Genomic DNA, 57,408 nt, shown 5'->3' on the forward strand with positions numbered 1-57,408 from the left:
CGACTTTGCTGTCGGGACGCATCATGGCGGACTGGCTCCAGAAAGAAATCGGGAGCGCAGCATCGGGCTTCAGGTAGTCGCTTGGAATGTGGGCTTCATGGAGCGGACACACATTATCGAGCACATGTTTGGCTGGCTGAAAGAGAACCGCCGCATCGTGACACGCTTCGACAAGCTTGCGAAAAGCTATGCAGCAATGGTCTCACTGGCTTGTTCCATGCGGCGTTTGCGACATCTCTTTTCGTACAGAGCCTAGATATATCCAGCGAGCCCTGATTGATAACGTGCTCTTCGACAGTTTTAACTAGTTCTCTATTAACCGATTTCGAGCGCTCTTTCTCAGCATCTTGAGCTTGCTCTTCACTCAGGCTTACTTGATATAAAGCGACTAAGAGAGATACGGCTACGCCCTCTAATGTGGTAAGGGTTGATGCAATCCAGCTTTTCCTTTTCTTGGTACTATCGAGTCCTTCTAGCTCTATGCTGCCCTCTAATTCAATAGGGCCTAACGTTTAAGCCAACGGGCAGGCAAAAGCGTAGCTTTTGGCTATCCAGCGAACGGAGCGAGCGATAGTTGAGCGAATTGTTAGCCTTTACTGAGAATATATTGGCATTGGTCGATAATTACATCAAGCTTTATGACCCAAGGGCGTAGTTCTGCTCTCTTCCATTCGCGGGGGTCTGCCCAGCCTAAAGCCTTTAGTCGGGCTGAAGTATAAAGCTGATAGTCATAATCGCTGATAGCCATTGATGCATGGCTCCATTTTCGCGCTAGCTCTCTTTCTTGGTCGCGAGATGGCTCGGTTCCTTGCTCTAAATCGTACAAGTAGGCCTTTGTTGCGATTACGGCATCCATTACCAGTTGTAGAGCCTCTCGCTTGTTTCTGAGCTCTTCAGATGTCTCATTACTCTTCTCTTTCCAGAATCTAGCGGCGTCAATAATGGCAGACAATGCTTCGATAACCATGTTCGGATCTCTAAGAGGCTAAATACAGGATTAAGCCGCGCCACAAAGTGGCGTCGGATTGAATAAATTTTTAGGCCTCCGCCTCGCGACCCTCGATGTGCTGCTTTTCGCTCTCGTAGGAGATGAAGCGGTGCACGGTCTCGACGCGCGTAGTTCGGCCTGAAAGAACGACAAAATCAATCTCCCCACCGATGCCTAGCTGATGCTGGACTGGTTGGGACCGATCGTGTTGCTGTTGGCGCACGACAATATCGATCATGAAATCCGGAAATTGGATATTGTCTGTGGCCGGGACCGGAACCTGCGGCTTTAATCCAAGCGCGTAAGGAAGACGCTCCGGTTGGAAGTTGGCGATTGATCTGTAGGCATATCCAACGTACTGCCCCTCTGCTCGTGAGTAGCCAAAGTGATAGATCGTTGTGGTAATGGATCCGAGCCCGCCAGCTGCATCTGCTGATGCCTTGAGCACACTTGGCGCGATGGATCCGACGTTATCAACATCTCCTAAACACATCAGGGTTTGCAGGTAACCAAACCAGCCAGTTACGAAACCGGCGTGGCCGGTTCCTGCGACCAACAGATCAGAGTCTGGAACGGACAGGAACTTACGTTGAAAGGCCAGCGGCATGCGGTCATCAGCTCCAACCACCAAAGTGTCCATTGCGACGCAAACTTGATCGGGTTGAAGTGCGAATACGAGTGCGGTCATGTATAGGAGGCCTAGCGTTTGGTTAAGGGGCGGGCTTTAGCCCATCCCAGTGAGCGAAGCGAACGATTGAACCAATTTTTATACGAAATCAAGGATCTGAATAAGTGCTTGTAGCAATATTGAAATGGTAGCAAATATAGCACCGATCGCATTCCATCGAGATTGTGCAGAAAAAGTCGCAGACATATCCCACCCATCCAAGCTTACGGACGCATAACATTCCTTGTTCCTTTGTCTATCCGTGTCTAGGCTGAGGCTTTCAGCGTGCAGATGAGCGTATAAGGGAGTTATACACCATGGATGAGCAACCAGTTTTGCTCGACCAAACGCGGGAGCAAATTCGCCTGCGACTCTACCGATTCTCACAGATCGTGTCTATTGCAGGAGAGTTACACCGTGCGGCAGGAATAGGTTCGCTGAGGTCCAGGCAGCTCATGCGAATTTCGCAGTGTGTTACTGCGTCTTTACCAGCACTCAGCACTAGGCAGCATTTTCTCTGATCCTGACCGTCAGCTTCTGGTGGTACAGCATCTTTGACTCAAAGCCTCAGAGTGAACTCTCACCGTCACAGCCTTAGATGAGCCCGCACCTCGTGAAATCTGGCTTTCGGTCTTCCAATTGGTATTCCAGAACTACTTTTTGAACAGAATTTTTTCAGCGAAAATATAGGCTTAGCCAATCAATTCAGACCACCCCGGCTCACCTATCAGCTGATACTTGGTAAACCCAATCAAGCCGCCTCGGCTTAACGCTTACCCCCAGCCCTCCCCTCACGGCCCACCATCGCAGTCAGTGAATCCTCCAGCGCCGCTACCCCAAACCGCTCCCTCCCCCTTTTGGATTTGCACCTCGCAGCATTAAATCCTACTGTGCACGGCGTTTTTGGATATGGACGATAAGGATATGGCCCAACTCTTCCCGGCACTCAGTGCCTGTCGCTTCGACGCTCCCGGCGAAAAACGCCTGGCGGAGCGACTCGAGAAAAAGCTCTCAAACGACTGGCTATGCTGGTTCAACGTGCCAGTAGGCCCAAAAGGTCTGCAACCTGACTTTGTCCTGTTGCACCCTAAAATCGGGCTATTGGTGCTCGAAGTCAAAGACTGGAAAATGACTTCGCTGATCTCGATAACGGCCAGCGATGTGAAAAAATATGATGATGGTCAGGAAAAAACCGTTATCAATCCCCTGGCGCAGGCCCGCAAGAATGCCTTTGAAACCGTTCAGGCACTGGAGAAAGACAGCGCGCTGACCCAAGGTGCTGAGGCTTACCGGCCCGGCAAGCTGATCATGCCGTACAGCTGGGGGGTGGTGCTCACCGAGATCACTCGCAAAGAGTTCGAGGCAAGACAGCTTGGTGCCGCGATGGAGGGCACGCGGGTCATCTGCAAGGACGAGATGTACGAAACCGCCGACAGCAGCGTATTCGAACAGCAAGTTTGCAAGATGCTGGTCCATCAGTTTCCCGTGCATCTGGTACCAGAACAGATCGACCGAGTGCGTTATCACTTGTTTCCAGAGATCCGCTTGAGCCCTGCCCCCGCCCAGTTCGGGTTGTTCAGTGAACAAGACGCGCCCCTTCCCTGCCTGCTGAAAGTGATGGACCTTCAGCAAGAGCAGTTGGCGCGCTCAATGGGCGATGGCCATCGGGTGATCCACGGTGTGGCAGGTAGCGGTAAAACCATGATCCTGGTCTATCGCTGCTTGTACCTGGCTCGCGCAGCCACTAAACCGGTGCTGGTCTTGTGCTTCAACAAAACACTTGCCGCGCGTTTGAACCAGGTGCTGCAACAGCACCGCCAGGAGCACAAGGTAACCGTCGTAGGCTTTCACGCCTGGTGCCACAGTTTGCTGACCCAAGCAAAACTCGCCATCCCCGAAATGAAAGGGGCGAAGTTTATTCAAGCACTGGAAGAAGAGGTGCTTCGGCAAATGGAAAGCGGCGCCCTCGCGCCCGAACAGTACGGTGCCATCCTGATTGATGAAGGGCATGACTTCAAACCCGAGTGGTTCCGTTTGGTCGTACATCAGGTTGATCGTGAGCGCGAGGACCTATTGGTACTGTATGACGACGCCCAAGCGATCTATCGCGGCAAAGCGCCGAGCACAAAATTGGCGTTCAGTTTTGCCAGCGTAGGCATCAAGGCTTCTGGCCGTACCACGGTGCTGCGTATCAATTATCGCAACACGCTGGAAGTGCTGTCGGTTGCCCATGCATTCTCCAAGGAGTTGCTAAGCGCACGCGACGCCGAAGACGACCATGTACCTGTGCTTGCCCCCCAAAGTGCAGGTCGCCGGGGTGAGATGCCACAGCTTCTAAGCCTTGCTGGGCCTGCACAAGAGGCGCAATGCCTGGTTACTAGGCTGAGGGCAGAACATGAAAACGGCAGAGCCTGGGACGACATGGCGGTCATTTACCGGCATACCGAGCAGGCCTTCTGGGTTGAAGAGGCGCTAAAGGCGGCAGGTATCCCCTACACCACCGCACGCGTGAGCTCTCAGCGCACAAAGCTTTACGCCCACCATTCGGTAAAAATCGTCAGCATGCACTCCAGCAAAGGGCTGGAGTTTGGTTTTGTGATGATCCCGCGCCTGCATGAAATGCCAGCCAAGGGCGAAGATGAAGCTGACGAGATGCGTTTGCTATACGTGGCGATGACGCGCGCAGTCGATCGCCTGGTAATGAGCCATCAAGGTGAGTCGGGCTTCACCGAACGTCTCGGGGAAGCAATCGCTCAAGTAAAAGCCAGCCTTTAGGTCAACGGCTGTTCGTACAGCGGTTTGGAATAGCCGCTGTCACCCATATTTTTGTAAGGTAAGAAATGGACTTCACACCCATCATCGCCCAGCACTGGATCCCCCTGAGCTGGTTCATCCCCCTCGTCATCTTGCTTTTCGCACTCAAGTCTCCAGGTGTAAAGGGCTACCTCGGCGAGCTGCTTGTACGCTACTTCGCCTACCTGTACCTGAACGAGCAAACCTATCGCCGCCTGCACAACATCACCCTGGACACCCCGGACGGCACCACCCAGATCGACCACGTTTTCGTCTCGGTGTACGGTATTTTCGTGCTGGAAACGAAGAATATGAACGGCTGGATCTTCGGCAGCGAAAAGCAGCCCCAGTGGACGCAGAAGCTCTACAAGCGCACGTTCAAATTCCAGAACCCGCTGCGGCAGAACTACAAGCACCTCAAAGCACTGGAAACGACCTTGGGCGTGAATGCCGAGCACCTGCACTCGGTGATCACCTTCGTCGGTGACAGCACGTTCAAAACGCAGATGCCTGCAAACGTTACCCAAGGCAGCAAGTTCATTCGCTACATCAAATCGTTTAATCAGCCGGTGTTCACCGAGGCCGATGTGAACGCCATGCTGCAAACCCTGCAAACCGGCCGCCGTGCCCCTACCCGCGCTACCCACCGCGAGCATGTGCAAAACCTGAAACGCCGCAGCGACCCGACAGCCGAGCGGCAATGCCCTAAATGTGGCAATGCGCTGCTGGTTCGGACCGCCAAATCAGGGGCGAAGGCAGGGCAGCAGTTTTGGGGTTGTTCGGCATTCCCCAAATGCCGAACGATGCAGAGTCTTTAAGCGTGAGAGGGGCTTGCGGGCGTGTCGATTCAGCCGATACGACCAGGGCCCTTCAGTTCAGCTTTCAACCGGCGGGCTTCGTGTCGGGCTGCTTTGTCACCGGCAGCATCAAGTGCTCGCACGTTCAGCCCGAGGTCACCGTCAAAGCACATGGGGCCACCGCAATCGTCGTCATACTCCTGGCCGTCATAGAGCCCGCCGTCATGGTAAGCGCGGACGTTTGAGGCGGTCACATCTTCGCCGAGCATTTTGCTGAGATAGATCCAGGTCCAGGTATCCACCGTTGGTGTGCCTTCAGCTTGCTCGACCAACCAACGCATGGACTTGATGTGCCCCAACGGAGCGGCCTTTGCCGCCCAGTAGGCGCAGTCATCTTTCAGTTTTGACCTGACCACGACCGAGGCAGTCTCACAAACAACATACGGCGAGTCCGAGTCTTTCAATAACTGGAGATGGGCACGGGCCGCATTCAAATCACGTTTGCCTAATGCGTCGGCGGCCGCGTCGATCAGTGCGTATGGGTTATGGCCGGCGACCGCACAATCGTAGTGGTACTGATAGCGGTCACGAACATGCTTGTAACCCGCCGCTTCGTTCGCAAAGATTTCCTCTACCTCGGAAAGCACCCGTCCGGCACGCCGCTGTTTCAACCAGTAATCCGACTTATCTGCTTCTTCATCCACCATCGCCTGGTAGATCTGCGAGATCGGGTAGTGCAGTGCAGGCTTGCGAGCACACTCCTGCTCAAGCATGCCGAGGGCTATTGCCATCGTTGGTGCGTCGTCTGGCTGTATGCACTCCATAAACGTAATGAGCACGTCAGCCTGGCAGTCGTCGAGGCCACCTTCGAAAAGGCTGATGAGGGCAGCATGGGGAATGGCAACCAGCTCCAAGCTTTCAGCAATTTCCTTGAGCTTTGCAGCTGTGGCGTGAGCGTCACCCTGAGCCCTGATTGCCCGGTGCCTCTGAGCGGCTCGCTCGAGGGAGTATTGGCAGCCGAAGGCAACCTGTGCATCGCCTACATCAATGGCTCCGTTGCCGCAGCTGATGATGAATGCCTGGCTGCTCAAGCTGGCGAACGAGCCATAGCCCATCAGGGCTGCGAGCATTTCGTAGGTATGGCCAACGGAGAGTTTGGAACCGAGGCGGGAGTTGATTCCCTGGCGAACGGCGAAAACAAGATCTTTGAGCGTCATGAGTCAATCCTCAAGGCCCGTCGATGCAGTGGGGTACGCGTTTAAGCCGTATCGACGAGCGAGAGGCTTGATCAAAGTATGTGGAGTACAGATGCCATTTTTTACTCGCGTACAAGTAGGCCTGGCGGCGCGGGCCACTATAGGGGATTGGCTAGCCACAGGGAAGCCCCCCCAAACCCTCCCAGCGAAAATGCAACCACTTGTTTGATAGCCGATTTTTTCATAGCGCCACTCCCGCAGGCGGGTCAGATATGGCCATTTGCCTTACGATCAAACACATTACCACCATGTCAAAAAGTTGATACGCCAGTCTTTTTGATAGAGAATTAGAAACAGGATGCATTTTAGCGTATTTCAGTATGCTTTAAGCGAGTGCAGGGAATGGACGAAGACAGAACCTCAGATGCGGCCGTGCCGCCCATCGACCAGCTTGATCTCACGGCACACGGCGTTTTGGGCCACTTCGCCGCGTCGTCGCGCAATGTCCAGCTGCTGAATTTTCTGATGGCCATGGACCGCGTGGACCGCTGGGCCGTGGACTTTGACGAAGACGCTCCCGGGCAACAGTTCGAAATCCAGCTGCTGATGCAAGAAATCCAAACCTTCGTGGAGGCCTATGCGCGCGTGCTGCATCGGCTTCCGCAGCCATTCGCCGAGCTGCTGGCACACCTCACTTCGTCGCGCTGCATGTACCTGGTGCGGTATATCGCGCAACGCAATGAAGCTTTCACCGGGGCGCTGGCCGCGCTGTTAGGCAGCGACTCAGCGCAGTCGATGGACCTGGCGGCGTTTCGGCGTCGGCTGGATGCCTTCAGCAAGACGCACCTGCTCAGCGAGATTTTCTGCGGGGAGCGGCTGCGCGAGATATCACAGATCATGGGGAGTTACGCAGATGTATAAGGGACGCTTGAACCCTGTCGCACAGGCGATAGGCAAATCTGTGGGCAAGCGCGCGGTGCTGGGCAGGGTGCTGGGCGCCTGGCTGGTGCTGACCGGGCCGGCTTTCGGGGCAACCAGCAGCCTGGGCGCGACGTCGAGCAGCCTGATCTCGCAGCAGGATTCGGTCGTCGCCGATGCCATCAAGGCCGATGCCGAGGACTGCGCCGAGGGCACCAAGGAAGGCACCATTGGCGCCTCCATCGGCGATGCGCTGAAGATCCATACCGAGCTGGCGTCGGCCACACCCAATGTCGAGTCGCTGTTCAGCGCCACGGCGGATTGCTTCGGTGGCCTTAGCAGCCTGTTCGACCTCTCGGGCTCCATCCCGAGCCTGGGCAGCATCCTCGCCTCCGCCCAGGCGGCAGTTCTGCAATATGCGCAGAAAAAGGTGTGTTCGGCGGTACAGCAGGTCGCCTCGATGGTTACCACGCCAATCAACCAGGCGATTGGCAAGGTCAGCAGCGGCACCTCGCTGGGCGACCTCAACGGCCTCACCAACGGCCTGGTCAGCCAGGGCATGAGCACGCTCGACCCAGAGCTGGGCAGCGGCTACCACAACGCCGCGGCAGGCTACGAAGCCACCTACACCGTGGATGTGAACCCGTTCAACTACGTGCAGACCGACTTCGGCGGTGGTGCCGGTGCCGGCACGGGTACCACGGCCCCAGCAAGCACCAACAGCGTAGCGGCGCCTGCCAGCGCAGCACCGGCCCCCGTCAGCACGCCAAGTGCCTCGCCAAACTCGAACAGCGGGTCGTCCAGCTCCGCTGCGGGCCTGTTCAACTAAAAGGGGCTGTCGATGAAAAAGATCGCAGCAGTTCTGGCGGTGGGTCTTGCGGTCGGGGCCACGGCGCTGCCGGCCCAGGCGCTGACCTGGGCATCGGTGCTGACGTTCTTCAACACGATGCAGAGCGAAATGAGTGCCTGGTCGGTGACGGTCAAGCAGACCGCGCTGTCGGCCAACGTCGTCTCGCAGGTGGACAGCGACTCGAAAAAGCAGCTGGCCAACGCGGTAGGCACCATCGACATGTCCGACCGGGTGATGAAGGCCGTGACATCGTTCGATTCTGCCGTTGGGCAGCCGGTAACCATCAAATGCACGGCCCAGGAGCAGGGCAAGCTGTTCGTGGAGGCCGTGTCCCAGCGTGACAAGGACACGGCAAGGCTGATGGCCACTTACGCCTCCCAGCGTGTGGGCTCCAGGGTTACGGCCGATCAGTCGGCCCTGGCCATGCACCGCGATACCTACTGCACCGTGTCCGAGGCCAGGCAGGGCATGTGCACGCTCAACGCCAACGGCATGCAGGGCTGGGATGTGGATTACGCCGGGCCGTTCAGCGAGAACACCCTCGCCCCCGAAGGCGAGGCGGCAGCGTATGCCTACACCGCGATGATCACCGATCAGCGCGCCGAGGCGCACATCGACTGCACCTCAGCCGCCTGCAACGCCGCCCAGTCGCAGCAGCTCGCCACCTCGGCGATGAGCGCGATGGCTGCCAACTCTCTCGTAGGGCAAGTGACGGACCGTCGCGTGCCAATGCTCACAGGGCAGTGATATGAATTTTCGGCTCAAGTTAGCGGGCATTGTCGCGGGGTCGACAATGCTCTCCAGTGTTTCCTACGGTGCGCTGTACGGTTTCGGCCCCGCAGAGGCATGGACCGCAGCGCAGATATCGACGCACACGGCGACAGTGGGCGCCAATATTGCCGCCTTTGGCACCAGCTTCGGTGCGCAGATGACGACCAAGTTCGAGCAGATCATTTCGGCGGTGGCCATTGCCACCAAGCAGGAAGCGCTGTCTGCAAACGTGGTGGCGGACAACAACCGGCAAACGTCTGAACAGCTGGTGAACGCCATTCGTGCGCAGCAGCAGAACACTGCGGTCGCCAAAGCCTACCTTGACTTCAACGCGGCGACCGGCCAAGGCTTCGACCCTTGCGGTACGGTGGCCAAGAACAAGTCGATGGACCTGGCCTTCACCACCCTGGCCGCCAAGGCCAAGGCGGCAGTCGGTGTACTCGACGCCTCCCCGGGTCGCCTGGTGACGTCAACCTCCCAGGCGATGCAAGCGCGCCTGAAAGAGCACCGCGACAAGTTCTGTACCGCCGCAGAGGCGGATGCCGGGCTGTGCACGCTCAGCGCCTTGCCCGGCGGCGATACCAATGCCGCCCTGCTGTTCGAGCCTGCGGAAGAGAACTCGCTGACGACCGAAGCGCGTACTGCCTACATTCAGCATGTGATTGGCCCGCCGGACGAGAAGCTTGCCAAAGAGGCCGGTGCGACGCCTGCCGGTGAAACCTACATGGTCCAGAAAAACCGCAAGGACTCGATGTTGTCGGTGCCGGCCTACAGCTTGTCGACCATCAACGCAGCCAACACCCGCAGCACCCAGTTCGGCGGCAAGTCGCCCAACGAAGTGCTCAAGCTGCGTGTGAACCAGTATTTCGGCGGCAAGGAAGCCGAGCAGTGGTCGGGCAACCTGGCGCGCCAGACCCAGCGCGGGCTATTGGTGGAGGCCGCCAAGATGGGCGGCCTCGAAGTATGGATCCATCAGCAGCAGTACGAGCAGAACCAACGGCTGATCGCCAACCTGGCGACACTGGTGGTCGCCTCGTCCGACCGCCTCGACGCGCCGCTGGAGTCGCGTTATCAGAAGGTGCTGTCTGAAACCGCCAAGCAGGCGGTGCAATGAGATGCGTATGAAAAAGGACTTCGACGAAGCGCGCGAGTCGCGTAAATGGAAGGTGTCGTTCGGCATATCGCTGGCCCTCACCTCTACGCTGGCCTGGGCCTACTGCCCACCGCAGTATCAGGAAACCGTCGTGGCGCCGGCGTTCACGGCGGCTACCCAGACGCTCAACGGGGCGGTGTCCACAGTCGACGCCTCCCTTTCGGCGTTGCTCGAGACCCAAAGCCAGCGCCTGACCTCCGCCATCGCGGTAATGACCAAGCAGAAAGCCCTGTCGGCCAACACCGTTGCCGAGGCAGGGCGCAATGCGGCGCAACAAACGGCGACCGCGCTGAACGTGCTGGCGCAGACCCAGCGGGTCAAGCAGGCCCGCTTCGACTATGGCGGTGAGTTCGGCCAAGGCTTCTCGCCGTGCAAGGTCTACTCGACCCGAACGCTGATGAGCAACCGCGATGCCGACATGACCACCGAGGTTCGCCAACGGGTCAAAGCCGAGATCGTCGCCGCACCGGGCACCTATGCCGAGCCGATCAGCGCCCAGTCAGCACTGGTGAAGGCACGGCAGAAGTTCTGCACGCAAGACCAGGCCGATTCGGGCATGTGCCAATCGACCGGGTCGATGCCCGGCGCCGACCTGACCGTGGCTACCTTGTTCGAACCCGCCATGGAAGGCGAAACGCTGTACGAGGCCAAGGTCGGGTTCGTCAACAACATCGCTGGCCTGCCTGACGGCCCGGTACCAGCATCGGCCGGCAAATCGTCTGCCGCCGAAGACTATTCCCTGTCCAAGGCCCGTAAAGACGCGCTGGTCTCGCCTGCACTCTCCAGCCTCAAGGCCATCCAGCTCGACTACTCGGGTGTAGAGGGCAAGGAGACAGGCTCCGACCTGCCGCTGGCGGTGCACTTCCGTAACGAGGTCAAACGCTATTCGGGCAACACCGCCGAATACGACAGCTGGGCCCGGGTGATGGCGGCGCAGAACGAGCGCGGCGCGCTGGTCGAGTTGCTGAAGATCAAGGCGCTGGACCTGGCCATCCAAGAGAAGCAGTACCGCCAATACGAAAGCATGGAAGCCCAACTGGCTTCGCTGGTGTCGCTGGAAGTTACTGCAGGTGGCGCACAAGCCCGCACCAGCCAAGCCGCCTCGGATGCCGCCAAGCAAAACGTGAAGCAGAGTGTTAAGTGACGGAGCGCAAGGTATGAACAGAACGATCTTGCGAGGCGTGGCTGCCTTGGGGCTGGCGGTTTACGCCCACAGCGCCATAGCCGACACTTGCATGGTATCGCCGACCGACAAGGAAGTTGTTTCCGGGCGTTTCGGCAAATTCCGCGGCGGCGGCTCGGGCAACTTCGGCTCGGCCAACAAGAAAGCGCACATGCACGATGGCCTCGACTTCTCTACCAGTGGCGCGTCGCAACCGGTGTACGCGACCACTGAAGGTGTCATCGCATTTGTCGGAAGCCGAGGGTCGGCGGGCAACACAGTGCTGATCAAACGGGACAACGGCGATATCGTCGCGTATTACCACCTTAGCGGTTTTGCTAATGGCGTGAAGCGCTACGCTACGGTAAAACCCGGGCAGCAACTTGGCCTGTCGGGCAATACGCCCAGCAGCAGCATGACCAAGCATTTGCACTTCACCTATGGCACCGCGCAAAAGGATGCGGCCAGGGCCAAGGCGTTTGCCGAAAATGCTCACCGTGGGCCCTTTAACCCGGCCCAGTTACCGCCCGTGTTCAATCGCCAGGACGACATTGGCTACAAGACTGACCCGGCACCCTATTTCTGCCAAACTTATTCCATTCAGGATGGCCACCCGGAGCACTACCCGATCCTGGGCAAGGATACCAAGGCGCAACACCAGATCCTGTTCGGCAATGTGCCCTCAGGCGGCGTCGCCCCCGACTCCACGGCCGAACCCGTGCAGGTGGCCGCTGCCAACGCCGATGCCGCACTCGCCGAAGCAGATGGCAAAACACCTGAGATGTACTTGTCTGACGCCGATGGCTATGGTGCCTTGCCGACAGCCCCCATTGGTGGCTACGACACCATGTCGGTTTCGGAAATGATGATGACTGAAGCGACACGGCGGTTCAGCGACGCTGAGTGGAACAACAGCATCACGCACGTTTCCAGCCGCGCCCTGTGGGTCGACTACAACCGGGCGACAGGTGTCAGCAATTACCTGTCGGAAGCGATTTATCGCAAGAAAGAAAAAGTTGAAGCATTGCTTGCCGTTTACGCGTCGCAGAAATTGGCAGGTCAACGGGCACAGACCGATTGGGCGCATCAGCGCGCCCAGAAAGGAGCTGTGTCCAGATCCATTGAATAACGCGGCGCCCACGAAAAGGTAATCAAAGATGGAACCCAAAGAACTCGAGAAGCCTGAACCGGCCGTCGCTCACTCTGCTGCCGGGCCGCACGCCGAGCCAGGGCGCAGTTACGCAGGCATCTTGGTCCATCATGGCGCGGCGCCCGCTCACAACGACCCTGCACAACCGAAAAGCTACTACGTCACCTTGAAATCCCCCGCTGGCGAGCAAACCCTGTGGGGCGCCGAGCTTGAGCAAGCCATACGCGGCGCTGCAGTGCAGCGCGGCCAGGCTGTGCAGCTGGATTACCAAGGCAACGCCGAGCATTCGGCGCAAGCCACCTGGAGCGCCCGCTCGATCGATGCGGCAGCGTTGCAGGCCGCTGACGCCAACGCAACGCCGCAGGGGACGGCTGCCGGCCGGGATACCCCCGCCAGCCAGGCGCCAACTGCCCGCACCGAGATCGACCCCGTGGCACTCGATGCGCTGATGCAGGTGGCGGGCGATGTGAAGAAGAAAATGGACTCGCTCGACCCCGAGGAAGTGCGGCGGATCAACGCCTCCTTGCATGAGAATGACGCTGCCTCTGGCAAACGCTCGGAGCGCGAGGCCAATGGTGCCGAAACCTTGTTGCGTGGCACTGCCGAGCTGGTGGGTGGCGTCGCGTCGTTGACGGGTGCTGCCATGCAGGGCCTGGGCAAGGGTGCGGACGCGCTGGCCAATGCCTGGCGCGGCGGCTCAAAGGCGCAGGAAGCCGCAGAGCCTGCGTTCTCGGAAGAAACGGCTGGCCGGGTGCCGGTTTTGCCTCGCCTTTCCGAATACCGGGTCGATCAGGTCGAGAAAGCCGCCAGCAACTACGAGAAGGCACATGTTGCCTTCTGGAATGCGGACAACATGCCCCAGGTTCGCCAGCAGATCGAAGCGCGCGCCGAGCAAACCGGCCTGACCGTGCCCGAAGTGATCGAGAAGATGAAGCCCGATGGCGAATTCACCGACCTGCACGAAACATTCGTCGAGGCTGTAGGCCAGTCGCCCGAGGCCCAGAGCAACAAAAAAGCCATGGACAAGGCCCTCACCGGCTGGGCGCGGCAATACGGGCGCGCCCAGGAAGAGCTGCTGAACCCGGAAACCGACGGCAGCCCGCATTACGACAAGCTCAAGAACCGGCTCGAAACGTCCAGCCAGAGCATGCATGCCAACGCCGGCAATACACCGGCCTTCGACGGCGAAGCGCAATCGCACCTGGAGCGCCTCAAAGACGTCATGCAGCGCATCGCCGAGCGGCTCAAGGAAATGCTCCAAGGGATCGTCGACATGGTCCGTGGCAAGCCTTCGGGCCCATCGTCAGGCAACGATTACACCCCGTGATGGGGGCCGCCACCCCGGCGGCAGGCTCAGCACCAGGCCAATGCCGAATGGAGCCATGAAGGCGCAGGCATAAACATCCAAGCAAGGAGAACGGAATGAAAGAATACAGCAACTGGAAAGAACTCACCGCCACGCCAGAGGCCCATCTGGATTTCCTGCGGGTGGTCGATGCCAGCCTGGACGAGGGCCTGGGTGGCAAGAACCTCTATCAGAAACTGGCCCAGGAAATCACCGTGGATGGCAAGGCGTTCAGCCAGGCCTTCCACTTGAACAACCTGGAGAACAACTCGGGTAACTGGGATACCGACGAAACACCTGACCCGGTGAAACTGGAAATCGTCTCGCTGTCGTCGAAGATCAAACAGGCTGACCCTGGCTACGACATGGCCCATTTCACAGTCGGTTACGAATACATGATCAGTGAGATGAAAGAACGTGGCTTAGACGTGGATGCCGGTCTGGATCACAGCGACCCGGCACCCGCACGCACCAGCGGTTCGGACTACGAACCTGGCATGTAATGCCTGGAGGCGCCTGTGAAAAACACCCTATCGATCGCCCTGGCGTTGAGCGCATTGGCCCTGGTGAGTGCTGCCCAGGCTCAGAACGCCCCTGAGCCGGCTGAAGAGCAGTGGCAGGAGTTGCCGCGCAACACCACCATCTACGTGCCAGTACCGACGCGGATCACCCCCGTATCCGCCTACCGGTCGTGTTCCGGTCGCTATGAAGGTGAACGTTGTGACTTCGCCACGCCTCAGCAGGGGGTCGTCGAAGGCACCTGCCAGGCCCCCGAAATGCGCCAACCGCCGGCGTATGGGTATCAGGTGCAGCAGTACCCTGCACAGGTGCGAACGGGGTTGGTGTGCGTGCCGCCGGACGCCCCACCTTCCGGCGGCCAAGGCGCTGAGCCTGGCAACCCTGGCCATGAGACCCCTTACGCGCCCCCACCTGCCCCACTGCCGCCCGCTGAAGCCCCGGCGCAATAGCCAGCCGAGGCTGCCCGGCTCAGCGCCTAGGGCGCTGGGTCCGAGTCGTCCGGTTGCGAGCGCGGTGCAACCGCCGCCTGCATGCTCAGGATGAACTGGTGTGTTTCAGGCAGCTGTTTCTGGAACGTTTCATCCTGCTCCGGCGGGCGCTGGATGTGCCCCTCACGCAGGCCCAGCGCCACCTGCTGCTGATAACGCTCGACGAACCGCTCACGGATACGCCGGGCCTCAGGCGTATCTTCGCCGGCAAGCTCCTCCAGCAGCCCTTGTGCCGCCTGCGTGAAGACCAGGGTGCGCTGGTACTGTTCGGTCTTCAGCTCAGATTGCGCAAACGTGGACTCGAATTGCTTCTCCATCGCCTTGATGGTGAGTTCCTGCAACTCATTGGCGCTGTTGAGGGCGGCGACCACACTGGTCAGGCGGGCCTCCTCGGCCACTGCGCTGCGGTTGGCTTCGTTGGCCTTGGCGACTTGCGACAACTGCTCGTACATCAGGTCGATTACCGCCTTCTGACGCTTCACATGGTCCCTGAGCTGTACCGCTTCTGCGAAGTACTGGCGCACGTGCCCACGCAGCGGCTCCAGCTTCTGGTTGGCGTGGGCCGCGCCGGCATCCCAGCCTTGTGAATAACCGTGGGAGCGCCCCTGCTCGAAGCCCTCCCGGCGCCCTTGGTCGCGGCCAACGTGGAGGTTGGCCTCGGCCTGTTGCGCAGAGCCGTTGTAGCCGCCGTCCAGGCTCATGTTGCCCTTGCGTGCTGCCCAGTTTTGGTCCATTTCGTTACCTCCTTCCATTGGCGCATCGTCGCGTCACACGCCTCACACTCTAGATGATGGGTGCCGCGATCAGGGCTGACAGCGCCTAACGTGTGGTCTTGATCTCGGCGCCGGCTGCCTGCTCCGCCGCTGCCTGGGGCAAGGCGAACTCCGTCAGCCGGTGCACGGCGACCGCTACCCAGTCGCCCCCGAAACGTTCGTCTTCCAGCACCGACTTCAGCGCCAGGATCGGCACACAATGCCGTGCATCCCCTTGGACATAGAAAGCGGCCAGCCATTCGGGCAGCAGGTGATTTATCGCATCGTGGGTTTCGACAGTGAACATCAGTGCCAGCGTTCCGGGCATGGCCTTGACCTCTCGGCTGGGCAGCGCATCGGCCAGCCAGAATGCCACGTCGCCCAACTGGTTGGCCTGGATCGGCAACAAGGCAATCACTTTGCCGCCGTCGTGACTCACCACGATACCCGGCTCGAGGTTGATGGTGGGTGCACCGAAGCCCAGCGCCTCATGGCGAATGGGCAACGTCTTCAAAAAATGCTCCAGCAGCGTGTACATCTCGAATGCCGCCGGGATGTCTTTTTGAATGGCCGGGGTGCTCTTGGCCATCACGCTGACAAAGCCGCCGCCTGACTGCGCAAACACATTGCCACTGATGGCCTGCGCCACGAATGCTTCAAGTTCACCAAGTGAATACATGTTCAACTTCCCTGCACCGGGTCGACTAGACTGAACTTGAAGCGGCTTCAAGGTCAAAGTTACTGTCAACAGTGTGTGTATGTTTGCAGCCCAAACTTCAAGGAAGTATCAATGAGCCATCAGTTTCATTGCGCATTTCAAGCTGCCCCCGGTAACCCGGGTGGAGTACTGAATATCGGCCCGGCCTCGGTCAGTATCGACCTTGAGAACCTGCGCCTGTTTGCAGACGTGGTCGGGCAAATCGAAAAACGTCGTACGGCCGGCGAAACCCGGTCGGAAATCCTCGGCGAGTGGGCTGCTCGCGAAGGGATCGACTGGGCCCATATCGGCTTTCACCCCTGCCGTGAAAGCTACAGCCTGCGTTACAACGGGGTGGCCTGGGAATCGCCCGCCGACGCTACGATCGCGGCAGCTGCCGAGGCACGGTTATTCCTGGATAACATGCGCCTGCAGGCCTGATACAGGTGCGCGGCCCTCACTGACTTCATAGGAGGGCCTGGCGTCATTGGCCGTGGTCGAGAACTCGAATTCGACCCGGCGATTGGCGGCGCGGCCATTGGCTGTGTCGTTGGACGCAATATAGTCCCCCACCCGGCCTTGGGCACTGATCTTCGAGGCCTCCACGCCACGCCGAACCAGGTACATCTTCGCCGCTTCCGCTCTAAGCTGGGCAACGCGGCGATTCGCTTCCAGGGTGCCCACACTGTCGGTGTAGCCAAAGATCTTCACCTGCCGCGCGGCACGAGCAGAGCGCACCAACACGTCTTCATCGGCGGCGTTGGGGCGGAACCTTGAGTGGCCAAAGGCGAAGTTGAGCGTCATGTGGTTGATCGAGGCCTGGACCTGCTCCTGCCCCGCCCTGATGGCCAGCAATTCCTGGCGGCTGCCGTTGGCATCGGCCTCTGCAGCTGCCAGACGAACCCGCAGGCTCTGGATTTCCACACGCAGCGCGTTGATCGTCTGCTGCATCTGCGCAGTGTCGTCTACGGGGGGCGCCGTAGTTACATAAGACACCGGCGCGGCTGGGCTTTCAATCAATTCAAACCCCGCAAAAGCGTGTGGGGCAAGCGCCGCAGACACGACCGCCAATACCAACGGTAGCAATTTGCGCGGGGTGACAATCAGGGTGCTCATACATCTCTCCAGAACCGCAGGATCACGAAAACGATAAGCGACCAGGCATAGCCCAATAGCAGCGTCAGTGCGCCTGCCAGCAAGTACATGCGCAGCGGGTCGATAGTGTCCTGGCCAAGTGGCTTCAGGCCTGGCACCAAGGTGACGGGGAACCACGCAAACAGCAGCGCCACCAGCGGAACAAGCCACAGGCCCAGGCGCAGCCGACGGTGGTCAGCGCCGTGCGTCCACCAGGCGTACCAGCCCACGCTGAGCAGGTAGGCCGGCAGCAGAATCACGCTAAACAAAAGCACCGAGAACGACAGTGCCGCGGCGTAGAAGCGTGGCGAGCCTTCAGCCATTTCACCCATCATGGTCGCAGCGACCGCAATGACGAAGGCCAGCAGTGCCCCCAGCAACGGCACCAGCAAAAGCCACAAGGCCGCGCGGCGATCGCCCACCACCCTCAGGCCCGGCTCCACAGCAAGTGGCGGTAATGGGTAGGACATGCCTGAAAACTCCTTGTAAGGGCCAGCTGAACGGTGATGTTCAAGACAAGCGTCGCAGCATGCGGAGGCGATGCCGATCAGCCAGCGTTCAACGTCCTGTCAATTATCAAAATGGCCTGTTAGAAAAATGTTGCTCGTGATGGCGAGTATGAATTTGAGGCCATTTGCCGTCAAGGTGAAATCCTGAGGATGCACAGGCGTTCGCTTGACCGGCCGCAAGGCGTAGCGCACACTGCGGCCATGCAAAAAACGTTTTTCTAACAGGCTAAATTGATAGCACTTTGTCATCCAGAAGGATCTGCCGCATGAAAGCACTGCAACTCGCCGTACCGCTGCTGGTTTCGCTCGCCTGCTCTGGGGCGTACGCCGAGCAAGTCGACCAGCCCGAGGCCAACGCACGCCTGGCTCAGGTCTTGACCTGCCAACGCAACGTCTCGCCAGAAGAGTTCGAAGCACTGGTTAAAACAGCCAAGGGCAAAGCCATCGTGCAGGCCTCGGACTTGTCCGATGGCGAATACACGGTGCCGAACCCGCTGGACGTTTTCGGTCGCCCCGTCACCCGGCTTGCACTGCACCCAGGCTCCAATGGCGAAGGTGATTTCAACTCCTACTCCGGCGCATTCAGCGGCGAAAGCATCCAGACGGTGGCCAAGCTGGCCGGCGTCCCCAAGGACCCAATCGGCGACTACAAGAAAGAGGTCGGCAACCATGACCAGTGGCTGTATGTAGATTCAGGCAGCACCTACATCAGTTGCGCGTACGATGTGCGCACAGTGGCGAAAACCATCAAACGCACAGCGCGCGACGCCGCGGACGCCGTCAAACGGGCTACCCAGTAACGCCACGCCAACCGACATGCGCTGAATGGAGTCATGCCATGAGCTTCAGAACACTGGCTGCAAAGTTTCTGGAAACGGTCAAGGACGACCTGGGCATCCCTGCCCGGCTGCGCCGGGTCATTGCCGAGCAACCCGCCCTGCGCAGGCGGGTCGATGACACTGCAAGTGTCATCGCGTTATCGAGCGTGGTTCGCTGGCATGAATGGTCGCACCGCATCGGCTTCGGCCACGGTAGCGAAAGCAGCGGCGAAGTCAGAGGTTGGCGCTCGGCCAACGGCCGCTATCAGGGTGAGCACCGGCACATCCCCGCACTGGCCCGGCTCAGCAGGCGCGAGACGACAGCAGACTTCGCCTGCGACATCACCGACGTGTCCGGCCTGTCGGCGTCGAAGTCCGAACTGTATCGCTTCAACTCCATGCAGCAGATGGCAGAGCAGGCCTGCCAGGCATTCACCCAAGACCTGAGCCAGGAGGGCCTTGCGCAAAACCTGCGCTGGCCCGAGGTGCGCATTGTTCATGGCGGCTCCGACTTCATGGTCAGGCACGACTGGGATGATGGCTTGTACCTGGTCAACAGCGGCGGTTCGCACCACTTTGTCGCGGCCCAGCATATCGCCAGGCACCTGCAGCAACCCGTTGCCTTGCAAGGCCGCCTTGAGCGCTACGGCCTGGATGCCGATGCGGTGGCTCAGCTGAACGACGAATACGCCATCTACGCCGTTGCCAAGGACGCCTACTTCTCTGACGCGCTCGATGCCCTGCGCGACTTCAAGGCCACGCACTTCTGGGGCGATCTGCCACACCCTTATGACAATGGCCTGGCCATCTTCCTGCCCAAAGAGGAACCGCGCTCACGCAAGGTTGCCGAGGTCTTTGCCAGCGAAGGCTTTACCAACGTCGGCGAGATACTGGTGGAGCTGGCCTCGGAGAACGCAGCCGTGCAACGTCGCGACCGCCAGGACGAGATGCGCAAGCGCATTGAGGCCTTGCCTGGCCTGGAAGCAAAGGCTGGCGTGGCGCACGTGTTCGGCAAGCATGCAGCGGCGAGCCTGCGCCACGAACTGGCGACACAGGTGGACTGGCCAGCCGTGGAGCGAGCGACGCTGGAGGAAGCCTTTGGCGTGCATCGGCTCGACGCCCAGAGCGTGTTCGAGGGCCTTTGCCAGCACAGCCCAGGCGCTGTCTCCCCCCACTCCCAGAACACCCTGCGCGCTACCGTGGACGGCTATGCAGCCCTTCATGAGCGGCAACTGGACAGCCAGGCAACCCCAGATGCACCGAGCCCCGACTGAAGGCGGGGCTCGGACGTTTCGGCTCGAACAAGCAGTTGGGTGCAGTCGCTACGCTGAACAATACTGCTTGGCCATCTGGTGGATGCGTGCTGCTGCTTGCGCCTGGCCTTGAGCCTGTTCGCACGCCCAAAGCAGTGTCGCGGCGTCAGGCACGGCCTGCGCCCCGCTCGCCCGCTTCGACACGAACCACAACGCGCGCATGACAAACAGCGGGTCGCTGTCGAGGCGCTGATCACCCACTGCACGCAAATGGCCGACCAGCGCCTGAGTCGCCTTGACCAACCCGTTGCCCTGGCCAAACTGGGTCAAAGTGCCCAGCGCCTGCGGCGCCATGGAAGGGTGAATCGTCAGCGGTGTGCAGAGGTCGGAATCGAGTAAATCCCAGAACGTCACGCCATCCTTGCAGACCATCCCCACACGGCGGCCACCGGCCATGTCATCGACCTCGATAAAGGTGCCTGGCTGGTATTTGTGGATTTTCATCATGTAGCCCTTACGGATTGACTGACCGACCCACGTCGGTAACAGGTGCATTCTAAGCAAGCAGCCTGCAAAAAGCGTAACCGCATGCGCTTACCGACACCTGTTGTTGATGCAACGCAACGTCGAGCGCTTTCACGGCTCGGGGGCATCCCAGGTGACGGTACGCTCCAGTTCGCGCTCCGCAGAATAGGCAATCATCGCACGCGCCAATGGCTTGCCATCCGCGCCGGGTATCTCGCAGGCGTCCTTCAAGGTGCCTTCCGGTCGCTCGGCGATCCAGGTTGCAGCTTGCTTGAAGCCATCGTAGAGCATCCCTGCCTGCGCCGCCGGGTCTATATGCTGCAGGTCGATCGCGACCAGCACGCCGCGCGCACTGGCAAACGATGGCGCTTCATGCACAGCCTCCAGGGTGCCCACCACATTGCCGTTGGTGTCATGCAGCATGAACGGATCATCGATACCCAAGGGCGCTTTGGCAAGGGCGCCGATAGCCGCATCGGCAACAATGCGGCTGGCCTCGTATTCAAAACCCAGATCGGCAAATGCCGAGGAGCCTTCGGGGTCAATGCGTACCACGGCATAGTTGGCTGAAAAGGCCGGCTTGGGTACCGGAACCTCTTCAAGCGCCAACCTTTTGAGGTGTTCGACTTCGGGCTTGGAGCTTGCTAGCAACGACGAGAGTTCCGCCACTTGCTGCTGGGACTGAGCTGCCAATCGTGACGCGTGCTCAGCCTTGCGGGTCGCCAGCCTGTCCTTGATGTTGCTGCCGGCAGGGTTTTCAGGGGTGGCCGCGCTATTTTCAGCCTTCTCGTCCCACGCGAAGAATTTCTCACCTACCTTTCTGCCGATGCGCTGGACAAGCGGCTCGCCCAGCGAGTCATCGTTTTCAAAGATGACCTTGCGACCATTGACTTGCTGGCCGAACGGCTGGTCCTGCCGCCTGAACGGCAAGAGCGTACCGCGCTCGGTCGGGAAGGCTTGATTATTGACAAGCGTGAACGACCCATCGGCATTGCGCTTGAACGCCTCGTTGCCTTTGATCAGGCGAGAGTCGATCAACGCTTCCTGCAGCCGTTCGGGGTCTTTGATCAATGCATTGTACTGCTCGATACGTTTCAACTCTTCCGGCGGCATTGGCCCCATCTCGATGCCCGCCGACTTCAAGCGATCGTACATGAACGCCAGCGGGCCAGCGGCCAACAGATCATTACGGTAGCCGCCACCGACCTGGGAATGCGCGCCCGCGAACTTCACCTCTTCAATGCGCGAGTTGTCGTCATTACGCAGCGCACTGGTCAAAGGGAACGTTGAGCGATATTCATGCATCGCCACCAGATGCGTGGTCGACTTGACGTTTTTGCTTATCTCCAGATTTTTGTTCGGGTGGCTATCGGTAATGGGGATGCCATAGGAAGCAACGGTGTCGAATATGCCGAGCTTGTTAATCTCGGCCTGGCCCGGCGGGACAAGATACTCACGGGTGGGTTTCCAGTTGCTGTCGAGCCTTGGCACACCCCGGTCGATGATCTCGTTCGCCAACGCGCGGGCCTGCGCCGCACCACGGCTGAAGCCGATCACGTTGACATCGATATCGAGGTCCTGGTTTTTATTGCAAAAGGCGACGAAGGCGTCGTAGGCCTGCTCGATACGGTTCTGGCCACCCAAACCGGTTCCCCGTTCGAGCAACGCATTGGGCGTGCTCGACCTCTGGCTGCCCACGCCATCGAGGTAGATCTTCTCCGACTGCCCGGCGTATTGCGCCGGGTCGTACTTCAAGGGCACATGGTCGGAGTTGACAGCCAGATTGGTACCTTGCGCGGTATCCAGCTCGAAGAGCCGGGCTACATTGGTGTGGCTACCCGTGGGTTTATCATTATCTTTGCTATTAGCCGTACCATCCAGGTACACACTAAAGTACACAGATTTACTCATTTCATGTCCCTATGAACAACGACGGCTCAGGCTTCATTCAACTTGAGAATGTGGGCCTTTATTGCGTTACCCGCGCGCTCCATAAAATCTCCGTAGAACGCCTCACCCAGGTGGAGCAAGGGTGAGCCGTCCAAAGAATCTGCCGCCGCATCCAGCGCAATGACGCCGAATTGCTCCGCAATTATTTCGATACTGCGTGTGCGCATTTCTGGGTGGTCGTAGGGCTTCTGGTACCACGTGGCAATTTGGTACTGAATGTCATTTCGCTCGAATGCTGCATACAAATGCTCGGCTAACGCAATGACGGTTTCGCGGATCAGGCCGGGGTCGATAGCGCGCTCTTCGAGCAATGCTTCGACGGGGGCGTTGGCAACCGCGAGCAGGTCAGCAGTGGTGTAGCCTGGCATCGGCGGAAATACCCCAGGGGGTAGTTCTTCGTGGGGACCAGACGCTTGACGCGTGTTTTCGTCGTCGTGCATGGGATGCTCCTAGCGCGGCACTGTAGCCTGAATACTAACTACAGATATGGTGAAAATCAATTTTCTAACAGGCTATTTTGACAAAAAAAGACGCAGCGATCAGCTCGCCACCCTCACCTTGTCAAAGGCAAGCCCAGGGCCATCCTGCAAAGCTTGTACAGCAGCGCGGTACAACAGCGTCAGATCTTGCCTGGCTGCGAGCACCTCACCGTAGAAAACCGCCGCCACGAAGGGTGCCACCCGAAAGAAGTCAGGCAGCTCACCTTGAGGGCTGGCGTGCAGCGGAAAGATTGGGTTGGCAGGCGCAGCCAGCTCGAACTCATAGCCGAACCCGCCCAGCCCCGTACGCTCGGATAACGCCTGGGCAATGCACAACACGGCCACCAGGCCGATATCGGCTACATCGTCGGCATACAACTCCCCGCCATCGTAGAAGAACTGTTCACCACGCACGATGGCCTGATCAGCCAGCCCGGTAAGGAGCCGTCGAAGCTGGTCTTCCAGTGGATTATCAACCATGCGAAGCCTCTGCTCAGCGCGGCCTCAGCCGCGTATCAAGTTGCGCACACCCATTGCGCGTCACCGTCCAAGACAGCCAAGGGCGGGAATAATTCCCCGCCTGCCGGCTATCCGTGGGCAAATGGCCACCCGCTCGGAGCAAGGCGGCCTGCCTGCTTATCGATCTTCTTCGTGGCCGACATTGGAGCGGCCGGTAGCATAAGGCTCACCGGCACGCGATGTGCCGCGACCGGTCCACTGGCCATCGGCATCCTCCTGCGCAGTGCCGGCGGAGCGTTCGGTAGCTGTCGCTTGCCCGCCTTGGTGACTCGCCGAGGATGCCCCGGCAGCAAGCGTCGCGCCGCTGAACTGATGGTCCTTGGCCCCAGCGTCGCCTGCCCGCCCAGCGGAGGCTGCAGCCGGCTGCTGAGCACCGCCATCCGCGACGGACGCCGCACCACCTGGTGCAGCGCCGCTGGCGGCATAAGGCTGCCCGGCAGACGCCGTGGAGCGACCCGCCGACTGGCCAGCAGCACCAGCCTGCGCGTTGCTGCTGGCTCCGCCGGCAACGGCCCCGCGCCCGCCCTCGTTACTGGCCGAGGATGCCCCAGCAGCAAGCGTCGCGCCGCTGAACTGATGGTCCTTGACCCCAGCGTCGCCTGCCCGCCCGGCGGATGATGCAGCCGGTTGTTGATCGCCGCCACTTGCGCCGGTCGCCGCACCGCCCGGTGCAGCGCCGCTGGACGCATAAGGCTGCCCGGCAGACGCTGCCGAGCGACCCGCCGACTGGCCCGCACCGCCATCCTGCGCATTCAGGCCGGAGCCGTCGGCAGCTGCCGCTTGCCCACCTTCGTTACTGGCCGAGGACGCCCCGGCAGCAAGGGTCGCGCTGCTGAACTGATGGTCGCTGAGCCCGGAGTCATCCGCACCGCCGGCAGATGAGGCGGCTGATTCCTGATCGCTCCCCCCTCCGACAGGTGCTGCCCCGGCCGATAGCGATTCCTTGAACGCCTGGATACGTGCGTCAGCACCTTCGTGATACGCCGCCTTGCCTTCCGCACCAGCGGTCGAAAACGCTTGCTTGTAATCGGCCCCGGCGGCGCTCGCAGCAGACGCCAGACCGGCACCGGCCGTCAACGCGCCCGCCTTCACCCCATCACGCATGCGCCCACTAATAGAGCCTGCTTCCGAGCCGCGGAACGATTCCACGCCCGCACGGCCGGCAGACAGCGCAGCACTGCCGGCGCTGCGCATGGCCCTGCCTGTCGAAGCGGCCCCCCCCGCAACTGCCCGGCCAAGGGCAACACCGGCTGCATCACTGACTCGCTGGCCGTTCGTGCGGCTGTCACTCGGCGCACTGTCGCCGGTCGCATCCGACTCCCGCGATGCCGCCCCACCTGCGCCTTGGCCGTTTGCACTGAGCAGTGGCGTGCCGCCGCCTGAACCGCCGCCGCGAGGCCCACCCCCCTTGGGATCATTGGGCGAACCGCCATCAGGCGGTGGCAGCCTGCCCTGGGTGCCGCCACCCAGGCGCATGCCGGTACCACTGCCCTGAACGCTCGAGCCAACCCGGCTCATGCCGCCTCGCATATCAGCCACCGCACTGGTCTCACCCATGCTGCCGAGGCCCCCGCCGATCCAGCTGAGCACCTGGTCAGGCAGGGTCTGGGGCAAGCCGAAGATCATGTACAACACGGGCAACAACGTCAGCCCGAACACCATGAACCACCACGCGAAGGTCAGAAACTCCGAAATGATGCCCACATTGCCCGAGGAGGTCACCACCGCACCGCGCATGGCGAAAAAGCCCTGGGCTATGTAGTCGATCACCGGGTCGGACACCAACACCGCCGCGAACAAGCCAAGCACGGCCAGCGCCGGGCGAGCGAACAGCGACAGCAACAGCAGGTAGCCTTGCGTCTGCGAGCCCACGAACGTACGGTCCGGCGTCATGTGCATCACAGCCCAGAGCGGCGCCGCAATGATCGACTGCAACACAGCGAGCAACCAGCCAACGAAAACGATCATGAACAGCGTGTAGGGCAAGCTGGGGAGGAACACAGCAAAATAGAACGCCAGCGGCTCGATGTAGCTGGCCATCAACGCCAGTTGCTTGACCGGCACTTCCATCACCCAGTCCCACAGCGGGGTCACGACCTTGTCCAGGTCCAACCCGTTGCCCAAGCCTTTGACCGACGAAAGCGTACCCGCAAGCACCCTCACCGCTGTTCCCGCACTTTTGATGGCGACATCGGCCACCAGAATGCCGGCGCGAGCTACGACCAGGTAATCACCCACGCACTTCATGCGGTTGAGCGAGCCACCCATCTGCCCCGCCGTTCCGCAGAGCGGCGTCTGCCCATTGCTGCCCGCCCCCGTGGCGATCTCCACCACGTTCAGCATCACGCCGTTGACGAACGACGACATCTTCGCATCCATGTCGGCGCGCAAGGTGCTGACACTGATATCGCTGCCGGGGTCCTTGGGGATCAGGCTCGCGATGTCTTCGGGCTTGGCCGAGGTCGAAGATTTGTAGCTGGTTTTCTCTTCTGCCTTTTTGTCGATTGCCTCAGTGACCGTTGTCACGCTGTTGGCCAGCAAAAAGAACCGGGCATCGCCAGGCAGTGCACCCAGGGAGGGCGCACTGACCGCACCCACCGGCTCGGCAAGCACGCCTGCAATTTGCCCGCGGACCATGCCTACACGCTGGAACCACCCCCCGGCTGCCGCCCAACCATCATTGGTAAGCGTCTTCAGGAAGTCGTCGAGGCCCCCGTTGACACCCGACGCCTGGTTGGTGACCTGGGCGACGATATCGGTCGCCACCTTCTGCTCCCACTTGTTCACAATGACGTTGAACTGGCCGGAGTCGACTTGATCCCAGCCCGTATCATTGATGGTGGCTGGCCACTGCCGCACCCAGTCATCCAGCTCTTTCATCATGTTGATGGCTGCTGCACGCTTGATGCCCTGAACCTGCACGCGCATCTGCTCCAAGGCTTGGGCAGTGGCGTCCGTCTTCGTCTGCGCCTGGTATTCGGCCACTTTCACAGAGCCGCAAAACGCGGAGCCGCCCGCCAGGTTGGTAACCTTGTTGCGGTCTTTCAGGTCGAAAACCCATTCCTTGCGGCCATCCACAATGGTGAATTTGTCTTCGGTCCTGTTCTTTTTCGCGCCAACTTCAGGGAGTGCACCTGAGGCGGTGTTGTCGGCATAGATCGAGTTGGCCGCCGTCGCGCAGTAAGACCCCGCCAGGTAGCCGCGGGCAAAATCGCGCAGCCCATAGAAGTTGCCGGGGGAGTTCACCCCTTCGACAACACCGTTTGGGGACAGAACCCCCATGGCCATGCCCGCTTTATAGGTGCCGTTGGCAAAACCAACGCCCCACAAGGCGAACATCAGCACGATGAGCTGAATGAAAGAAAAGCCACTGGTTGTCGGCAGCAACACGGCGCCACCTGCCACGATCCGTACCGGCGTCCACAGCGAGGACCAGCTCTTGCCCATCGCCTCACCGTCGTTGGCGGTGTTGGTCACGCCCATCACCGCTACGTACGAGACGATCAGCGAGCCGATGATCAGGATCCCGCTGTTGAAGAAGCCGAACATCGTCGCAAGGATATTCGCGCTTGCCTCAACCGTATTGGGGTCGGTGCCTTTGACCAATGCATCGATGACCGGGCCGAATATCCGGCCTAGCATCTTGACCGATTGGTCGGTGCAGGCGCTTGGATCGCTGCACGGAGAGAACGGCATCTGAGCCATTGTGAATACCTACCTGAATCGAATTGCGGACGGATTATCTGAATCGTTCGCGACGAATTCCCCTTGGAGTGCTCCGTCGTCCTTGAGATGAGCTGTCGTGCAGCCGCGTAAGCGAAGGCCTAAACGGGCATGCGTTCTAGCTTGAGCCATGGTTCCACCCTGTGAGCCGTAATCCTGCGGATAGCTAAGGTCGGGCAATCTTAAACCAGACATCACAGAATTATCAAAAAAATGTTACGAAAGAAAACTAACAAAACGATTTCAGAACGCGTGCGCTGCTGAAAATCGGCGATCTGACACGCCACCCAAGCTTGCCAGCTCACCACAGTAAAACCTATAAAAACAGGCTATAAACAAGCTTAAATCCATGAAAAATCATGAATACTGCTTGAAATGCACATACTGCCCCTGGGGTTAAATCGACCTCCATTCGCATACTCGACCCGTTCTCGAATGATCCATGAAATGGCGAAATTTCATCTTCAATTAGGCTTTCACATGGCTGCAAAACCGCTAAAAAAGTAGATTGCTCTTACGCAGCCCCACCAGGCACGCAAACGCAACAACAGGCGAAAACGCCCGTATCACTGGGGTTTCAGCGCCTAGCTTGAAAATGGGCGGTTTTTTTCGCGCTCAACCCGCCTCGGCACATCCGGCCATGGTGGGGGATACTATAAAACACTGAAAAAAGCGTTTGACTCGACTCGCTCACAAGAAATAAAACAGTAAAAATGCTATGGTCACTCATGGCAGACGCACCCAGGTCTGCGAGGGAGCACCCACAGCACGTCGCAAAGCCGCAATCGACGCTTCGCATCAGCCGATGCGACTGGCGTACGGTGAGCCGCGCAGGGAAGCTGACGTTGCTGGATGCCGACTGATTCGGGCACGTTCAAGCCCTGTGAAAAACGACGGACATAGATGCAGCTATCAATACGTGATGCCAGCCGATTCGTGATCGGCGCCGGGTTAATGCGCCAGAAAGCCATCGAGGCCTCGGGCAACCCGGCAATTAGTTTTGAGAACGTAGCGCAAGCCGCACTGCGCGAAGGCCCCGACGGCCAGAAAATCCGGCAAACCATCGACACGCTGGCTGACCAGGAATCGGCCTGGCTGCGCAATACGCCGCCTCACACCCTGAACTCCGATCGGGTCATGCAGAGCCGGGCAGCCGAAATCAGCGCATTCACAGCCATCCACCGCGCCGTGATCAGCACCGTGGCCTTCGACGCGGCCCCACAAGCCGAAAAAGGCGCCGCCGAAACCGAACTTCGCCAATCGCTGCTGCATGTACTCGAAGCGATCGACAACACGCCCGGCTCACGGGCCGACCGTGAAGGGCTGCTGAGCAATCTGCGCGATCAGGTGGTTGCGGTAGCGGGCGACGGCGACTTCATGAAGCGCGCGCTGCGCGACAGTGAACAGGCGTACCTGGCCGCCGACCTGGACAAAACATTTGCCCGTTACGCCAATCCATCGCTGTCACGCAGCGAGGGCCTCGACGACTACAGCATGTAAGGACGCACGCCATGCCGAGCGCACAGGATTTCCAGAGCTTCACAGCCTCCGTATTCCCCTCTCAAGCGGCGGAGATCGTCATTGACAAGCAGCCTGTTCTGGCCGATTACGGCCGAGAGCTGCGCAGCGCCATCAACCAGCTCCCACCCGAAGCGACCCGAACGCTGCTCAGCGAGTATGGCGGCGCGACTGCGCAGGTCGTCACCTCGATCGAGGACGCCATTCTGCTGCGCGAGTTTGCGCACGAGCGTGCCGCTCAACAGGCGGACCTCAGCCAGGAATGGCTGAACGCCGCAGACAGGCACGGCCCCGGCATCAATGAGGCAGCGGTGGCGGCTGACGATACATGGAACATGGCGCCATGACCGCCCTCGGCATCTGAGTGGCGCAGCAAACGCAGGCAAGTACCCCGCAGCATGGAAGATGATGGGCAACCACCTCCACACTGCGGGACTGGGCTTGCCGGCGATCAACTGCGCAGCAAGCCCACAGGCAGCTAGCGTGCAGCCGCCGAGAACTGCCGGGAGTGGTCCTTGCAGCCCATCGATGCCACCGTGAAGCGCACTTCATAACGCGAATAGTCGCCAGCTGAAATGTTCGAAGGCCGAGGGCCTTTATCGACGGCCTTGCTGTACCCAAGCACCGCCTCACAGGCAATCAACTCACCGATCTGGGTGTTGAGCTCTGCCACTCGCTTGCGCATGCCCTGCGCGAAGCCAGCATCGTCCAGCACCACCGGCGTGCGCTCGGGCGTGGTGACCAAGTCTGCATACTGCCCATCGGCAGCACCCATGAAGCTCACGCGAATGGAGATGTTGCCGTTGCGATCAACGCGCGGATACCCGGCAAAACGGACCTTGAACTGGTTGATCGGCGCTAGCTGGCTGACGGTTCGGCCGGCCACTCTTTCCCAGTAGGCATTGGACGGGTTGGCAGGGTCATAGGCAGGCACGCCCCTGTCGTACGGCTTGCCCGCCATGCGCAGTTGCTCCTGGCGCAAGAAATAGCCGTCGCGGCAGGTTTTGCTGATTTTTGCATCCATGAGCTGGCCCGACTTCGCGCTGTACAGCATGGCTGCGGCACATTCGAAGTCGTATTGCCCGTTCAGGTACAGGTACTCGCCACTGTTGAGGGGGCTCAGGCTGTAGTTGAGATCCAGCCCACCACTGCCCGCGCCACCTGCGATCCCGGTCACGACGCCAGTAGGCATCAACGAGGCCAGGGAATTGGCGGCCTCATCGGAAAAGCGAATCTTGGTAGTCCCGTCCGGCATCTTCTCGGTGGTTACACAGCCCGCCATGGCCACAGCGGCCAGAATAGGCAGGATGAGTGTGCACTTGGTCATGCTCGTATCCTTACTTGTGAATTCTGCTTGAGCGCGATCAGAAGAACCGCCCCATGTCTTGCTGCTGAACTTTCGCCTGCTGGGTCTGCTGCAGTTGCTGCACCACATCACCTGGGCGCATCTCGACAGGCTCGCCACAAGGCTCACCCACATCGATCACGTAGCCGTCACGCACATTCACATGCACGAACCGAACGAACTTGGCGCGCGCCATGAGCGCACGCTTGCTGCTCTCATCAACAAAAATGCCGAGCGACAAGGGCGGCATGCGGGCATCCATGAAGCTGACGCCTTCGACCGACAGGTACAGGCGATCGGAGACGTAAGCGGCCTGGAAAGGCATGTGAGCAGCCCAGGCCGCCTCGAATGGCTGAACACCCACATACAGGGTGTCGCCCTCCAGCGCAAAACTGAAACGCCCACTTTGCATGGGCGAAAGCAACATCACGCGCTCATGCCGGGGATGACGCAGCACTTCGTCCCGCTTGAAGTTCGCCGTCCAACGCAGAAAGTTGGCGTAGGCCACCACTTGCCTGGCAGCCCGCGTTACCCGTGCCCGCTCTTCTGCGCTGATTGCCGGCCCCACATCCTTTTGGCCCTGGATACCCATCTGCATCAGTCCTCGTGCTTTTTGCGTTTTTCCAGCATGCCGAAGAAGTCATCAAGGATCTTGTTCAACATCTTCTGCGGCGTGTGGCCGAAGTTTTTCGCATGTTCGGAAACGCGCTCATGGTTGTCATTGCGCAAGGTGTAAGAGTTTGACGGGTCCTTTTTCCGATTGCGGAAGGAAATAAGCCCCGACCGGCGCGCCATCGACATCATGCGCTCGTAATCCGTGTGCGAAATGTTGAACTTCTTGCGGATATCGACCTTGGTCAGCCGCTCATCCGCCTTCATCAACCGCACACTTTCCAGCATCAGGTTATGCAACTGGTTCAACCGCACCAGGTGGTTGAAGCCACTGTCGATCTGCCCACGCTCTACTGCACCGCGATCGGTGTCGGGGCGGGCCAACCCGCTCGAAAGGTTCTTCAGCACGACTTCATCGGACAGATCGAGCGGGTTTCGGTTCTTCTTCGTTTCTTTAAAGTCGGGCGACTCGCCGCTCAGATAGTACACCGAGCCTTGTTTGGCGATTTCCACTTCCAGGAAAGAACACGCCACCATGAAAATGTCTTCGGTGCAGAGCTTGCGCGAGACGCCTTGCTGAATGGCTTCGCGGCTCAGCGCCTCACCCGCGGCGCGCATGGCGGCGTGGGTATGCTTGGTCCGCTGAATGTCCTGGACCATGTTGAAATACGACTTCAACGGCAGCACCTTGTCAGACAAGTTGACCAAGGGGTGCAACTCTTTGACGGTATCTGCCAGTACATCCGGCGAGGGGACCAGCAGCGACCTCAGGCCTTGGGCAAGGGATAATAATTTAGCCCCGTCTTTTACTTCATTCGCTGGTCGCATATACGTACCTAAAGGTTCTCCAATCCAAAATAGTCTTCACGTGCTGGCGGGCGCAGAACCCCGCTCAAGCAGAACAGCAGACGAAGGCTTCACGAGCATCGCCTGCTTATCTCCAATCCTGGAAAAGATCCTCCTTCGGCACCTGCATAGCAGCGAAGATGGGAGCAATTGAGATCATTGCGGTGCCAGGCATCCGAGGTCTCCGCCCTGCCCTGGGTCAAGCCCCATGGACTGCAGCGTCTGCTTGGTCAGCTCGACCTGCGCCTTGATCGACTCGGGATCGTTCGCCATCTGCTGCGCGACAGCATTTTCAATCGGCGACTGACTGGAAGCAAGATGTGACAGAGTCGACAATACGGCAATGACCAGAACCGGCGGCACGACCCACGCCAATACCGCCTTGCGCCGGCGTGACCGGGCCTGGCGCTCTGCGTCGCTGGCGGCCTGCTCGCGCAGCGCCTTGCGTGACGGCTGGGGCGCTGCAGCGTGGTACTGCGCACTCGCCACAGCCGGCTGCAAGGTCTCCGGCTGCACGCTAACCTTTTGCGCTTCTTCACGCTGGAAGTAGTCGTTCAGGGCCTCGTTCAAACATTCCGAAAGCGCCTGGCGCACCTGATAGGCAACCAGTGCCGGGTCGATGTGGGTGAGCGCGCCCTTGCGATCCGCCTCGGCATGGAACACCAACTGCAGGGCAGCCAGCTCGTAGCTCGACAACACGTCGGCATCATCCTGGATCGCCAGGCTGACACTTCCCGTCAGCATGCGCCGGTGCCCATCGTCTTCAGCGGCGTCCAGCCCTGCCACCACCAGGGACAGCTGCTTGAACGCCTTGGGGATGCGCACGGTGCGGGTAGCCCGCAGCGCGTCATGTGGGCTCTGGCTGTCAAACACCACCAACAAGTGCTCGGCCGAGCCGAAGAGGCGGATGCTGGGGTCGAATTCGAAGTTCGGGGCTTTGGCTTTCATGTACTTTGCTCCTTAAAGTTTTCCAAAGATGTCTTCAAGCACGACGGCCTGCGAAAGGCCCGTCATCATCCTTGGCTTCCCTGTGCGGTGGTCGACGAAGAAGGCAGCCGGGACACCCGCTTGCTCCTTGCCGTTGTTTTCGAATGCTGCGTACAGAAACGCCAGGTTGGTGCTCAGCTGCTCCACCGTCTCCGGCGAAGGCTCGGAGCGAATCTGTTCGTGTTTGCCGAGCACCCGCTCAAGCGTGCGCTGGTCCTTGGCCTGCAGGATCGTGGCAGCAAGCGGCACGCCATCTGCCGGGTTGCCCAGCGCAGCCGACGGGATCCACTTGATGGTGTGGCCCTTTGCCGCGTAAGCCCTTGTTAAGTTGTACGCCTCGCGACAATACGGGCAGCGTGGGTCGATGATGATGTAGACGGTATCGCCGATACTGCCATCGCCTTCCTTGACGCCCGCCAGCGAGTCAACCGTCTTCATCGACTCAGGTACCGCGCCCTGGTATTTACCGTCCATGGCTGCAGCTTCCCGCACGTTCGTGGCTTCAACCGGCGACATCTGCGGCGCGGCCGGTGCAGCGGCTACGGGCGGGCTTGCCGGGCGAGTGTTGTTCAGCTGGGCCACACCCGGCAGGAAGGCGTCGGATATGTTCGCGCCTGTTTCAGCATTCCAGGCCACCCCGGTGAACAGCACCGAGGAATCCGGCGTGCTGAACAGCACCACTTGGTGGCCGTTCTTTTCCACGGTCCAGGCAGTCAAGCCGCCCAGGCCGACAGGGCGGGCGTTGACGATGCGGCCGTAGCGCGATACCCGCTGCGCAGTCAGGTCATCGAGTGGCTGTTGCGCAGGGTTTGCCGCAACGGCACCTTGAGCGGTGATGAAGGAAGAGAGGTCTGCCGTTTGAGCAGGGTCGGCATGGGCGGCTGAAACCCCCGCCGCAAGCGCCGCCAACACGGCTACAGGTCTTGCAATCACACCTTTCATGGCTCGATGTCCTTATTAATAATCCAATACGACCGCATTCTAACAAAAAAGTAGAACTTGGCACCAAAAAAACAAAAAAGGGCCATCTTTAAAGAGGGCCCTTTAGTGGTGCCGATACGCTCAAGACCGCAGCGTCAGGGCGCACCCTCAGCAAGTGCTGCCGCCTGGGCCGCAGCATGTTTCTCTTGTTGCACTGCCTCGTAGCGCTTCTTGTCGGCATCCAGGTACTTGTACGCCGACATGGCTTGCTCAAGGCCGTTAACCGCCTTGTCGAGCTGAGGCTCTGCCAGCGACATACCCGCTTTGCACTCGTAAAGAAAGTGCGACAGGATCCCCGGCGCCTCCGGGAAGCCCGCCTGGCGCCCGATGGTCTGCAGGGCGTACCACATGTCCCGATCAAAGAAACGCAACCAGCGCATCTCGGCCGGTGGCAATACCCCCAGGCGCCGCGCCTGGAAGAACATGGCGAAAATGATGGTTCTGACAAACGCATGGGCGTGCAGGATCGCGCTTGCGTTAGGGTGCTTGATGTACTTCTGAATGATCGCCCGCGGCACTTCCAGTGGCACTTCAGGTTTCAACCACGCATAAGGGTCGGGCGCGCCCTGCCCCTTGCTGCCCTTGCCCGAAGGCGCTTTGAACTGGTCCCAGCACCAGGCAATCATGTAATCACTGTCGGCCATGGCCGCCTTGAAGGCGGCGTCGTCCAGGGCAGCATCCGTGGCAACCACACGAGGGAGCGCGATGGCCACCAGCAGGGTTTCGGCAGGGGTCAGGTTACCCACCCGGGTCCAGTGCTGGCCCAACTGACGACGCATCACCTCGGTGGCTTTTTCACGATCCAGGGTCGGCGCCCAGCTGCGGTCCGCCTGCTCTGCCCACCCGCTGATCAGCAGGTGCTCATAGGCAAACTGGCGGGATGTCTGCGACATGCCGAATACCGGATGATCAAGCGGCTGAGCAATCAGGTCGAGTTCCGCGAACATACGCAGGTGCGGGTACTGCGCCTTGCTCTCTTGCACATAACTCTTGATGTTGTGCGTCTTGGTGAATTTGAGTTTGGGGTGGGTCTTGTTGATGCGGATGAACATGCGCACCGACAGCACCACCATCACCACAAGCAGGAACCCGTTCACCACCAGGGAAGACGAGGTGATTTCACTCCATGCCACCGTCGAAAAATCGCGCTGGCAGGCGCCGACAATACCGTCCGGCGCACACATCCGCCCGACCCATTGGTTGATCGAAGCAATACCCGGAAGCGCCGCGAATTCGCCCGCAACGCTCAACAGCCAGAGCTCCACGTAACGGATGTAGACATATACAGTCGCAATCTTGTCATGGGCGAAAGACCACGCGCCCCAGCCCCCCAGGTACAGCACCAGAATGATGCCGATGAGCACGGCGGGGTCATCCCAGGTAAAGCTTCTTTGCCCACCGCCTTGCTGTTTCATTCAACGCCTCCCTGGGCCAAAAATGCCTTCACACCCGCAACGCCGCCACGCCATGTGCCGGCCCTGTGCAGCGTGCTTTCTACCTGACCAGCTCTTTGAGAATGTTGTGCGTGGTGCGCACCCGCCCAACCAGGAAAACCCCGGCCTGGCGAAACACCGCGCGCACGGTCATTTTTTTCACGACTTCGATGTAGACCAGGCCGAACGTCATGCACAGCGCCAACGGCAGGAGAAACTTCCACAACGCTGGCACCAGCAGCAACATCAACCAAGGCAAGGCGGCGCTTGCGTTGATGACGAAAAAGCGTGCCGGTGGCGCGCTTCTGCTCCAGTGGTACCGTCCCTTTGCCATAACCCCTCCAAAATCTCGTTTGCAATGCCATTACAGGGCGCTTCCCGCTCAACCGTGCCGCAGATCGCGGGCGGTCGACTCGCTGATCAAACCTGCTGCCAGCAGGCGATCTGCTTCAGCAGCAAAGGTATGCCCTTCCTCACGCACGAATTCGGCGACCCGCTGGGTCACACGGCCCATGTCGGTCAAGTCCATCAAGGTGTCGCGCACCTGCTCGGTGAACCGCAGCCAGGAACGGGCCGCCGTACGCTTGCCATCCACCGTGGGCACGAGCTTCTGCGCCATCATGAACCGGCTGGTATCGACCAGGTCGTAAATCGCGGTCGCCCGCTCCTGTTCGGGGAAGCGGGAGATCATCCTGCGCATGATCGCCGCGACATCCTTGGCGTGAACCGTGCCGAACACCGGGTGGCCTGTCAGCGACAGCTCGACCGCCGCCCGAATGGTTTCCTGGTCACGCAATTCACCGATCACACACAGACCGGGCGCACGCCGCATGGCCTCGCGGTTGGCCCTGTAGAAGTCTTTGAAGTGCGTAGGGATCTGCGACTGCACGAAAATCGAATGCTTGCTCTGAATCTTTTCGTACGTAAATTCGATGGGCTCTTCGTGGCTGATCAGGTTGCCCTTGATCGGCGTGTCATTTTCAAGAATGAAGCGGTTGATGGCGGCAAAGGTGGTGGTCTTGCCATGACCGGTCGCCCCCGCGATATACACGATGCCGTCACGCGGCGTGGCCATCCTCACGATGTCTTCGCTCAGGCCTACGTCCTGAATCCGCGGTGGGTCGTCGGGGATCGCCCGGATGACGATCTGGCAGGACGTATCGCCATGGCAGGCAATGGGCGAGGCGTTGACCCGGTAGGCATAACGCAGCCGAGCACCGCGGGCATCCTTGCGCTGCGGGTCGAACAACTCGTAGCGCTCGTTGACCGCAGTACCGGACACGATATCGGTGGTGGCTGTGTCGCGGTTGGCGGACATCTTGAGCAGCTCGTTGACCTCCCCGACATCCAGCGCACGGCGGGTGACCGCATACAGACGGCCGTACTTCTTCACCACGACCGGCAATGCGGGCTGAATGAAGATGTCGCTGACGCCATGGCTCAGCGTTTCCAGCATCATCGCCTTGAACTGCTCGGCACGGTCGAAGCGAAAGGGGTCTTCATAACTGGTCAGCCGTTCCAGGCGCTCGATCATCGCACCGGGTTCCAGCATCATCACGTCATCGTGAAAGTCCTGCTTCATTGCGGCCCGCCTTCACTGCCCGAAGGCTGGGTGCGCAGCTCACCACCACCGGGCACGGCAAATGCCTTGGCCGCACCGGGCTGGCTGGAAACACCAGGCGCCGGTGCCGGGCTGGGTGCACGCGGTGCCGGCGGCCTGCGCACAGGGTCGGCTGCGGTCGACGTTGCAATCGAACTGCGCCATACATTCATGTTGTCGTTGAACTGCGGCAACGCGGTGATGCGCAGCAGGGTCTCGTCCACCGCCATGGTCTGCCCCTCTTTGGTGACAGGGATCGCGGCACCGGAAATGATCGGCATCGTGATCTGGCCGTGGCGGGCGAACGTGCTGAAACGGCGCATGCCATCGATGTCGCGGTTCATCCGGTCGAAACCATAGGTCAGCATCAGGTTGGCCTGCTCGACGCCTTGCTTCCAACCGTCACGGACGGCCAGTTTCCACACGCGTTCTTCTTCGTCCGAGCGTGGCATCAGCGCCGACACCAGGGACGTGCGGTCCATGGCGGGCAGCGGGAAGCTCAGGTACTCGCGCCAGCTTGGCGGGACCGACGAAAAGCGTGCCTGCGACTCGATCTTGTAGGACGCGCCCGAAAGGCGAAGCGTGTAGTCACCGTCCTGGTTGTACAGATCGCGCGCCTCGGTGATCACCGGCGGCACCACACGGTCCTGGATCATCAGGTTGCTGAAGTCGTAGACCGTATCGAACTCACGCTCGCGCTCCTTCAGTGCCTTGTTGATGTTGGTCAGCTGCCACGCCAGGCCAGCCTTTACCCCCACCTGCAATGCCGCATCGAGAATGGCCTCGCCGCGGGCCGCCGAGGCCTGGTTCTTCTCGTCACGCATGGCTTCCACGGCCGACCTGGCATCACCGGCGTCACCCTGCTGCTGAACATAAGCCGGCTTGTCGTAAAGGCGCTCAGCGTCTTCGAGGGTCATCGGGGGCATGTCCATCGCCATGTTCAGCCCCTCCCCAAAGCCAGCGGTACAGGCTTGTAGATCAGGCGCAGCGTGTTGGTGCTCTTGTCGAGTACCACATCGGCGCCGGTGTCGATCTGCACGCCCACATCCTTGAGCACGTTAATGGGCGTGGCTTTACGCACCCAGATGTTGATCGGCTTGAGGTCCACGCGCTTGCCGCTTTCGACATAGGCATAGCCATAGCGGCTGGCGAACGTCTGCAACAGCTCCTGGGGCTTGCCGATGAAGTCGATATCCACCTGGTCGGTGTCGACCGCAGCCTGCCTGGAGGCCGCTTTGACGCGGTCGGCCGTCAGCGACGAAACATAGTTGTGCTGCGAGTTGACCGCCACGGCCACCTTGTCCGCGATGATGCGGCTGGCAAAGGCCTCGGTGTCATCGGTGGTCGGTTTGGCAGAGCTTGCGCACCCACCCAGCACAAACAGCGCAAGCAGCATGCCCCCAGCCTTGCAGCCGCCGCGTGCACCCATGAGCATTCCTTTCATGTAAAAACTCCTGAAGTTGTCATTCTGATCGACCCGGCGTGCCCTACGCTCAAGCGCTTCGGGCACTGGCGGTGGCCTGTTCTACTGGTAGCTCACCACGTACTGGGCGTGGCGCTGCTGTTCGAGGTACTTGCCCCATTTCACCGCGAGCGGAATCAGGCCTTTCTTGTAGATGTCGTTGAATTTTTTGGTACGGGAATGGTAATTGGCAGCGCGGGTCCAGAAATCCTGACCGTTTCTTTCGTCGAGCTTCTGACGCAGCAGCCATGCTGCCAATTCCGCGTTGTAACAGCCCCGCCAGGCGACATCGGACTTGGTGATTGCCGGGTATGAGGCGAACACGCCTTTCGGGCCCCAATGGGTGGTGTTGATCTGGAAGTGGCCAAGGTCGAAAGTGCCGTTGCTGTTCGAGACACTCTGCCCGTTCTTGCCACTTTCCTTGCTGGAAATGGCCAGCAGCACATTGGCAGGTACGCCCTGGCGCTGGGCTGCCTGAACGACACATTCGATGTCCGCCGGCCGCACGGCATAAAAGTCGTCCGCCTGGGCCAGCGCGGGCCACAGCGTCAACGGGACGACTACGCGGTACAACCACTTGCCGGCCATGCTCAGATGATCCACTTCTGGTGCTGGAACCAGAACCAGAATGCCCCTTCGACGAACAACTGCCCTGTCGAAACCTGCCAGCAGCGGTAGGACTTCTTCATGCCGAAGACCCACAGCGCGAAGCCGATCGACAGCCAGTTCAGGGCCACCATCACGCCCGCGCCGGTTGCGAGCATGTAGATAAACCCGAGGATGGCGACAACGCTGGCGATGAAAAACGCCCTGGAATGCAACCGGTGGTTGCGAGCGATGCGGTCGATCTCATCGCGCTCGATGGTCGTCAGCTGTTCTTTGACCCGCTCGTTGCGATAGCGCGCGGCGTGGTCCCGGACCTTCTTGACGTCATCCTCTTCGAACAACGCAAAGTCGCAGTTGTTGCAGCCCCAGCTGTGCAGTACGCGGATCTTGCCCTTGGGGCTTTGTTCAAGCTCCTGGTGATCGCCTTCGGCCTTGAGCAGCACACCCCGCTCGCACTCTGGGCAGGCGGGGCTGAAATTCGACTGCCACAGCGACTTGATGTGCTGGTTGCCCATGCGCAGCTGGTTTACGCCCAACGCCGCCATCGGCATTTTGATGAACGCGTACTTCGCTACTTTCTTCCCTGTGCTGAACAGCCCCATCGCCTCACCATAGCATGCAGAAATTCTAGTTTCTGATTATCTGTCAGATTTATATCGTCGTCAATTTATGACACAACCATCAAACAGCTTCCGACCAACGGGTTGCCGCTTAGTTGTCTGGCTGCCCCTTGATCAACTCGCGGCATCGCGCATCCAGGTCACTCAACTGTTTGCGTACCCCAGCCACGCCGAGTGCTTCAGGCTCGGGCGCGATGACATAGGCCGTTTCGCGGGCGATGGCATCGCAGGTAGTCTGGATCCGCTCCTGCGCGGCCCATTTGTCGGACAACGATTCAAAGCCCTCGCCGGCCGCCATCAGCTGCATGTCGAGCAACTGCTGCGGCTCGGCAATGGCCAATTCACCCTCCCACGCCGCGTCCAATACCTTTTCATCCGGGGCGGCAACCACCGGCGCCACTGCCGTCTCAGCGATCATGTCCGCCACGGCCAGCAGGCTTGCTTCGATCGACGCCTGGCTCAGCGGGTCAGGCTGCGGCGTGGGTGCAGGCGCAACAGCAACTTGCGCCACGGCCTCAGGCGCTGGCGTTACCGGCAAGGGCGCAGCGGCCGGTGGCTTTTGCAAACTGCCCGACAGATATGCCCCAAGTACAGCGAACGAGGTGTCCAGGCGGCCAAGCACAGGCCGGTCGGCATCTGCATAGTTATGCTCGAAGGCGCTGTGCATGCGAGCAAAGGTCGGGTCGCCCTTCACCACCGAGCGCACCCGCTTGGCGAATGAGCCGTCTTTCAGGCTGTCGACAAACGCCTTGCGCGACGCCCTGCTCTGAGGCAGGTCCGAAGGCTCTGGCGGCTCGACAGGGATGAAGTCGTTGATCCGCATTTCTTTGGGTGCAGGGCCAGCGGTGTAGAAGCCAAGGCCACGGATAAGCGCCACGCCACCGGTTTTGCCATTCTGCGATTTCTTGCCGATCAGGAACGTGAATTCGCCGTTTTCCTGCATGGCGACGTCGTCGTAGTTCAACCGGCTACGCTGTTCGATCGCGACATTGTCGGACTGTCGCAGTTTTTCATTGGCGCCCCCCGGCGAGCGCTCGAAATTACCTACCATGGCCTGCGAAGACTCCGCCGCCGCACCCTGCACGCGCCGCCAGGTCTCGGACTCGGTACCCGAAGTCAGTCGGCCGACGGCCCGGATATTGGTGTTTTCCCAGGTGGCATCGGCTTCTTCGGCACTGGATTTTTTAAGCGAAGAGAAGTCCTGCGCGGCAAACGTCACGCTGAAGCCCAGGCTGCGCGCCTGGGCCGGGGCCACCGCGAAGCCGACCACGGCGTAATAGCCGTATTCATCGAGGATGGTATAGAACGGGAACTCCGAGCCCGTGGGGCGGCTGTCGATGATTTCGCGCACAACCCCTTCAACCCGGTTACCCAGGCAGCCGGCCATCATCTGCTTGATGCTGCCGACGATCATCTTGCCGAGCATGCGCATGCTGTCCGGTGCACGCTCCAGTGCAGGCAGCAGCACCACCAGCAGCCGTCGGTTGATCACCACATCGTAGAAATCGACATCGCCGACCCGGGTCTTGAAGATGTGCCCATAGTTGAACGTCAGGTCGTTGAAGATCCGCCCCAGCTGCATCACGATGTAACCGTGCTGTTCGAGGGTCTTGGTTTCCTGCTTCTTCAACTTGGCTTTCTGATAGCCCGGCAGCGTCAGCAGGTACGAGCGCAACGGTGCGACGATGACATCGAACATGTCGCCGTATTTGCCACCGTGCTCCCACACCAGTTCTTCGATGATGTTCAGCTCGAAGTATTCCAGGTACTTCTCTGGCGACAGGTTGATGTGCCCCTTGTCACGCAGGTAGGTCAGTGGCCGGGTCAACGCCGCCACGAACATGATTGCGCGGCCTTTCCACATGTCGCCGCCACCGCCCGAGTCATCCATCAGCGAGACGATCAGCTCGATCAACATGCCGGACGAGGTGTTCCCCATCATGTTCATGTTGTTGGTGACCTTGTCGACCTGCTTCTCCACGAAGTCGCGGCCAGAGGTGATGAAGTTGATGATCAACAGGTCATCTTCACGCCCCAGGTAGCGCGACAGGCGGAATATTTCCTTCTGCAGCTTGGGGTCGCCCTTGCCATCGACATAGATGAAGCCCGTGTTCTGTACCAGTGCGTTGAACACGATGCCCAGCAACAGCTCGGTGTTATGGGTGACCAGGCTGTCGTCGGTGATGTACAGGTGGTGTGGGTGATCGATCTCGATGCACTGGCACTGCGCCTGGCCGGCAGCGGTGACTTTCCAGACCTCTGCCCAACCGTCGAACTTGGCCGTACCGCGCTTCTTGCGCACCTTCGGCAGCATCACCACGACGCCACGGGCCATCAGCGCCCGAATGGCATCGGTGGTCACGGTATGGGCTTGTTCAGTGCCGTCCGGTTCGCGGCTGAGGACGCGCCACAGGTGGTCGCCGGTCGCCTGGGCACGGCGGCCGTCGCGCGTGGCGATGGTCCAGATCGGCTGGATGCCCTGCTCGATCACCCGCAACACAGCGGCGTGCTTGCCATCGGGTGTGCACACGCTATCGCCCACCTTGACCTGGCCCATCGCAACCCAGCCCTTCGGCGTGAGTACCTTGGCATGCTTGGGCTGAGGCTTGCCAGAACCGGTGGTGCCCAGTACCAGCTGGTGCGTCCTCAGGTCACTGTCGCCGGCGTAGATCTGCTCTTTGGTTTCCAGGTCGTTGCCGAAGAGGGTGACACCCTCGCCCTTCTTCTTGCCCTTGTAGGAACCATCGTTGACATCCGCCAGCTTTGGCACCCGGTACGGGAAATCGAACGCCCGGTTATCCACCGCCACGAACTTGCGCTTGAAGGCCCAGGCCAGCAGCAACAGCAGCTCACCCGAAAAAGGCACCTTGATCAGTACCAGGGCCAGGATCGGCAACGCGAACGTACCGAACACCGCACCTTCGGCAGATTGAAAGAAGTCACTGAAGCGCTGCCCGGCCAGGCGAGTATCTTTGCGCCGCCGGCTGCTGCTGACTTCATGCTGACGGGATGCGCCCTTGTACTGAGCCATCTGTCGCCCCCTTAAACCACGTCTTCGAATGCACTGGCGCTGATGTAGTCAGCGACCAAATCCTTGGCGATCCGCGCAATCACGGACTGCTCCATGTCGTCATCGACAAACTCGACGTCCTTGAACGTTTCGCGCTTGAGCCGCTCGACCATGTCCTTGCAGCCCCCTGACGGGAAGCGTCGGGCAAGCAGCGCCAACGCATCCGGGCGCGGCATATGCTCATAGAGCATGGTGCGCAGCTTGCGGTCTTCGGCGGTGGTGGTCAGTGCCCAGAGCCGCATCGGCCCGGCAGACATGGTGAACAGCTGGCTGTAACTGGCGTTCTTGGTCTCGAAACGCGCCAGGAACGTACAGCCGTGCTTGTTCGCACCGTGGACGAAATTGACCAGCGCATGTTCTTCGGTATCGGAAAGGCCAATGTTCTTGCGGAGCCAGTCGCGGGTTTCCTTGGTGCCCGAGTCGAGGATGAACGTGGCCGTGGCGATCTTGGTGAGCGGGCCGAAGTCCTCCATCAACTGGGAAGCCAGGATGATTTCCATGTTCCACTTTCGCGCCTCACGGCCGTCGGTCTGCATCTGTTCCTGAAGCCCGGAGTGGCCGCCAGTCTTGTGGAACTCGTCCATGCACATGACCTTGTATTCGTCTACCAGGTCGGCGACCAGACGCTCGTAGAACGGCAGGTACTTCTCGGTGAAGAAGGGGAAGTCCTCTTTCGAGAAGGCCACCTTTTTCATGAAGCACTGGCGAGCGATCATGTACATCAGTGCAGTCTGCTTCTTGGCCGAAGCAGAGCCCTGCAGCGCCACGTCCTGCAGGTCGAGGGCAACGATGCGGGCACTGCCCACGTCGAAGCGGGTGTGGTCGGAGAACACCGGGAAGTCGCCGACCGATTCGCGAATGCCGAGGATGAAGGCATCGACCAGGCTGCGCCCCACCTCACCAGAGCCTTCGTATTCGGCGCGAACCTCTTCGGTCGATGCCACCGCTACCAGATCATTGAGGGTCGGCACCGCATAGCGCTGGGTCACCTCGGCTTCGTACACCATGCCGGCGTCGAACATCGCATCGACCAGTTCCCAGTAGGTGGTGGCAGGAAGAATGCGGAAGCCCAGCTGCGCCACCGCCGTGTCCACCACGTCGTTGTGCCCGGGCTTGTAGGTCTCCGGGCTGGCCCGTTCGATCTTGTCGTCCTTGCGTCGGTAGGCCAGGTCGACCATGCGCCCCACAAAGTTGCTCATCCCTTCGTAAGGTTTTTCGCGCTCGGGCGGCGTCACCAGGATGGTCAGGAAGTTCTTGTTGAACTCACGGTCCTTTGGCAGTGGATAACGCTGGCCCAGCGGCGTATCAAGCGGGTTGATGCAGTCCTTTCTGGCGTTCTGCAAACGTTTGTACACCACCAGGTGATGAAGCCTGGGTGGCAGGTTGTCGCGAACCAGGTCGCAGAAGCCGGACGAGGAAATCCCGATATCGGTAATGCCGATGTAGGGCAGGCCCGTCAGGCCCGGCATCAGGCAGGACTCGAAATGGTTGTTGTTCATCAACACCGATTTGCCCGAACCCGGCTTGCCGGCGATCAAGGTGATCCATGTGGTCTGCTGGGACGAGAAGCGCTGATACTTGAGGATCTTGCCATCCAGGCTACGGTAGATGGTCGACCCCTCCTGGAACGGCGACGCGGGCCGGGTCAGCGGCAGCATGGCCACTGCATCGCCCAGCGGCGCGGCCGCAGGGTCGCCGAGGTGCTTGGTGGTCAAGGCCAGGCAGTTGGACTGGAACGCCTGCATCGGGTTGCCGGTACGCTCGATGAATACCGGTTGCCCCCATGCCTCCAGGGTGCGCCACAGCTTCGATTTGCGCAGCGCAAGTTCCTTCACGCCTTTCTCGTCGGGGCTGGACCAGGTCATCGCGGCAATTTGCAGCTTTACCATGCACTCGCCGTCGCGCACACGCTCGCGCAGTTCTTTGGTGGCCAGGTTGATGTTGCGGTTCTGTTCGGAGGTGACCGAAAGCAGTTGGGCAAACAGGCTTTTCCAGGCCAGCACACTCATGCCATCGGAAGACAGCATGATCGACATGGAGTACGGCAAGGCCCTGGACACGCCGTTTTCCTGGGTTTCTGCACGGTTGAGGCTGTTGAACAGGGTATTGAAGTACTGCGGCTCTGCCGGCGGAATCGACATCAGCAAAGGCGCATACACCCGCGAGCCGACCCTGACGCTGGTGGGGTCTGGCAGCAGGCTTGTGCGTTGCCCACTGCCAATTTCGCCAGAGGTGACCATGATCTGGCTGGGCAGCGTGGGGTACATGAACTCCGACTTGTCATTGCTGCGGTTGTTGGCCTTCCAGCGCATCGGGATTGCGCTGCCAGGAATATAAGGCTTCCAGCTACGCGGAGTAATGTCGGGGTTCACCTTGGCACGGATTGCGCGAATCGCTTCGCTGACGTCGAGCACATCGGCCGAGCAGCCGAACTCGGGGGACGTCAGGTCTTCGGTAATCTTGGCGACGAAGGAAAGGTGGCGATCCTTGAGGTAGGAGATGGGGCGCAGCAGGTTCTGCGCCTCGGCGGTAGCGGGCCAGTCCGAGGCTTTTCTGAACTCGTTGGTGGCTTCGCGGGCCATCGTCTTTTCAGTCTGGTCAAGCAGCGCGGGCCGCGACCAGAACACCAGGTAGCATTCTTCGTCATACACATACTGCGCGTACTTTTTTACCCCTTCATTGATCAGGTGGCGTACGTTCAGGTTCAGCCGCTCGGCGGTAGCCGCCTGCTGCAAGGCGTTCTGCTCCAGCGGCGCGGTGGCATCCAGGTCACGGCTGAAGACAATCTGCAGGTGATGGCCGCGCACCTTGAAGTACACGGCAAGCGATGCTTCCAGCAAGCTCACGAGCCGTTCGAACTGTTCGCGACCCAGCACGCTCTTGGTGCCGTTGAAGCGCACGATTGAAGCCAGCGAACCGTCGTTGGCGACGATGGACTGCCCACCATCGACCGTCTCCAGGTCGCAGTAGTCCTGCACGTCTGCTTTGAGCTGGCTCAGAACCGTCAGGATCACCGCCTCGAGTTTGTTAAACATGTCCTTGTTCTCCCTTGATAACGTTCTCAACGGCGAGGCTGATCAGCTCTGCGTTCGGGTGCATTAAGCAAAATGCTTGAATAGTTGGCCGGTCAATGCAGACCAACTGTCGGGCAAAAACAGCGCGCGGTTATGCGTTGCGTAGTATTCAAGTTGCCCGTCCTTGAATGCGCGCTTGGTGGGAAACAGGCGCAGCGGGGCCAGCCACTCACCACGCCTGGCGTATTCCTCATCACTGACCAGGTGCTTGCTGGCGAGTGTTTCTGCCACGCCAAGCACGGTGATCAGTTCACCGCCATACACTTCCTTGAGGGTGTCGCTGCCACGAAACTTGAACGCCGCCAGCAGGCTGGCCAGTTTCTCGTTGACGGCCACATCGCCCAGTAATTCGTTCACGTAAATACAACGGGCAATAAGGTTGATTTCGGTCTGCGTCAACTCCTGAACGGCCACGAAAAAGCCCGTGTTGTTCATGGCACACGCGCCCAGGTGATGCACCTGGCGGCACAAGTTGCACGCAGTGACGAGATTCTCTTTGCTGCAGTTTTCGGCATTGCCATCCAGCGCGTGAAGTTCCTGAAACTTGGCAGACTTGAAACCACAGAAGCGGCAGGTGTAATTGTCGCGCTGCCACACGGCCGTGCGAAGTTTGGCGTTCGCTTCACTCAGCAACGTGCGTTGGTCATCGTCGGAGCGCCAAAGCGGTCGACGCACACCAAATACCGGCTGGTTGGCAGTACGGCTGAGATAGCCACTTGCCAGGGTGGGGACATTGACGGCCTTGTTCTCAGGAGAGGGTTGTTCGCTCACGTCTGAAATCCCCGAAACGGTTATTGAAAATGCGGGGCATTGCGCCCCGCGCTACGGTAGGCGGCGCGCAGCCTTAGCCGACGGTGGTGTTGCGCATGATCCACATCACGGTACCGACACCCGCCATCAAGCCGCCGATGAACAGGCCGACGATGGCGGACAGTGGCTTTTCACGCTCGTCCTTGGAAGCTTTCCACAGGGTGTAAAGCGACATGGCCACGACCACGAAGCCACCAATCGACACCAGGGAGATCAGCAGCGTGGCACCGCCCTGGGCGGTGTCGTCGATGTTGGTCATGACATCGCTGGCCGTCTTGCCGCCAGAGGTATCCTGGGTCAGGTCGGTCTTGGTGATGGCGAATGCCGATGGCGCGGTCAGGGCGCCGACAGCAGCGGTAATTGCGCGAACTTTGGCCGAATCGTAAGCAGCTTTAAGGGTTTTGAGTGCTTTCATGAGTGACGCTCCTTGGGTTTCATAGTGCGTGAAGCCGTTACGACCACGGCGTGAAAAGTCCAACCAGATTGAATCCGATTGTGTTGTTGAGTACATCGCTGAACCATTTGAAGTTCCACGCCAAGATGCCGCCAATAATCCACCCACTGGCAGTACCCAAGCCGGCTTGCGTTTGATTGTTGTAATAACCGTTAACCGTCAACCAGCCTTTCACCATGGCAATGAAACCGACCACTTGCATGATGCCCAACAGGGCCAGCGTTGCCAGTTGTGCTTGCGCTTGCAACGTGCTCCCGGAAGAGGAATAAGACAGCATGCGCGAGTTGGCATAATCGCCTGTCAACGTGCGCGACATGATACCCATCCACTCCAGTGTGCCGATGGCCAGTAAAATCGAGCCAATGACCAATTGCACACACGCTGAACCGACGGAAAACCGCTGGCGCCCGGCAACATACTTCAATGCGTTGTCGTGGGTAACGCCCCAAATTTCCACCAACGCAGCAGAGGTCAGGTAAAGCCCGATAAGCGCGGCAATACCCTGGCACATCATGATCGCCGTCGGTATGACTTTACCGATGTTGACCATCACATCTACGAGATCGGCATATCCGGCTGCCATGTGTATTTCCCTATTTAAAGCGCGGGCGCGGTGACCACGATGCCACTGTTGCCATCCACCGCGAGTACATTCAGTTCACGCTGTACAGGCGGCAATCTTTCGCCGGCTTTTACGCTGTCTTCACGCTCGCCGCTCTTGACCCAGGCGCGGTGCCCGACAATCGCCTGCACCTTGTAGCCACTGGACTGCGGGATTGCATGGCCGCCTTTGGCAAGCCCTTGTGCCGGGGTGGCTACCGGGGCCTTGCGCGGCGGCTTGACGATGTCTACCCGCTGACGGCTCGCCTCGAAATAGTCCATGCGCTGGTTCAGCCCAGAGAGGGTGCTATCCAGCTGCTTGATCTGGTTGAGCAGCAGCTGGGTATTGTGCTGGGATTCCTGACGCACGATCTTCAGCTGTTTCTCACTGTTCTGCTGGGCCTCGAGGGCGGCTTGCGCCTGCTCCTTGGACTTGGCCAACTCAATGCTCAGCACATCCATCCGCGGCTGTTGCGCAGCCTGCGCCTGGGCTGGCGTCATGCGCTTGGCTTTGGCGGGCGACGACGACACCTTCATCACCATCACGGCGATGAGGATGAGGGCCACGAAGCTGCCGGCAAAAACGCCTAAAAGTTTTCCGAACGACCAGTTCTTCATGTCGAACTCCTTATCGAGATTGATCGTGAACGTCTTGCAGGAAGAACAGGCCAAAGCCCTTGTTCGCAGGCGTCGCGTAAGTAGCAGGCCGGTTGAACCCACGGCGCACTTCCGAGGCGATGGAGGTACCCAGCTCACCAACCGACATGCCGATAACCTGCTTGGAGGAAGGCTCGGTGGTGGTCTGGGCCACTACGCCGCTCGGGCTGATGACCGTGGTGCCCGCCGTCTGCTGGTAGGCCCGGCCGTAACCGGACAGCAGCGAGGCAGCGCCCAGTGCAAAGTAGCGCTCCATGGTGTGGTGGTCCTTCGTCTCGGCAATGCCTTGCTTGGCATCGTCTTCGCGAAGCGCCACTGCACTGATACGCATGGTGGGGCGTGTGTCGTTTACCGGCGGCGCAAGAATGGTGAACTTGACGCGGATGTTGTCCGGCGCCTGCTCGATCTTGCCGATCAGTTTGGAGCCGTTCCACTTGCCGCCACGGATGGTTGCCAGGACATCGCCGCCGTCATCGGTGTTGACCTCGGCATCGAGCGTGGCATACATGATCGTGCCGGTCTTGATCAGCAATTCGCGGTCGGTATCGCCCACGGCCTCGATGGCGCTGGGGTCTTTCTTGTCCTTGGCGGTACGCGCCATAGCGCCCCCGTCGTCGGCCACAGCGCGCTCGGCCGGGTAGTAGCTGACCGTGCTGAAGCTGCTTTTTTCAGCAAACCCTTTGGCGCTTTCCGACTCGCCCATGAGCTGCTTGATCGACTTGAGCGTTTCGCTTTTCAGCTCGCTGACGTAGGCATCGCGCTCTTGGCGGGCCTTTTTCAGCTCTTCCTCCAGGCGCCGACGCTCCTGCTCCTCTACCTGGGCGTTGCCCGCACCACCTTGCTGGCGAGCCGCTAGCGCAGCGTTCGCCGCCTCTTCGCGGGGCGGTTGGCCGGCCCCGACATAGATCGGCGGCGGAGCACTGGTATCGTTGTAGGGTTGCCCAGGTACATTGAACTGCACCGCCTGATCGCGGGCGTAGTCCTTGCTGGTGGAGGCCACGATGTTGGGGTCGAAGCCCGGCTGATACGACATGCCGCGCTCGGCGGCCTGCTGAGCTTCCAGTGAGCTGCGCTGGTTGCGACGTTCGGCTTCGGCAGCCGAAATCGGATCGACCGACACTTCGGGCTGTGGCGCACGAGGCACATCGACCTTGGCTGTCTGGCCGACCGGCTCGTCCTTGGCGGTCATGCCGTTGTAGGCCAGCGCCCCCAACGCAACCACCACGATGCCGGCAGCAATCAGCGAGACCTTGCCAACACCCGAGCCGAACACGGCTTGCAGATTGCGCTGCATCTCGTTCGACTTGCGCGCCTTGTCCGACTTCCCGGCAGAGGCTTCGTCGCGATCGGCCACCAGGTGATCGTGCTCTTCATCAAAGCCTGCGTCACTGGGCGGTGTATTGTTCTCACTCATTGCAGATTCCCTTGCTCGATGAAGACGGTAACGGCTTGCCCACCGGTCGTGAACGTGACGCTGTTCTGCAAGCCGGCGTAGCGATACACGGCCACCCCAGTCGTGCTGCGCGCAGCGTTGGTGTACGCCGGGTACTGAGCGTCAGCCTTCGCTTTCACATACATGTTCTGGCGATAGCTCCAGGCCTCCACGCCATCCAACCCGGTCACCCTCAGGCGCAGCGCTTCCTTCGGCGGCACGCCATCGAGGAAGTAGGTCAGCGCATTGTCGATGCTTGGCATGTTCTGCAGGGCAACCGAGGCCGCAGCGTCAGGGTTGCGCCCTGGCACCTTGGCATCCACCCGCATGTCCACTTCCTCCTGGCCTGCGGCCAGAATCAGAATGATCGGGGTGGACAGGCCACGCAGGGTGACGGTCACGTTGCCATAGGCAGCAGCAGTGGCTGGGTCCAGGGTCAGGATGTTGGTAGGCGTCACCCCGCCGCCCTGCCCCTGACCGCCTTGCGCACCGCGCTCGCGCCCATCGCTGAACAACTCACGGTTGATCGAGACGTTCTGGATCATCCACGGTTGCCCGGCATAGTCAGAGAACACGATCGATGATTGCTGGCCTTTGCTCAGGCGAACGATGGGCGGCGACACGCCCGGATCCAGGTTCAGTGCCAGGGTGCGAGTCACAGGCTTGGCCGGGCTGACGTAGGGCGTGGCTTTCTGTTTTTCACGATCGAGCCAGAGCTTTTTGACCAGCTCCAGTTGCGCAGGGGTCAGTTGCGAGTCCTGCACATCCTGAATGGTTTCGTTGACGACATCTTCCGGACGTGGGTAGACCACTTGAGCAGCGCTGGCTACTTGCCGACCGAGGCCGTTCATGGGCGGCAGGGGTGGCGCTTCATTGGCCTGCGCGGCATCGACTTGCCCGGCGCCATCGACGGTAACGGGCGCGATTTGCGGCTCGTTGGCAAACGCAGGCATGACAATAGCGCTCGCAATCAACGATGCGATCAGATGCTTCTTCATGGTCACTTCCTTGAGATATACGGCGACAGCTGAACAGAATCGACGGCGATCCCTTTGGTGTTAGTGGCCGAAGCCGGGATCTGAACGATGGTGACAGCCGCCAGGAAGTCCTGGCGCGAGCGCGCCTGCTGGTCACCACCGACATAGAATTCGATGGCGACAGGCACCTGTACCAGCCAGTAGTTCTGACCTGTTGCGAGCACACCGCTTTCTTCGACCTGGGCAACTTGAGTCGCCATGGCACGCAATATCATCCGGCCCTTGAGCACGCGCTCCAGGTTCCCCGAGTCGTCCAGCGTCTTCAGGAAGGCCTTGCGCCCGTCATCCGTGTACCAGCGGGCACCGGCGGCATTGAGGTTGGAGCGGTAATTCACATAGTCGTAGGAATACGAATTGACGACGGCGTCTTTGGCGTACTCAGCCAAGGTCGCAGGGGTGACCCGTGGGTTGCTTTCAGTCGAGACTTCACAGATGGCGTGGTTATCCGTGGTCGGGATCCAGCGGTACTTCGGGTACCAGAAAACGACGGCGCCGATGGTCAAGCCGAATACGCATGTGAGTGCCAACAGTTGGCCCCAGACGCGCTTGTTACGGCGCTTGAGGTCGAGGCACTCCAGCTGCAGACGCTTGACTTCCCGGACGGTAGCCGCTGCCTCCCCGGGCGTTTCGTCCAGCGCCAGCTCCAGCAGCTTCTCTTCATCGGTGCCCCGACGAGCTTCCGGCCCATCGCCACTCGGGGTTCCGTGCTGGGTTTCCTTACTCGACATTCCGGATTTCCCCTGTCGTTCCGTCGTAAATGCAAATCGAGTCGGTTCCGTCATAGAACACGACGTTTTCAAAATTCGTTTGTGTCACGAGCCAGATGGCGGCGACCGCTACACAGGGGAGCAAGGCCATGCAGGCCCACTCACCGACATCCAGCAGCACGCAGAGCATTCGGTTGTAGCGGCGCAGCGCGCGTACATCCACGTCTTCGCTGGACCTGCTGCCCCATGATGTTGTCGTTGACTCGAGTTCATCCATATCTCGCTCCGTGAGCAGCATTTTCAGCCAAAACTTAGAAAGGTGCAACACCGAAATTTTGACAGATAGGGACAATCCTTGCAATCCGCGACGTATTTTTGCACGCCTCTGTTACCCCTTCATAAACCCTCATGCCATTTCTGGACCACCCGTCATGACGCCTTGACCATGGGAAAGACAGGGTTATTCATAGCTGCGCACTGCCGCTAAAAGGCAATAAATACCTGATTTCAAAGGGTTTTATTCATCGGCAAGGCCATAAGGTGCCGCACCCCTTAGGCGAGGGGGCGCACCATCAGAACACCACTTTGAAAAATGCGTGGCAGGACTAATCTTTCGATCTATACAGCCTGGTCATTCATGAGCGTTCAGAATGCCGGGCAGGCGACCGGGCAGCGCTGGCGCAAGGGCCAGGCCGACAGGATGGCGGGCAGGGTGAACAGCAGATTTCGCAACATATCCTCCATGACAGGCCTGGATCGTGGTCCAGACCTCTCCATCAACCCTGTACGGACACAGGGTATTTCGCGTTTAGAGTGTGATCGTTCAAGGCTTGAAGTTCGCCCTCGACCCGGTCTGTCCATCCTGCTTTCAAGCGCGCCTGGGGCCGCTACGATGGACCCTGCCGAGGGTCGGACGGCGATTTTCCACTATCCATTCACCTTTATGCGATAGGGGCCTTTTGCCATCAACTTGCTTGATTGACCCCTAGCCACCGCGAACGTTGCGTCGCAGCCCAAATTTTCTGGCTTAAATTGTTGGACGAGCGGGTAAAAATAATTGCATTACGCCACCTCTGGGCAGCCTGGCTAGCGCATCAGGCCGCTTGCTGGCCCGCCGCGAGGCGGGCCTCACAAAAGCCCGCCTTACCAGTTGTAACTCAACTTGGCCGTGAACTCGCGCCCCGGGTTGTAGTAGTTCGCCGTGCCGGAACCCACCACATGCTGCTCATCAAACAGGTTGCTGACGTTCAGGGCAAGGTCGGTGCCCTTGGCAATTCGGTAGTTCAAAGCCGCATCGAACAACGTGGTCCCATCGCTCTTCTTGGTATTGGCAGCATCCATGTAATAAGCGCCAACATACCGCGCGCCCAGGCCGACGCTCACGTCTGTATCGGGAATGCTGTAGTAGCTCCACAACGAAGCCGAATGCTTCGGCGCGGTGGTAAATTCCTTACCCTTGAGCGACGAGCCGTCATACAACGCCCCGCGCAGCACTTCGGACTCCATATACGAATAAGCCCCGATCACGCTGATGTTCTGCGTCACTTGCGCCTTGGCTTCCAGATCAAGGCCGCGCACGCGGGACTCACCTACCGTCTGCTGCTCGATGATGCCGCTCGGTAGCACCACGGCGATGGTGACGTTTTCCTGGGTCAGGTCATAAATGGCAGCGGAGAACAACGCGTCCATGCCCATGGGCGAATACTTGATACCCACTTCGTACTGCCGGCCGGTCTGCGGGGTGACGCCGACCTGGGGCGGCGAGACCGATTCGACCATGCTCACGTAGGTCGAAACCTCATCGTTGACGATGTAGGTCAGCGCACCGCGGTAAGAGGTTTCGGAGAAGTTGTCGCTTTCACTCCCCACCGCGCCGATGTACTCCTTGCTGGACAGCTCCATGGAGTCATTACGCACGCCCGCAGTGGCGATGACGCGGTCGTAGAACGACAGGTTCTGCTGCAGGAACACCGCCTTGGTCGTGGCGTCATTCTTTTTGCGGGTATAGGGCGTGATGCCGCCTGGCACACCGGTGAATACCGGGTTGGCGATGTCGATCGAAGGCGCCAGGCCATAGACGGAGCTTTGCTTGGTGGTCGAGTCCAGATACTCCACCCCCACCAGGGTGCTGCTGTCGACGTGCTCGAACTGGGCATCGTACTGCAGCATCAGGTTGCCGTTGAGTTGGTCGGCGTCGCTGTCGGTACCAAACACGTAGCGGGGAATGGTGGTGCCAACGCGCGTCGGGCTATCGCTGAGGTAGGCGTAGCCAAAGTCATCGCTCAACTCGCTGTAACGCAGGTTGCTGCGCAGCACGAAGCCGTTGTCGAAGTCGTGGGTGATATTACCGCTGAGGCTGGTGCGCTCGACGTTGTGGAAGTTGTAGCTGGGCTCACCGTAAAAATCGCTGCGGTCGTATTCCTTGTCCAGCGGGTAACCACCGCTGTTCGGCGAACTGTCGGTCTTCAGGTAGTCCAGAATCATTGTGGCGGAGGTGTAGTCGGTGGGCGCCCAGGTCAGGCCACCCATCACGAAGCGGTTGTCGTCCTGGGAATGGTCGTACTCGCGGTCGCTGTTCTGCATCTTGGCGGTGAAGCGGCCGGCAAGGGTTTTTTCGTCGTTCAGGGCATCGCCTACATCGATACCTGTTTCGGCATGGTCATAGGAGCCGTAGGTCACGTAGCCTTGGCCGAACTGCTCGAAGCGCGGCTGTTTGGTCACGAAGTTTACCGAACCGCCTGGGTCTGCCGGGCCAAACAGGGTGGAGTTGGCGCCGCGCAGAATCTCGATGCGCTCGTAGGCGAACGGGTCTTCACGCACGCCGCGCATCGAGCTCAAGGTCAGGCCATCGCGGTAGGTCGTGGCCTGGAAGCCGCGGATCTGGAAGTAGTCGTTGCGGTCGTCCGAGCCATAAAAGTCGCTGATGACGCCGGGGGTGTAGAGCAGCGCCTCTTCCGTGGTGCTGACACTGCGCTGCTCCATTTCCTTGCGGGTAACCACAGACACGGACGCAGGTGTGTTGAGGATGCTGGTGGCGACCTTGCCACCCACCCAAAGCTCCTTGGCAACCACCGAGTCGGTGTCGTCGTCAGCACTGGCCTTGACCTTGGCATTGATGATGACCGGCGCAAGGCGATAGTCCTCGGTTGCACCCAGTTCGAGCGGGCCGGCAGGCTTTACTTGCGGGATCACCAGGTAGGCGTTCGGGCCTTGCTGCTGCGCCTGTAGCTCGGTGCCCTGCAACAACGACGACAGGGCTGCCGGTGTTTCAAGCGGGCCTTGTACGCCTTGGGTCGTGCGGTCGGCGATGCTCTGCGCATCGTAGGAAAGGCTGACACCTGCCTGCCGCGCAAAGCGGTCAAGCGCCGGCGCCAGCGGGCCGGCAGGGATGCTCCACTGCTGCAGCGGGTTGTTGTGATCAGCAGGCAATGGTTGCGCTAGCGACGGCAACGCATAGCTGCTGACAACCAGCCCCAGGAAGGCGCCATGCAAGGCTCGATTCAAGGGGTGGCGCTGGGGAACCGGGGTCGAACTCATTTTCTCGCTCCGTGGAGTGCTGGCGGACTGGCCTGTATTCCGGCCTTCCCTACAAGCCGAACGAGAATGAGAAAACACCTCATTTATTTTCACAACATTGTGCAAAAGCCGCCGGCCCTATAACTGCCCGTCCGCCACCAGCGCTTCCTGCAGGGCGGGCAGTGGCCGGCTCAGCAACGCGCCGACCAATACCGCGAACAGCAGCGCCGCCACACCTGCGGCCTGCAACACTGCCTCGAACCCACCCATGAACGCCTGGCGGGCCAAGGGGGCCACCGCCTCCCGCAAGCCGGGCTCAAGCACGGCCAACGCCGCCTGCAAGTCGCCCGCCGCAACCCGCGTGGCCATCGCGGCAACCTGGCCCAGCTGCGCGGGCGCCACGGCGGCCATCGCGTCGTAGAGCAATTGCCCGCTACGGGTAGCCAGTACACCCCCAAGCACACCGATGGCCAGCACAATCGCGCCGAACCGCGTGGTAGTGCTCAGCCCGGAAGCCATGCCGGTGCGCTCACGCGGCACGCAGGCCATGATGTTCTTCTGCGTATCGCCATTGAGCAGGCCTGCGCCCGCGCCCAGCACCAGGCTAGCCAGGGCAAAGGCGGTGTAGCCGCCGTAGCCTGCGGCCCAGGCACACAGCAGGTTGCCCACCCCCACCAGCACCAGGCCAAGGGTGAACACCTGCGCTGGGCTCAAGTGCGCAGCCAGGCGCATGCCCAGCCGCGGGGTCAGCAACATGGCCACGGCGAATGGCAGCATGCCCGCACCGGCCGCCAGGGCCGACAGTTGCAGGCCGTTCTGCAGGTACAGCGGCAACAGGGTCATCATCACCTGGGCGCAGGCGGCGTAGGCGAACATGCCCAGCAAGGCACCGACGAAGCGCCCGCTGCGCATCAGCCGCAAGTCGATCATCGGCCGCGCCTGGCTGCGCTCGACCATGATGAACAGGCCGAACAGGAACGCGCTGATCAGCATCCGCCCCAGGGTCTGGGCGCTGCCCCAGCCGACCTGGTTGGCGTCGATCATGGCCCAGATCAGGTAACCCAGGCTGCCGGCGAACGTCAGGCTACCCCACGGGTCGAGGCGTGCTGCGGCGCTGTCGCGCGAGGGCTCGACGCTGCGCAGCACCATCACTGCCAGCACCACCACCAGCGGCAGGTTGATGTAGAAGATCCAGCGCCAGCCCAGGGTGCTGGCAATCACCCCGCCGAGCAGGGGTGCGAAGGTGATGGTGGCGCCCATGCAGGCGCCCCAGAAGGCCCAGGCGCTCAGGCGTTGCTGGGGTTCGTGGAAGCGATGGCCGATGGCCGCGAGGGCGGCTGTCAGTAGCATGGCCGCGCCGATGCCCTTGGCGGCCCTGGCCAGGTCAAGGAACATCAGGGTGGGGGCGGCGCCACAGGCCAGCGAAGCGGCACCAAACACGGCCAGGCCGATAAGCAGCATGCGCCGCCGGCCGAAGCGGTCGGCCAGGCTGCCGGCGGGCAGCAGGCACGCGGCGAAGGCCAGCAGATATGCGCTGACCACCCATTCGATGTCGGCAAACGAGCCGGACAAGTCACGGGCGATACTGGGCAGGCTGACGGCAACGATGTTGGTGTCGAGGATGATCAGCGCACAGACCAGCGAGGCGGTGAGCAAGGTGAAGCGCGGGGAAGCGGTGATGGGCATGGCAAGGCTCCAGAAGCGGGCTGGTTGTCATGGGGCCCCTTGCTGTGTCACCGGCAACTGCCGATACCTTTGCCGCCACGCCACCAGCCTTGTAGTGTTGTCCTCACCTTAACGCCGTCAGCCCCGAGGCTTGTTAGCCGCCAAGGCCCGCGTCATTAGCTTGCAGGTAACACCGCATGGAAATCCGCCATTTCCGCTACTTCCTCTGCGTCGCCCAACATGGCCATTTCACCCGGGCTGCGGAACAGCTGGGCATCGCCCCGCCCACCCTCAGCCGGCAGATCCAGGACATGGAACGCGAGCTGGGCGTACGCCTGTTCGAACGCAGCCAGCGCGAGGTCAACCTCACCGCCGCCGGCCAAGCCTTGCTGATCGAAGCCGAACAGGCCGTACGCCAGTTCGACGCGGCGCAACTGGGTGCGCAGCGTGCGGGCCGAGGCGAGAGTGGCAGCATCGAGTTGGGCTATGTGGCCTCTGCTGCCTATTCGGGCATGCTGCAGCGGCAAGTGATCGGCTTCAGCGAAAGCCACCCCGGCGTGCGCCTGAACATCCGCGAACTGCCCATGGCCGAGCTGCCCGACAGGGTCAGCGACGGCCTGCTTGACCTCGCCTACGTGCGTTCGCCCATGGAGCTGCCTGACACGCTGCAAGCCATCGGCCTGCACCAGGAAGGTTTTGTCCTCGCCCTGCCCGCCAGCTCACGGATCAACGAGCTGCCACAGATCCCGGCGGCACGCCTGGCCGGTGAAACCTTCATCCTGCCCGAGCAGATTTCCGGCACGCTGGAAGTGGCGGCACAAGGGGGTTTTGTCCCGCGACTGGGCCCGCAACCCGGTAGCCTGGTGGCGGTGATCACGTTGGTGTCGTTGGGCCAGGGCATAGCCGTGGTGCCGGAGTCGGTGGTGCAGCGCATCAGCTTGGCGCAGGTGAATTACCGACGCATTGCCGATTGCCAGGCCAGTTCGTGGCTGAGCCTGATTCATCGGCGTTTCGAGAAGGCGCCAGCGGTGGTCAGGTATATCGAAAGGGTGCGCCGCTGATTGGCTGTTTGAAGGGTGGTGGGGCGTCAGTGTTCGCCTCGGCATTTTCAGCGCCTGTGAGATCGAGCGCCACTACAAAACCCAAGCCAAGCACCTGCCCCCACCACTCCATCACCCCACCGACCGCGCCGCCACCACCTGCGCATGCCCCCGCGAAGT

54 protein-coding genes and 1 pseudogene (1 of these 55 only partly in view) are annotated in these 57,408 nt (G+C 60.3%); 18 read left to right on the forward strand and 37 right to left on the reverse strand.

Annotated features, from left to right (window positions below):
- Positions 1-256, forward strand: a pseudogene (locus HU770_RS27175) (hypothetical protein); the annotation flags it as partial.
- 330 nt (positions 257-586) lie between these two features.
- Here the strand turns inward: HU770_RS27175 and HU770_RS23585 are convergent.
- Both HU770_RS23585 and HU770_RS23590 read right to left on the reverse strand, forming a co-directional pair.
- Positions 587-967, reverse strand: a complete 381-nt coding sequence (locus HU770_RS23585) for a hypothetical protein (protein WP_186665778.1) — start codon at positions 965-967, stop codon at positions 587-589.
- 70 nt (positions 968-1,037) lie between these two features.
- Entirely contained in the window at positions 1,038-1,676 is a 639-nt protein-coding gene (locus HU770_RS23590; RefSeq protein ID WP_186665780.1) for a hypothetical protein, read from the reverse strand.
- A gap of 903 nt (positions 1,677-2,579) precedes the next feature.
- On the opposite strand from HU770_RS23590, the gene HU770_RS23595 reads away from it, so the two are divergent.
- Both HU770_RS23595 and HU770_RS23600 read left to right on the forward strand, forming a co-directional pair.
- The gene (locus HU770_RS23595; RefSeq protein WP_186665782.1) at positions 2,580-4,430 is read left to right on the forward strand and encodes a 3'-5' exonuclease; all 1,851 of its coding nucleotides are present in this window, start codon (positions 2,580-2,582) and stop codon (positions 4,428-4,430) included.
- A gap of 65 nt (positions 4,431-4,495) precedes the next feature.
- Complete coding sequence (locus HU770_RS23600; protein ID WP_186665784.1) at positions 4,496-5,266, forward strand: NERD domain-containing protein; 771 nt, start codon at positions 4,496-4,498, stop codon at positions 5,264-5,266.
- A gap of 29 nt (positions 5,267-5,295) precedes the next feature.
- On the opposite strand, the gene HU770_RS23605 is transcribed toward HU770_RS23600, so the two are convergent.
- Positions 5,296-6,462: a hypothetical protein gene (locus tag HU770_RS23605; RefSeq protein ID WP_186665786.1), complete on the reverse strand. Its 1,167-nt coding sequence runs from the start codon at positions 6,460-6,462 to the stop codon at positions 5,296-5,298.
- Between the two features lie 381 nt (positions 6,463-6,843).
- Here HU770_RS23605 and HU770_RS23610 point away from each other — a divergent pair, with 381 nt between their 5' ends.
- The 9 genes from HU770_RS23610 to HU770_RS23650 all read left to right on the forward strand — a co-directional run bounded on the left by HU770_RS23610 (position 6,844) and on the right by HU770_RS23650 (position 14,758).
- Entirely contained in the window at positions 6,844-7,362 is a 519-nt protein-coding gene (locus HU770_RS23610) for a type IV secretion protein IcmW (protein ID WP_186665788.1), read from the forward strand.
- Positions 7,355-8,188: a hypothetical protein gene (locus HU770_RS23615; protein WP_186665790.1), complete on the forward strand. Its 834-nt coding sequence runs from the start codon at positions 7,355-7,357 to the stop codon at positions 8,186-8,188. Before HU770_RS23610 ends, HU770_RS23615 begins: the two co-directional genes overlap by 8 nt.
- A 12-nt stretch (positions 8,189-8,200) precedes the next feature.
- Positions 8,201-8,956: a hypothetical protein gene (locus HU770_RS23620; protein WP_095063807.1), complete on the forward strand. Its 756-nt coding sequence runs from the start codon at positions 8,201-8,203 to the stop codon at positions 8,954-8,956.
- Between the two features lie 46 nt (positions 8,957-9,002).
- On the forward strand, positions 9,003-10,094 hold the full coding sequence (locus tag HU770_RS23625) for a hypothetical protein (protein WP_227696460.1): 1,092 nt from the start codon (positions 9,003-9,005) through the stop codon (positions 10,092-10,094).
- A gap of 7 nt (positions 10,095-10,101) precedes the next feature.
- Positions 10,102-11,277, forward strand: a complete 1,176-nt coding sequence (locus HU770_RS23630) for a hypothetical protein (protein WP_186652613.1) — start codon at positions 10,102-10,104, stop codon at positions 11,275-11,277.
- A 13-nt stretch (positions 11,278-11,290) separates the two neighbouring features.
- Positions 11,291-12,424 (forward strand): M23 family metallopeptidase, encoded by a 1,134-nt coding sequence (locus HU770_RS23635; protein ID WP_186665792.1) that lies wholly within the window; start codon positions 11,291-11,293, stop codon positions 12,422-12,424.
- A 28-nt stretch (positions 12,425-12,452) separates the two neighbouring features.
- A complete protein-coding gene (locus HU770_RS23640) occupies positions 12,453-13,772 on the forward strand; it encodes a hypothetical protein (protein WP_186665794.1) in 1,320 nt (439 codons plus the stop codon).
- Positions 13,773-13,867: 95 nt separating this feature from the next.
- Entirely contained in the window at positions 13,868-14,293 is a 426-nt protein-coding gene (locus HU770_RS23645) for a hypothetical protein (RefSeq protein WP_186665796.1), read from the forward strand.
- 15 nt (positions 14,294-14,308) lie between these two features.
- Positions 14,309-14,758 carry a hypothetical protein gene (locus HU770_RS23650; RefSeq protein WP_095063813.1) on the forward strand — a complete coding sequence of 150 codons (450 nt, stop codon included), beginning with the start codon at positions 14,309-14,311 and terminating at the stop codon, positions 14,756-14,758.
- A 26-nt stretch (positions 14,759-14,784) separates the two neighbouring features.
- Here HU770_RS23650 and HU770_RS23655 read toward each other — a convergent pair whose 3' ends face one another.
- Together HU770_RS23655 and HU770_RS23660 are read right to left on the reverse strand one after the other, a co-directional pair.
- Positions 14,785-15,531, reverse strand: a complete 747-nt coding sequence (locus HU770_RS23655; RefSeq protein ID WP_186652616.1) for a hypothetical protein — start codon at positions 15,529-15,531, stop codon at positions 14,785-14,787.
- An 85-nt stretch (positions 15,532-15,616) separates the two neighbouring features.
- A complete protein-coding gene (locus tag HU770_RS23660) occupies positions 15,617-16,228 on the reverse strand; it encodes a hypothetical protein (RefSeq protein ID WP_095063815.1) in 612 nt (203 codons plus the stop codon).
- 111 nt (positions 16,229-16,339) lie between these two features.
- On the opposite strand from HU770_RS23660, the gene HU770_RS23665 reads away from it, so the two are divergent.
- Positions 16,340-16,687 carry a hypothetical protein gene (locus HU770_RS23665; protein WP_095063816.1) on the forward strand — a complete coding sequence of 116 codons (348 nt, stop codon included), beginning with the start codon at positions 16,340-16,342 and terminating at the stop codon, positions 16,685-16,687.
- Here the strand turns inward: HU770_RS23665 and HU770_RS23670 are convergent.
- Positions 16,655-17,362: an OmpA family protein gene (locus HU770_RS23670; protein WP_186665798.1), complete on the reverse strand. Its 708-nt coding sequence runs from the start codon at positions 17,360-17,362 to the stop codon at positions 16,655-16,657. The genes HU770_RS23665 and HU770_RS23670 overlap by 33 nt on opposite strands.
- Positions 17,359-17,850: a hypothetical protein gene (locus tag HU770_RS23675; RefSeq protein WP_095063818.1), complete on the reverse strand. Its 492-nt coding sequence runs from the start codon at positions 17,848-17,850 to the stop codon at positions 17,359-17,361. Before HU770_RS23675 ends, HU770_RS23670 begins: the two co-directional genes overlap by 4 nt.
- 305 nt (positions 17,851-18,155) lie before the next feature.
- Here HU770_RS23675 and HU770_RS23680 point away from each other — a divergent pair, with 305 nt between their 5' ends.
- Both HU770_RS23680 and HU770_RS23685 read left to right on the forward strand, forming a co-directional pair.
- Positions 18,156-18,689 carry a hypothetical protein gene (locus tag HU770_RS23680; RefSeq protein ID WP_186665800.1) on the forward strand — a complete coding sequence of 178 codons (534 nt, stop codon included), beginning with the start codon at positions 18,156-18,158 and terminating at the stop codon, positions 18,687-18,689.
- A gap of 38 nt (positions 18,690-18,727) precedes the next feature.
- A complete protein-coding gene (locus HU770_RS23685) occupies positions 18,728-19,981 on the forward strand; it encodes a DUF6685 family protein (protein WP_186665802.1) in 1,254 nt (417 codons plus the stop codon).
- Positions 19,982-20,029: 48 nt separating this feature from the next.
- On the opposite strand, the gene HU770_RS23690 is transcribed toward HU770_RS23685, so the two are convergent.
- From HU770_RS23690 to HU770_RS23710, 5 genes are all read right to left on the reverse strand, one after another.
- Entirely contained in the window at positions 20,030-20,464 is a 435-nt protein-coding gene (locus tag HU770_RS23690) for a hypothetical protein (protein WP_227696463.1), read from the reverse strand.
- A 132-nt stretch (positions 20,465-20,596) separates the two neighbouring features.
- A complete protein-coding gene (locus HU770_RS23695) occupies positions 20,597-22,396 on the reverse strand; it encodes a DUF2235 domain-containing protein (RefSeq protein WP_186665806.1) in 1,800 nt (599 codons plus the stop codon).
- 26 nt (positions 22,397-22,422) lie between these two features.
- Positions 22,423-22,875 carry a hypothetical protein gene (locus HU770_RS23700; RefSeq protein WP_186652621.1) on the reverse strand — a complete coding sequence of 151 codons (453 nt, stop codon included), beginning with the start codon at positions 22,873-22,875 and terminating at the stop codon, positions 22,423-22,425.
- 99 nt (positions 22,876-22,974) lie between these two features.
- Positions 22,975-23,394 carry a hypothetical protein gene (locus HU770_RS23705; RefSeq protein WP_095063824.1) on the reverse strand — a complete coding sequence of 140 codons (420 nt, stop codon included), beginning with the start codon at positions 23,392-23,394 and terminating at the stop codon, positions 22,975-22,977.
- A gap of 156 nt (positions 23,395-23,550) precedes the next feature.
- A complete protein-coding gene (locus HU770_RS23710) occupies positions 23,551-27,138 on the reverse strand; it encodes a DotA/TraY family protein (RefSeq protein ID WP_238347548.1) in 3,588 nt (1,195 codons plus the stop codon).
- A 972-nt stretch (positions 27,139-28,110) separates the two neighbouring features.
- On the opposite strand from HU770_RS23710, the gene HU770_RS23715 reads away from it, so the two are divergent.
- Both HU770_RS23715 and HU770_RS23720 read left to right on the forward strand, forming a co-directional pair.
- Positions 28,111-28,656, forward strand: coding sequence for a hypothetical protein (locus tag HU770_RS23715; protein WP_238347547.1), 546 nt, complete (start codon positions 28,111-28,113; stop codon positions 28,654-28,656).
- A gap of 11 nt (positions 28,657-28,667) precedes the next feature.
- Positions 28,668-29,021, forward strand: a complete 354-nt coding sequence (locus tag HU770_RS23720) for a hypothetical protein (protein WP_095063826.1) — start codon at positions 28,668-28,670, stop codon at positions 29,019-29,021.
- A 131-nt stretch (positions 29,022-29,152) separates the two neighbouring features.
- Here the strand turns inward: HU770_RS23720 and HU770_RS23725 are convergent, their stop codons facing one another.
- From HU770_RS23725 to HU770_RS23840, 24 genes are all read right to left on the reverse strand, one after another.
- A complete protein-coding gene (locus HU770_RS23725; protein WP_186665808.1) occupies positions 29,153-30,001 on the reverse strand; it encodes a hypothetical protein in 849 nt (282 codons plus the stop codon).
- Between the two features lie 37 nt (positions 30,002-30,038).
- Positions 30,039-30,617, reverse strand: coding sequence for a hypothetical protein (locus tag HU770_RS23730; RefSeq protein ID WP_238347546.1), 579 nt, complete (start codon positions 30,615-30,617; stop codon positions 30,039-30,041).
- Positions 30,617-31,459 (reverse strand): hypothetical protein, encoded by an 843-nt coding sequence (locus HU770_RS23735; protein ID WP_095063828.1) that lies wholly within the window; start codon positions 31,457-31,459, stop codon positions 30,617-30,619. The genes HU770_RS23730 and HU770_RS23735 overlap by 1 nt, the downstream gene beginning before the upstream one ends.
- A 174-nt stretch (positions 31,460-31,633) precedes the next feature.
- Entirely contained in the window at positions 31,634-32,425 is a 792-nt protein-coding gene (locus HU770_RS23740; protein ID WP_186652624.1) for a hypothetical protein, read from the reverse strand.
- A gap of 12 nt (positions 32,426-32,437) precedes the next feature.
- A complete protein-coding gene (locus tag HU770_RS23745) occupies positions 32,438-33,406 on the reverse strand; it encodes a hypothetical protein (RefSeq protein WP_186665810.1) in 969 nt (322 codons plus the stop codon).
- A gap of 134 nt (positions 33,407-33,540) precedes the next feature.
- Entirely contained in the window at positions 33,541-34,860 is a 1,320-nt protein-coding gene (locus HU770_RS23750; protein WP_186652626.1) for a type IV secretion protein, read from the reverse strand.
- A 79-nt stretch (positions 34,861-34,939) separates the two neighbouring features.
- Positions 34,940-35,212: a hypothetical protein gene (locus HU770_RS23755; RefSeq protein WP_095063832.1), complete on the reverse strand. Its 273-nt coding sequence runs from the start codon at positions 35,210-35,212 to the stop codon at positions 34,940-34,942.
- Positions 35,213-35,260: 48 nt separating this feature from the next.
- Positions 35,261-36,460: an ATPase, T2SS/T4P/T4SS family gene (locus HU770_RS23760; protein ID WP_186665817.1), complete on the reverse strand. Its 1,200-nt coding sequence runs from the start codon at positions 36,458-36,460 to the stop codon at positions 35,261-35,263.
- The gene (locus tag HU770_RS23765; protein WP_227696468.1) at positions 36,457-37,404 is read right to left on the reverse strand and encodes a type IV secretory system conjugative DNA transfer family protein; all 948 of its coding nucleotides are present in this window, start codon (positions 37,402-37,404) and stop codon (positions 36,457-36,459) included. Before HU770_RS23765 ends, HU770_RS23760 begins: the two co-directional genes overlap by 4 nt.
- 14 nt (positions 37,405-37,418) lie before the next feature.
- On the reverse strand, positions 37,419-37,922 hold the full coding sequence (locus HU770_RS23770) for a DotD/TraH family lipoprotein (protein WP_238338538.1): 504 nt from the start codon (positions 37,920-37,922) through the stop codon (positions 37,419-37,421).
- A gap of 81 nt (positions 37,923-38,003) precedes the next feature.
- Positions 38,004-38,528: a transglycosylase SLT domain-containing protein gene (locus HU770_RS23775; RefSeq protein WP_227696470.1), complete on the reverse strand. Its 525-nt coding sequence runs from the start codon at positions 38,526-38,528 to the stop codon at positions 38,004-38,006.
- Positions 38,529-38,530: 2 nt separating this feature from the next.
- On the reverse strand, positions 38,531-39,148 hold the full coding sequence (locus HU770_RS23780) for a hypothetical protein (RefSeq protein WP_095063835.1): 618 nt from the start codon (positions 39,146-39,148) through the stop codon (positions 38,531-38,533).
- A 109-nt stretch (positions 39,149-39,257) separates the two neighbouring features.
- Positions 39,258-42,197 (reverse strand): TraM recognition domain-containing protein, encoded by a 2,940-nt coding sequence (locus tag HU770_RS23785; protein WP_186665824.1) that lies wholly within the window; start codon positions 42,195-42,197, stop codon positions 39,258-39,260.
- A gap of 11 nt (positions 42,198-42,208) precedes the next feature.
- Positions 42,209-45,271 carry a type IV secretion protein DotO gene (locus HU770_RS23790; RefSeq protein ID WP_095063837.1) on the reverse strand — a complete coding sequence of 1,021 codons (3,063 nt, stop codon included), beginning with the start codon at positions 45,269-45,271 and terminating at the stop codon, positions 42,209-42,211.
- Positions 45,272-45,334: 63 nt separating this feature from the next.
- On the reverse strand, positions 45,335-46,081 hold the full coding sequence (locus tag HU770_RS23795; RefSeq protein WP_095063838.1) for an HNH endonuclease: 747 nt from the start codon (positions 46,079-46,081) through the stop codon (positions 45,335-45,337).
- Positions 46,082-46,154: 73 nt separating this feature from the next.
- Complete coding sequence (locus HU770_RS23800; protein ID WP_095063839.1) at positions 46,155-46,535, reverse strand: hypothetical protein; 381 nt, start codon at positions 46,533-46,535, stop codon at positions 46,155-46,157.
- A gap of 37 nt (positions 46,536-46,572) precedes the next feature.
- Positions 46,573-47,157: a type IV secretion protein DotIE gene (locus HU770_RS23805; protein ID WP_095063840.1), complete on the reverse strand. Its 585-nt coding sequence runs from the start codon at positions 47,155-47,157 to the stop codon at positions 46,573-46,575.
- Between the two features lie 14 nt (positions 47,158-47,171).
- Complete coding sequence (locus HU770_RS23810) at positions 47,172-47,792, reverse strand: type IV secretion protein DotF (protein ID WP_095063841.1); 621 nt, start codon at positions 47,790-47,792, stop codon at positions 47,172-47,174.
- 10 nt (positions 47,793-47,802) lie between these two features.
- Entirely contained in the window at positions 47,803-49,245 is a 1,443-nt protein-coding gene (locus tag HU770_RS23815) for a DotG/IcmE/VirB10 family protein (protein WP_186652627.1), read from the reverse strand.
- Positions 49,242-50,261 carry a DotH/IcmK family type IV secretion protein gene (locus HU770_RS23820; RefSeq protein ID WP_186652628.1) on the reverse strand — a complete coding sequence of 340 codons (1,020 nt, stop codon included), beginning with the start codon at positions 50,259-50,261 and terminating at the stop codon, positions 49,242-49,244. The genes HU770_RS23815 and HU770_RS23820 overlap by 4 nt, the downstream gene beginning before the upstream one ends.
- A gap of 2 nt (positions 50,262-50,263) precedes the next feature.
- Complete coding sequence (locus HU770_RS23825) at positions 50,264-51,028, reverse strand: DotI/IcmL family type IV secretion protein (protein WP_095063844.1); 765 nt, start codon at positions 51,026-51,028, stop codon at positions 50,264-50,266.
- On the reverse strand, positions 51,018-51,284 hold the full coding sequence (locus HU770_RS23830) for a hypothetical protein (protein WP_095063969.1): 267 nt from the start codon (positions 51,282-51,284) through the stop codon (positions 51,018-51,020). Before HU770_RS23830 ends, HU770_RS23825 begins: the two co-directional genes overlap by 11 nt.
- An 866-nt stretch (positions 51,285-52,150) precedes the next feature.
- Entirely contained in the window at positions 52,151-54,544 is a 2,394-nt protein-coding gene (locus HU770_RS23835) for a TonB-dependent siderophore receptor (RefSeq protein ID WP_186665832.1), read from the reverse strand.
- 117 nt (positions 54,545-54,661) lie between these two features.
- Entirely contained in the window at positions 54,662-56,209 is a 1,548-nt protein-coding gene (locus HU770_RS23840; RefSeq protein WP_186665834.1) for an MFS transporter, read from the reverse strand.
- Positions 56,210-56,385: 176 nt separating this feature from the next.
- Between HU770_RS23840 and HU770_RS23845 the strand changes: the two genes are divergently transcribed.
- The gene (locus tag HU770_RS23845) at positions 56,386-57,249 is read left to right on the forward strand and encodes a LysR family transcriptional regulator (protein ID WP_186652631.1); all 864 of its coding nucleotides are present in this window, start codon (positions 56,386-56,388) and stop codon (positions 57,247-57,249) included.
- 111 nt (positions 57,250-57,360) lie between these two features.
- Here the strand turns inward: HU770_RS23845 and gabP are convergent, their stop codons facing one another.
- On the reverse strand, positions 57,361-57,408 hold the 3' portion of the coding sequence (gene gabP, locus HU770_RS23850) for a GABA permease (protein ID WP_186652632.1). Its footprint extends 1,344 nt past the window's final position; 48 of the gene's 1,392 nt are visible here — the last part of the coding sequence; its start codon lies off the right edge, out of view; the stop codon is at positions 57,361-57,363.

Origin of the sequence: Pseudomonas sp. SWRI68, assembly GCF_014269165.1 — a bacterium.
In the GTDB taxonomy this organism is placed as follows: Bacteria; Pseudomonadota; Gammaproteobacteria; order Pseudomonadales; family Pseudomonadaceae; genus Aquipseudomonas; species Aquipseudomonas capeferrum.

Bases quoted from the DNA above. Each gene is read 5' to 3' on its own strand.
- HU770_RS23655 (WP_186652616.1), bottom strand. From the start codon at position 15,531: ATGGACCAAAACTGGGCAGCACGCAAGGGCAACATGAGCCTGGACGGC.
- HU770_RS23620 (WP_095063807.1), top strand. From the start codon at position 8,201: ATGAAAAAGATCGCAGCAGTTCTGGCGGTGGGTCTTGCGGTCGGGGCC.
- HU770_RS23825 (WP_095063844.1), bottom strand. From the start codon at position 51,028: ATGTCGAGTAAGGAAACCCAGCACGGAACCCCGAGTGGCGATGGGCCG.
- HU770_RS23760 (WP_186665817.1), bottom strand. From the start codon at position 36,460: ATGAAGCAGGACTTTCACGATGACGTGATGATGCTGGAACCCGGTGCG.
- HU770_RS23725 (WP_186665808.1), bottom strand. From the start codon at position 30,001: ATGACCAAGTGCACACTCATCCTGCCTATTCTGGCCGCTGTGGCCATG.
- HU770_RS23800 (WP_095063839.1), bottom strand. From the start codon at position 46,535: ATGAAAGCACTCAAAACCCTTAAAGCTGCTTACGATTCGGCCAAAGTT.
- HU770_RS23780 (WP_095063835.1), bottom strand. From the start codon at position 39,148: ATGGGGCTGTTCAGCACAGGGAAGAAAGTAGCGAAGTACGCGTTCATC.
- HU770_RS23710 (WP_238347548.1), bottom strand. From the start codon at position 27,138: ATGGCTCAGATGCCGTTCTCTCCGTGCAGCGATCCAAGCGCCTGCACC.
- HU770_RS23590 (WP_186665780.1), bottom strand. From the start codon at position 1,676: ATGACCGCACTCGTATTCGCACTTCAACCCGATCAAGTTTGCGTCGCA.
- HU770_RS23660 (WP_095063815.1), bottom strand. From the start codon at position 16,228: ATGTATTCACTTGGTGAACTTGAAGCATTCGTGGCGCAGGCCATCAGT.
- HU770_RS23680 (WP_186665800.1), top strand. From the start codon at position 18,156: ATGAAAGCACTGCAACTCGCCGTACCGCTGCTGGTTTCGCTCGCCTGC.
- HU770_RS23615 (WP_186665790.1), top strand. From the start codon at position 7,355: ATGTATAAGGGACGCTTGAACCCTGTCGCACAGGCGATAGGCAAATCT.
- HU770_RS23740 (WP_186652624.1), bottom strand. From the start codon at position 32,425: ATGAAAGCCAAAGCCCCGAACTTCGAATTCGACCCCAGCATCCGCCTC.
- HU770_RS23635 (WP_186665792.1), top strand. From the start codon at position 11,291: ATGAACAGAACGATCTTGCGAGGCGTGGCTGCCTTGGGGCTGGCGGTT.
- HU770_RS23670 (WP_186665798.1), bottom strand. From the start codon at position 17,362: ATGAGCACCCTGATTGTCACCCCGCGCAAATTGCTACCGTTGGTATTG.
- HU770_RS23585 (WP_186665778.1), bottom strand. From the start codon at position 967: ATGGTTATCGAAGCATTGTCTGCCATTATTGACGCCGCTAGATTCTGG.
- HU770_RS23755 (WP_095063832.1), bottom strand. From the start codon at position 35,212: ATGGCAAAGGGACGGTACCACTGGAGCAGAAGCGCGCCACCGGCACGC.
- HU770_RS23835 (WP_186665832.1), bottom strand. From the start codon at position 54,544: ATGAGTTCGACCCCGGTTCCCCAGCGCCACCCCTTGAATCGAGCCTTG.
- HU770_RS23645 (WP_186665796.1), top strand. From the start codon at position 13,868: ATGAAAGAATACAGCAACTGGAAAGAACTCACCGCCACGCCAGAGGCC.
- HU770_RS23605 (WP_186665786.1), bottom strand. From the start codon at position 6,462: ATGACGCTCAAAGATCTTGTTTTCGCCGTTCGCCAGGGAATCAACTCC.
- HU770_RS23720 (WP_095063826.1), top strand. From the start codon at position 28,668: ATGCCGAGCGCACAGGATTTCCAGAGCTTCACAGCCTCCGTATTCCCC.
- HU770_RS23665 (WP_095063816.1), top strand. From the start codon at position 16,340: ATGAGCCATCAGTTTCATTGCGCATTTCAAGCTGCCCCCGGTAACCCG.
- HU770_RS23705 (WP_095063824.1), bottom strand. From the start codon at position 23,394: ATGGTTGATAATCCACTGGAAGACCAGCTTCGACGGCTCCTTACCGGG.
- HU770_RS23640 (WP_186665794.1), top strand. From the start codon at position 12,453: ATGGAACCCAAAGAACTCGAGAAGCCTGAACCGGCCGTCGCTCACTCT.
- HU770_RS23790 (WP_095063837.1), bottom strand. From the start codon at position 45,271: ATGTTTAACAAACTCGAGGCGGTGATCCTGACGGTTCTGAGCCAGCTC.
- HU770_RS23820 (WP_186652628.1), bottom strand. From the start codon at position 50,261: ATGAAGAAGCATCTGATCGCATCGTTGATTGCGAGCGCTATTGTCATG.
- HU770_RS23625 (WP_227696460.1), top strand. From the start codon at position 9,003: ATGCTCTCCAGTGTTTCCTACGGTGCGCTGTACGGTTTCGGCCCCGCA.
- HU770_RS23765 (WP_227696468.1), bottom strand. From the start codon at position 37,404: ATGCCCCCGATGACCCTCGAAGACGCTGAGCGCCTTTACGACAAGCCG.
- HU770_RS23685 (WP_186665802.1), top strand. From the start codon at position 18,728: ATGAGCTTCAGAACACTGGCTGCAAAGTTTCTGGAAACGGTCAAGGAC.
- HU770_RS23745 (WP_186665810.1), bottom strand. From the start codon at position 33,406: ATGAAAGGTGTGATTGCAAGACCTGTAGCCGTGTTGGCGGCGCTTGCG.
- HU770_RS23840 (WP_186665834.1), bottom strand. From the start codon at position 56,209: ATGCCCATCACCGCTTCCCCGCGCTTCACCTTGCTCACCGCCTCGCTG.
- HU770_RS23730 (WP_238347546.1), bottom strand. From the start codon at position 30,617: ATGCAGATGGGTATCCAGGGCCAAAAGGATGTGGGGCCGGCAATCAGC.
- HU770_RS23735 (WP_095063828.1), bottom strand. From the start codon at position 31,459: ATGCGACCAGCGAATGAAGTAAAAGACGGGGCTAAATTATTATCCCTT.
- HU770_RS23675 (WP_095063818.1), bottom strand. From the start codon at position 17,850: ATGTCCTACCCATTACCGCCACTTGCTGTGGAGCCGGGCCTGAGGGTG.
- HU770_RS23595 (WP_186665782.1), top strand. From the start codon at position 2,580: ATGGCCCAACTCTTCCCGGCACTCAGTGCCTGTCGCTTCGACGCTCCC.
- HU770_RS23600 (WP_186665784.1), top strand. From the start codon at position 4,496: ATGGACTTCACACCCATCATCGCCCAGCACTGGATCCCCCTGAGCTGG.
- HU770_RS23845 (WP_186652631.1), top strand. From the start codon at position 56,386: ATGGAAATCCGCCATTTCCGCTACTTCCTCTGCGTCGCCCAACATGGC.
- HU770_RS23815 (WP_186652627.1), bottom strand. From the start codon at position 49,245: ATGAGTGAGAACAATACACCGCCCAGTGACGCAGGCTTTGATGAAGAG.
- HU770_RS23785 (WP_186665824.1), bottom strand. From the start codon at position 42,197: ATGGCTCAGTACAAGGGCGCATCCCGTCAGCATGAAGTCAGCAGCAGC.
- HU770_RS23630 (WP_186652613.1), top strand. From the start codon at position 10,102: ATGAAAAAGGACTTCGACGAAGCGCGCGAGTCGCGTAAATGGAAGGTG.
- HU770_RS23775 (WP_227696470.1), bottom strand. From the start codon at position 38,528: ATGGCCGGCAAGTGGTTGTACCGCGTAGTCGTCCCGTTGACGCTGTGG.
- HU770_RS23805 (WP_095063840.1), bottom strand. From the start codon at position 47,157: ATGGCAGCCGGATATGCCGATCTCGTAGATGTGATGGTCAACATCGGT.
- HU770_RS23700 (WP_186652621.1), bottom strand. From the start codon at position 22,875: ATGCACGACGACGAAAACACGCGTCAAGCGTCTGGTCCCCACGAAGAA.
- HU770_RS23610 (WP_186665788.1), top strand. From the start codon at position 6,844: ATGGACGAAGACAGAACCTCAGATGCGGCCGTGCCGCCCATCGACCAG.
- HU770_RS23690 (WP_227696463.1), bottom strand. From the start codon at position 20,464: ATGAAAATCCACAAATACCAGCCAGGCACCTTTATCGAGGTCGATGAC.
- HU770_RS23810 (WP_095063841.1), bottom strand. From the start codon at position 47,792: ATGAAGAACTGGTCGTTCGGAAAACTTTTAGGCGTTTTTGCCGGCAGC.
- HU770_RS23830 (WP_095063969.1), bottom strand. From the start codon at position 51,284: ATGGATGAACTCGAGTCAACGACAACATCATGGGGCAGCAGGTCCAGC.
- HU770_RS23770 (WP_238338538.1), bottom strand. From the start codon at position 37,922: ATGAAAGGAATGCTCATGGGTGCACGCGGCGGCTGCAAGGCTGGGGGC.
- HU770_RS23715 (WP_238347547.1), top strand. From the start codon at position 28,111: ATGCGCCAGAAAGCCATCGAGGCCTCGGGCAACCCGGCAATTAGTTTT.
- HU770_RS23695 (WP_186665806.1), bottom strand. From the start codon at position 22,396: ATGAGTAAATCTGTGTACTTTAGTGTGTACCTGGATGGTACGGCTAAT.
- HU770_RS23750 (WP_186652626.1), bottom strand. From the start codon at position 34,860: ATGAAACAGCAAGGCGGTGGGCAAAGAAGCTTTACCTGGGATGACCCC.